Below are 50,234 nucleotides of genomic sequence, written 5' to 3'. Positions count from 1 at the left end.
TTGCTGTCCTACGCTTAAAACTGACTGTTACCAATCAGCCTCCAAGGACTCGCTACCCGGTGGATGGCCTTCCTTCCGGGGCGGGACTTTCACCCGCTTGATTACGCGACCTTGCCCGGCCGCACATATGAACCCGTCCCCAATTACGCTATTTATCACGGAACTGCATGTTGTAAAGGCGGCAGTATTCCCCCCCGCAGGCCAGAAGGCGCTCGTGGGTTCCCTCTTCCTTGATCATGCCGTTGACCAGAACGAAGATGCGGTCGGCGTTTCTGATCGTGGAGAGGCGATGGGCGATGACGAGCGTCGTTCTTCCCTGCATCAGGTTGTCGAGCGCTGACTGAACCTCGATCTCCGCTTCGGAGTCGAGGGAGGAGGTCGCTTCGTCCAGGATCAGGATCGGGGCGTCTTTCAAGAGCGCGCGGGCAATCGAGATCCGCTGTCGCTCGCCGCCGGAGAGCTTGGTTCCCTGTTCGCCGATCAGCGTGTCGTACCCCTCCGGAAGACGCATGATGAAGTCGTGGGCATTGGCGGCCCGGGCTGCGGCCACGCTCTGGTCTTCCGTTTTGACGATGTCCCCGTAGGCGATGTTGTTGCGCACGGTGTCGTTAAAAAGGATCGTCTGCTGGGTCACAATGGCGATCTGGCCCCGGAGGGATTCGATCGTCACATCACGGATATCGATGCCGTCGATCGTGATTGCCCCGGAAGTTACGTCGTAGAAACGGGGGATAAGATTGACCAGTGTCGTCTTGCCTCCTCCGCTCATCCCGACAAAGGCGACTACCTCGCCGACCCGGATGCTGATATTGATGTTTTTCAGGACGGGCGAGTCCTCGTAACGGAAACTGATATCCCGAATCTCGATATTGCGGGAAATGCGGGGTAAGGGCTTCGCGGCAGGGCGATCCTTGATCTCTTCTTCGAGATCGATGAGCCCGAAGACCCGCTCGGCGCCGGCGATTCCCTGCTGGATCGTGTTGTTGACGCTGGTCAGATGTTTGACTGGTTCGTAGAGCATGATGAGCGCGGTCAAAAACGAAAAGAAGGTCCCCGGCGTCGAATTGCCGTGGATCACCTGGTAGCCGCCGTAAAAAACAATGGCTGCGATCCCGATGCCGCCGAGGAATTCCATGAAGGGGCTGGAAATGGCATTCACCGAAACCGCCTTCAGGTTCATCCGGAAGAGGCGTTCATTTTCAACGGAAAAGCGTTTGTTTTCATATTCTTCCATGCCGAATGCCTTGACGATCCGGGCGCCGGAGATGGCCTCCTGCAGAAGCGTGGTCAGGCTCCCGAGGGTGATCTGCATCTTCGTGGCGACCTGCCGCATCCTCTGTCCGAACTTGGCGATGGGATAGACGGCAAGCGGAAATATGCACATCGCAATGATGGCCAGTTGCCAGTCCCGGTAGAAAATGACGAAAACGAGGCTGACGAGGGTAAAGGAATCCTTGAAAAGCGAGGTGACTGCCTCCGACACCGCCCCCTGAACGTATCCCACGTCGTTGGTGATCCGGGACATGAGGGTGCCGGTAGGATTTCTGGTAAAAAAGGCGAGCGACTGAAGCTGAATCTTCCGGTAGAGGTCGGCGCGCAGGTCGGTGACAACCCGCTGACCGATAAAATTCATGAGAATCGTCTGCAGGTAGCTGCAAGCCCCCTTGACGATGTAGATCAGGATAACCCCGAGCGGTATCCATTTGAGCATTGTCGCGTTTTTCTTTAGAAATATCTCATCGAGCGCCGGTTTTACGAGAAAGGCGAGCGCGGATGTGGTCGCGCCGACAACGAGCATGCAGAGCATCGCAATGAAAAATTTGTAAAGATGCGGTTTGGCCAGTCTCAGAAGTCTTTTGAATATGTCCAATGCTTGTTATCCCTCTTGCAGCATCGCGCAGGCGATCTGCGCCGTTCTTTGCGAGGCGCCGGGGGCGCCCAGCTTCCCGCGCAAGGTCATAAAAGAATCCCTCATCTCCTGCCTCACTTCTTCGTTGACTATCAATTCCTTCACCTCGGCGGCGATCCGGGCAGGGTTGGCATCCTGCTGGATCAACTCCGGGACAACGGCCCGTCCGGCGATCAGGTTTACGAGGCTTATGTAAGCCACTTTTATAAATCTTTTTCCTATTTCATACGACAGCCCCGATATTTTGTAAATGACGACCATCGGCACTCCGAGGAGCGCCGTCTCCAGTGTGGCGGTCCCGGAAGCGACAATAGCCGCATCGGCAAGGGCAATCGCATCATAAAGATCTTCCTCGACAACCTGGACCGGCACGGAAAAACGGCGAATAATGTCATGCACATAGGATAAAGGCAGCGTCGGAGCCAGCGGCAGGACAAACTGCACGGGGGAGATCATGTCGGTTATGATCCGGCAGGCCGCGAGCATCTCCGGCAGCAGCCTCTCGACCTCGCTCTTCCGGCTTCCGGGGAGAAGCGCGATTGTTACCGCCTCTTCTTTCAAGCCGAGGCGTGCGAGCGTCTCTGCGCGCGGGCGGAGTGTTTTTACCGCGTCCAGCAGCGGGTGCCCGACAAAGGCTGCATCCACCCCCGCCTCCCGGTAAAATTCCTCTTCAAAGGGCAGAATTACCACCATTTTGTCCACGGTGCGGCGAATGGCATTGATCCGGCTTTTACGCCAGGCCCAGACCTGGGGGCTGATGTAGTAGAGCACCTTTATCCCCAGTTTGCGGGCAGTCTTTGCCAGCGGCAGATTGAAATCGGGATAGTCGATCAGGACAAGCAGGGCGGGCGGATCAAGCTTCAGCGCCGCCTTCAGCCCGCGCATCACTTTCAGGACGGCGCCGAGTTTCCCGATCACCTCGGTCAAACCCACGACGGCCATCTCGGCGACGTCGGCGTTCAGTTTGACCCCTGCGGCCTCCATATTTTTTCCCCCCACACCAAAGAAGGAAAGTTCTGGCAACAATGCGTGCATTTCCCGGACAAGGTTGCCGCCGTGCAGATCTCCGGACGCCTCGCCGGCAACTATCATCACCGTCTGCCCGCTCACGGCGTGGATTGCCCCTCCCCCGCCGCTCTGCCCCCGGCAAAAGCGGGGGCGAGTTTTGTAAACATCAAGCTTCGGTTGCGGCTGCAGGCGATCGCGTCGTTGATGCGGAGCGCCAGCGCCAGCGCGTCGCGCCCCTCCTTGCCCGAGACAGGCGGGATTGTCCGGTCCGCCACCGCCCGGACAAAAGCCCTGATTTCCTCTTCGAGAGGGTCAATGGCCTTGATTGCAACGTGATTTTCGATAATTTCTATTTTTCCTCCGGCATCTACCTTGCGTCCCAGCGAGACGAGCGTCCGTTTGCTGAAATCAACCGCGTGGTATCCCTCAACCCCGAAAAAACGGGTTTTCTGGAGCAGTTTACCCGTTACCCGGCTCGCGGTTATGTTGGCGACGCAACCCGAAGCAAAAGTAAGCCGGGCGTTGGCGATATCGACCTTGTCCGACAGTACCGAAACCCCGACCGCTTCGACGGAGGTAACCGGGTAATTTACAAAATGAATAATTATATCGAGATCATGCACCATCAGATCGAGAATAACGTCCACATCCGTACCCCGTTCGAAAAAGGGATGCAGCCGGTGCGATTCGATAAAGAGCGGCGCTCCGATTACCTCCCCCAGGGCGATTATCGCGGGATTAAAACGCTCGACAAAGCCCACCTGCAGGATCAGTCCCCGGGCATCGGCCAGGGCGAGAAGCTCGTCGGCTTCCTCAAGAGTGGTCGCAATAGGCTTTTCCAGCAGGACGTCCACCCCCGCCTTCAGAAAAACAGAGGCGACTTCATGATGGCAGGCGGTCGGGACGGCAATGCTGACCGCGTCAATCTTTCCGACCAGCTTCCGGTAATCGGTAAAAATTTCGCAATCGCAGCCCTCCGCGGCGCTGCGGGCGCTCTGCTCCAGCACATCGGCAACCCCGATGAGGCGGCATCCGGAAATTTGCCGGTACTTTTGGATATGATAGCGGCCGAGATGTCCGGCCCCGACAACGCCGATTCTGATTTCTTTATCAACATTAAACTTCGTTTTATGAACATTAAACTTCGTTTTCATAACTTCAGCGGCAGATTCCCCTTTCCGATTTTCGGATAAAATCAACGAAGAGCCTTATCTCGGGAAGAGCGGGAAGTTCCTCTTCAACCCTTTTGAGGGCGACCGCAAGCAGCAGCGAGGAGCGAAAAACGATCTTGTAAGCCTGCTTCAAGGCGGCAAGCGTCTCTTCGGAAAAACCCCGCCGCCGGAGACCGATCTGGTTCAGGCCGTAGAGCTTGGTAAAATTGCCGGAGGCAGTAACATAGGGGGGAATATCCTTGTTTACCGCCGAGGCGCCGCCGATGATGCAGTGGGCGCCGATTCTGGTAAACTGGTGCACCCCGGTAAGACCGCCGATAATGGCGTAGTCGTCAACGTGAATGTGCCCGGCCAGATTGGCCGCATTGGCCATGACGATGTTGTTGCCAAGCTTGCAGTTGTGGGCGACATGACAGTACGTCATAATCATGTTGTTGTCGCCGACGATCGTGACCCCGATGTCGTCGCTCGTGGCGCGGTTGATGGTTGCATACTCCCTGATAATGTTGTTGTTTCCGATCACTACTCTCGTTTGCTCGCCCCGATATTTCAGATCCTGCGGATCGCCGCCGATCGAGGCAAACTGGGATATCCGGTTATTTTCCCCGATATCTACCTGGCGTTCGATCACCACGTGGGAGGCGATGCGGGTATTCCTGCCGATATGGACATCGGGGCCGACGAGGCTGTAAGGACCGATCTCGACGCCTTCGGCAAGGGTGGCATCGGGCGCTATGATTGCGGTTGGGTGGATCTTCATCAATTCTCCTTAATCGTCTTTTCTTTTTCCAGGGTGGCGACCCTTTTTTGCAACTCGGCAAAGGCCGCCCGCAGCTCCGGCAGCTTCTGCAGGGAGGCCTCTTTTTTCAGCCATTCCCTATAAGGCAAATGCGGAACACCGCCCACAATCTGCCCCGGCAAAACGTCCTTGTGAATTCCGGTGCGGGCGGCGGCCATCACCCCGTCCCCAATCCGGATGTGACCAACTATTCCCGCCTGACCGCCGATGACGACTCCCTTTCCCAGTTGCGCGCTTCCCGATATGCCGACCTGGGCGACAATAACCGAATTCTCGCCGATCACGACATTGTGGCCGACTTGCACCAGGTTGTCGATCTTGACCCCCCGCTGGATCCAGGTTCGCCCGAGGGTGCCGCGGTCAATCGTCGAATTAGCCCCGATCTCCACATCGTCGTCTATCTGGACGTATCCCACCTGGGGGATTTTTCGATTTTCCCCTCCGGGCTGGGCAAAGCCAAAGCCGTCAGCGCCGACGATGACGCCCGCATGCAGCACAACCCGGCGTCCGATCAGGCAGCGGCGATAGATGGTTACCCCCGGGTAAAGGATGGAGGCTTCTCCGACCGCAGCGTCTCGACCGACAAAGACCCCTGGATAGAGTACGGCCCCGGCCGCAACGCGCGCCCCCCGTCCTATGTAAACGCCCGGGTAAAGAGCCGCTTCCGGAGAAACATCAGCGCCGGCCTCCACGCAGGCGCCTTTGCTGATTCCGGCCGGTTCCTCTTCCTCGGGGTAGTACAACTCCAGCAGTTTTCCCAGAGAGCTGTAAGGGTCGCCGACAAGCACGAGATTCTTCCCCGGGCCGAGGGTTCCGGGGGCGGCGATGATCCCGTCCGCCTTCGTGGTTTCGAGCTTTTTACGGTATTTCGCGTTGGCGATAAACGTTATATCGCCCGGGCCGGCCTCGTCGATCCCGCGAATCTGCTCGATGCCGACGGAACCGTCTCCCTGCAAGCTGCCGCCCAGAAACGCCGCTATTTCAGCCAGTGTCTTTTTCACAGCCCAACCGCTCTATTTCTTCGGCTTATAGGTTTTGTCGAACTCGTCGATTACCTGTTTCGTCAGCAGATTCTCCTTGGAAAAGTAAGGCAGCGGGATCTGGCTGATATCGACGATCATCGTGAATTTCCCCTTTTCCCCGAGGGCGCGAATTATTTTAAGTATTTCAGGAAGTATCTTCTTCTGCAGGTCCTGCTCCTTGCCCTGGAGCTCTTCGTTGGAATCCTTTACCAGCAACTGGTAGTCTCGGACCTTTTTATCATAGTTCTTTTCTTTTTCCTGCAGGACGTCCGGTTTGAGGAGCGATTTCTGCTTGTCTAACTCTTCCTTCAGCTTTTTCAGCTCGTTTTCCCGCGCCTGAATGGCCTCCTTGCTCTTTTCAAATGCCTTTTTCAGCTCCTCCGAGGCCTTCTTGCCGGCGGCGGAGGAAACCATTACCTCCCGTACATCCACAAAACCCGTCTTATCCGCCGCGGCTGCCGGAGCAGCCGAAAAGATCAGGGCCAGCAGCAAAGCCGCGATAATCGCGCAACCGTATTTCTTGTGAACATTAAACTCCGTTTTGTGAACATTAAACTCCGTTTTCATAACTTCTTCTCCCTTTCGTGAAAATATTTATTGGCGGCCGGCGCTCTGCGCAAACAATGGCCGATTGCTTCCTCATTACATAAACATGCCGATCGTAAACTCCCAACGGCTGGGGGATTCGTTCTCTTTTTTGTCGAGCACATATCCCCACTCCAAGCGGAGCGGCCCGATCGGCGAATACCAGCGGATTCCTAACCCAGCGGTTTTCCTCATGTCAGTGACATGATATCCGCTTTCCCAAGTATTGCCGGTGTCGAAGAAAACCACCCCCCGCATCCCGGCTTTCTTGATCAGCGGAAAGGTATAATCCACGTTGAAGTTCAACATCGAAACCCCGCCGATGACTTCACCGGTAGCGGGATCCACGGGACCTACTTCCCTGAGTCCGCGCAAGGAGTCTATCCCCCCGAGGTAATATCGCTCGTAGATCGGAATTTCCTTGCCGGCGTTCCCCGTGATCGCCCCCATCCGCCCGCGCAGGCCAAGCACCGTATCGAGCGGAAGAGGGAAAAACCAGGTGGAGGAAACCCCGGTGCGGGTGTAACTCACATCGCCCAGCAGCGGCCCCCCTGTGTACTCCACTGAGGCGCTGTTCTTCGAGCCGGTTGTGGGAAACATGACATCGTCTGTCGAGTCCCGGGTCAGCGTTAAGGTCAGGCCGCTGCTCATTGTCTCGCCGGCCTGCCTTATGGTGTAGATCGAGGCGGTCGGCAGGATGTCTTTGACGTTGTCAATGGCAAGGCGATACCCAATATAGCCGGATACATAAGGCCAGAGCGGGTATCCCAGGGTTGTGCTGAAACCCATCGTGTCGAGGTTGTAGGTATCATATTCGCGGTAGAGATTCCAGAGATCGAATTTGCTCCAGATGGGCCTGTCAAAAAGCCAGGGTTCCGTGAACGAGATGTCATAAAGGGTCGAGGAGGAGCCGACGTTGGCCTTCAGACTCAGGGTCTGCCCCCTGCCGAAGAGGTTCTGCTGGGTGACCTGGGCGGACACTACCGCTTTATCTATGGCGCTGTAGCCGGCGCCGAGGCTGAGCATGCCGGTCTGCTTCTCCTTGACGCGGATGTTGACGTTCGTCAGAGTCTCATCGGCGCCCTTTTCGCTTTCGAAATCGATTTCCTCAAAATAGCGCAGGTTGTTGAGGGCCATATAACTGTTCTTCAACTTGGTGCGGCTGTAGAGATCCCCCTCCACAACCGACAACTGACGCCGGATCACCTTGTCCCTGGTTTTGGTGTTGCCGGTGATGTTGATCAGGTTGAAATATACAAGTTTGCCCTTGCGTATTTCGTATTTTACATCGACAGTCCGGGTTTCTTCCCGGGGAGTTGTACCCGGCAGGATATCGGCAGAGGCATATCCCTCGTCGTTGGCCGCCTGCGTGAGGTAATCCATATCCCTCATCACCGCGTCTCGGTCATAGAAGTCTTTTTTCAGGATTTTCAGCTTGGCCAGCAGCTCTTTGCGCGGCGCCGCCAACTGATCCCCGGTTATTTCCACCTTGCCGACGCGGTACTGCTGTCCTTCCGCTACGGAAATCTTGATGTAAATCCCCTTGGCATCGTGGGTTACTGCTGGCTCGGCGATCTGGACGTTGATGAACCCGTTATTCAGATAGAAGGCCTTGAGTTTGTCAATGTCCTGCCGGAGCTGTTCTTTTTTCAGAAGCCCGGAATCGGTAAAAAAATGGAAAATTCCCCATTCTTTTGTAGTCATCATATTACGGAGTTCCCGGGTGGTAAATGCCCGGTTGCCCTCAAACAGGATGTCCTGAACGAACAATTTCCCGTTTTCTGTGACACTGATGACGACCTGAACGTCGCGCTCCCCCGCTTTATCTATTTTATAGGAAATTTCCGCATTGTAGAAGCCTTTGGAGTCGTAAAGTTCCTTGATTTTGTTAATATCGGCTTTCAGCCTCTCCGGGTTGACCGTTTGCCTGGCCTGAACGCCCATGACGGCTTCGATGTCGCTTTTTTTAATTTGTTTGCTTCCCTGAATGCGGATTTCCGAAATCATCGGTTTTTCAGTGACGACGAAGGTTATCACCCGGCCTTCAGGGGTGTCCGAAACATCGGCAGTTACTTCATCAAAGTATCCGAGTTTATAGATGGTTTTGATGTCGTCCGAGAGGTCTTCATCCGTCAGGACGTTCCCCGGCGCGCTCTTGAGCCCCCGATTGATCGCGGCGGCTTCTATCTTGCGATTCCCCTTGAATTCGACGCGGTCTATCCGCTTTTCGGGGGCGAGGCGGAGGATGATATCCGAGTTGAGCCTTTCGATGATCGCGTCGAGGTTCTTGCGACCGCGGCCCTGAACAAAAACGCCGGGGATCGCCTGTCCCGTTTTTATGTCGAATATCTTCACATCGACGCTGATTCTGTCCCCGAATTCGGAAATGCTTCCGGATAAAGCATAATCGGCGCCGCTATTTTTCCCGGCCAAGATGATCAGCTCATCGTTAAGGGGTTTCCCCGCTATCTCCCGGGCAAGCGATTCACGCGGGATAACGGTGAACATTTTTGACTTCGCCAGTTCGCCGGTTATTCCCCGGTAGCTCAGCTCCCACAATTCAGCGCCCTGCGCGGCCGTTGCGCTGTGAGCCTCGAAAGGAAAGAGCGCTATTTTTTTTAAATCAGCCGCGTTTGCACTTTGCACGGCGAAAATAAGAATGATGGTCAGCAGGCTTGCCGAAAGCAGTTTTTTAACCACGGCTATGAATCCTCCCGTCGCTGAGGCCGATCTTCTCCGACATCCGATCGGCGAGTGATGTATTGTGCGTTACCACGATCAATGTGATCCCTTTACGCTTGTTTAATGAAATGAGCGAGTCTTCTATCCTTTTTCCGGTTTCCGTGTCAAGGTTTCCGGTCGGCTCATCCGCAAGGAGTATTCTGGGTTCGAGGATAAGCGCCCGGGCAAGGGCTACCCGCTGTTGCTCCCCTCCGGAGAGTTCCCCCGGCTTATGCCGGACGCGATTGCTGAGTCCCACCTCGGAAAGAATTGCCTCAGCCCTGTCTTTTGCCTCTTTTCTCGCTATCCGCCGGATCAGGGCTGGCATCATGACGTTTTCGAGGGCGGTGAATTCGGGAAGCAGATTGTTGAATTGAAACACGAAACCGATGCGGCCATTCCGGAAGTCGGAAAGCTTTTTCTCCGGCCAGGAAAATACATCAACGCCGTCAAAGAGCACCTCTCCGCCGGTCGGATGATCGAGCGTTCCCAGGATATGCAGAAAGGTGCTCTTGCCCGCGCCGGACACCCCCACAACTGCCAGCGACTGACCATCGGCAATCGTCAGGTCAATCCCCTTTAACACCTCAATTTTATTTCCGTTCAGCAGAAATGTTTTCTGCAGATTCTTGATTTCTATCATAAAATTAATAACTTCTCATTCATACCGGAGCGCCTCCGCCGGCGCCAGACGGGATGCCCGCCAGGATGGGTAAATGGTTGCCAGAAAACTGATCAGCAATGTCCCCACAATAATGATGGCGACATCGCCGTAGTTTACCTGCGAGGGGAGTTCGCTCAGATAGTAAACGTCTCCCGGCAGGATCTTGAAGCCGAAGAGTTTTTCGACAAACAGCGATATCTTCTCGAGATTGAGCGCAACGGCAAGCCCCGCCAGCGTGCCGAGCAAGGCGCCGATCGCCCCGACGATCACCCCCTGAAAAATAAATATCTTCATGATGCCGGACCGGGTGGCGCCCATTGCCTTGAGAATCGCGATATCCTTATTCTTTTCCATGACGATCATGATCAGGGCGCTGATGATATTGAAAGCGGCCACAAGCACGATTAGCGAAAGGATGATGAACATGACCCGCTTTTCGAGTTTCAGCGCCGAAAAGAGGTTTTTGTTCATCTCCATCCAGTTGCGCGCCCAGTAGCGGAACCCCAGTTTTTTCTCGATCTGCCGGGCAATCTGACCGGCCTGGTAGATGTCGCTCACCCGGAGCTCCAGCCCCGACACCAGCTCTCCCATGTTCAGAAAATTCTGACACTCCTCAAGCGAGATATAGGCCAGGGTCGAATCATATTCGTAAAATCCGGATTCAAAAATGCCCGCCACGACAAATGGTTTCATCCGCGGCGTCATTCCCATTGGCGTGGAAACGCCGGAAGGGGAAATGACAAAAACCTGATCATTCAGGAACAACCCCAGGTTTTTGGCCAGCTCGCGCCCGATGACGATGCCGGGACGGGGCGCCGGGCCCGTTTGGGCGGCGCTTATTGGTCTGCTTGCAGATTCCAAACCCTTCAGGCTGCCCTCTTTTATCTTTCCAATGTTGATGACCTTCAGCGCATCCTGCAGCGACAGGCCGCGCAGAATGATCCCCGTTGTCGCGGTTCCTTTTCTGAGCATGGCCTGACTGTAGATGAAAGGCGTTGCCGCCTCGACGCCCGGAATGGCGGCGACATCGCCCATTATTTGCCGGTAATTCTGCATCCCGCCGCTGTAGTCCGTAACAACGATATGGGAATTGACGCCGAGAATCTTGTTGCGCAGATCCGTCTCGAAGCCGTTCATGACGGCAAGCACGATGATCAGGGCCGCAACGCCGAGAAAGATTCCGGCGACCGAGATAAATGTTATGATGGAAACAAATACCTGTTTTCGCCTTGCCCTGAGGTAACGCAGGCTTATGAAAAGCTCGTAGGAATTCATCATTATTCTTCCCTGGCGGCTTCCCTGCTTCGCAGAAGCGGAAAGAGAATCACGTCCCGGATGGAGGCGGAGTCGGTCATCAGCATGACCAGCCGGTCAATGCCGATCCCCTCGCCAGCGGTCGGCGGCATCCCGTATTCAAGGGCGCCGATATAGTCCTCATCCATTTCGTGGGCCTCCAGATCGCCCGCCTCCCGCTCCTTGATCTGCTGCTCGAACCTTTGGCGCTGATCGACCGGGTCGTTCAACTCCGAGAAGGCATTGGCGATTTCTCTGCCGGCGATGTAGAGTTCAAAGCGGTCGGTAACGGAGGGATCCGCGACGTTCCGGCGGGAGAGAGGAGAGACCTCCACCGGGTAATGGGTGACAAAGGTGGGCTGAATCAGCCTTTTTTCCACCGTTTCGTCAAAGATTGCCATCAAAACCTTGCCGGGAGGGTCGCTTGCTTGCAACTGAACGCCGAGTTTCCCCGCATATTGGGCCATCAGCGCCGGATCGTCAAGAATTTCCGGCTTGACGCCGCCTATCTCGAGGACGGCATCCCGAACGGTTATTCTCCGCCAGGGGGGCGTCAGATTTATCTCGTTTCCCTGATAGTTGAACTGAAGCGAAGAAAACAGGTTCATGGCGATACAGCCGAACAGTTCCTCCGTCATCGTCATCAGCTCCTCATAGGTCGCGTAGGCCTGATAGAACTCCATCATCGTGAATTCGGGGTTGTGAAAGGTGGAGATTCCCTCGTTCCGGAAATTGCGGTTGATCTCGAAAACCCTTTCCAAACCGCCGGTTATCAGGCGCTTCAGGTACAGTTCCGGGGCTATTCTCAGAAAAAGATTCATCCCCAGCGCGTTGTGAAAGGTTTTGAACGGTCGGGCCACCGCGCCGCCCGCCTTGGGCTGCATCATCGGGGTTTCGACTTCCAGGAAATCACGCTCCTCCATGAACCGGCGAATCAGGCTGATAATGCGGCTGCGCTGCTGAAACACCTTGCGCACCTCGGGGTTGACGATCAAATCAAGGTGGCGCTGGCGGTAGCGAATCTCCACGTCGGTCAGACCGTGCCATTTCTCCGGCAAGGGCAGCAGCGATTTGGAAAGCAGGCGCAGGCCGTTTTCCTCCACGTCTATCGATAACTCGCCGGTTTTGGTCTTGAAAATTCGCCCCGCTATCCAGACTACGTCCCCGGCGTCGAGTTTCTTGAAAAGTGAAAATCCCTTTTCCCCCAGTGCGTTTTTGCGCAGAAAGGCCTGGATTCGCCCCTTGCGGTCCTGAATGCTGACGAAGGCGCTCTTGCCGAAATCGCGGATGGCCATGATGCGCCCGGCAAGGGTAAAGCGTTCGTCAATTTTACCAAGCTCTTCTTCGGATAAATTTTCCAAACGTCCCTTGATTGCTTCCGAATTATTGGCAACCTGAACGTCGTTCGGATAGAGATCTATCCCATCTCTCTTCAGCAAGTCGGCCTTTTCCCGACGTTTTTTCAGCAGTTCATTTTCCTCTTCCATAGTCCCTCTATCGTCCTGTTTTGGTATAAAGTGGATTTGACTACATTTTTACAAGAAATTAGTCAAGGAGGAATTAACGCAAAAAGGGGACAGATTTATTTTACATGGTTGAAAATTCAAAGGTGAATGATCCCCACGTTTCCCCACTTTGACCGCAGATATTCGGCGACGAGCCGGCGATGGCAGTGGAGCGGCTTATCCTCGCTGCACAACAGGCACCCCTCATCGAGCAGTTCGGGGGTTATGTTCAGCTCGGCCTTTCTTGCAAGAAGCAATGCCAGAAAATCCCGCTCGTAATCCGGCCAGCTCCCCTTGTTTTTCTTGAATTCATCAAGTATCTGCTGCGTCGGCGCCAAATCGGGACGATGCAGATAATCGATCCCGCCGATTGCCCGCAGGAAATAGCGCAGGTCTTCCCGCTTGGCGAACCCGGCCAGTTGGGAGACATTGTTGAGTCGGATATCGATCACTCGCTTGACGCCGGCCTTCATCAACAGCGTAAAAAACTCCTCCGCCGTCTTTTTTGTAAAACCTATCGTAAATACCGTAATCTTGTCCGTCATGTCACCCCTCCTCCAGGGTGTAGGCAATTTTTCCACTCTGTATGTCATAGGCCCGTTCGATTTGCTCCGCTCTTGTTGAAATCAGGTTGACGGGATCGATTTTCAATAGTTTCATCAGGCGCTCTTCGGAATCCCTGTTGTCCTCTATGGCGCCATCTTCGAGAATATGCCTGATAACGAGATCATCAGCGCGCAAATACCGACAAACCAACAGCATCCGGTGACAGGTGAGGGGTTCCTTTTCAGCGCACAAGAGCGCAATGCGGTATGCAGTCATCCCGTTGCGCAGACGGGCAAGCCCCCGTTGAAAGATTTCCCGGTCGGCAAGGCGCTTGTATTGCACCTTGCCCTTTTCATAGCAGGTCGGGTCATCGCTGCGCGGCCCCAGTTCCAGGCCCAGGTAAATGTAGCTGATGCGCTGCTTCGCCAGTTCGTCCTTCAGCGATTCGCGGTTGAAATGGGGCGTATAACGGCTCCAGGGACTCGATCTTACGTCGCATACAGCCGTGATGTCGTGCATTTTCAACAGCTCAAGAAAGCGCTCAAGCGAATGGACGGAATGGCCGATTGTAAATATTTCAGGCATTTATAAACCTCACTATTCCATTGTAATCACTGCGGCAATCAGTTTGTAGCAATAGCCATTGAATGGCTCCCCCATGCTGATTGTCAGGTAAATCTCCTGATCGCTCAAAGGGTATTCGCCCCGCTGCTTCATGAGATACGTTTTTTCGATGACGGGATCGGTCACCGAAAGGGTGTAAGTTGTTCCCCGGTATGAGAACCTGGCCCGAACTTTTTTCCTTGCAAAAAGATCATCCGCCACCAGCAGGGTAAAAAAATCAGGTTTGATCAGATATAGCGAAGGAGGTGCAGCCTTTTTCAACTCCTCTTCGGACACGCGGTCATGCATGTCTGTTACACCGTGAAAACCGGTCATCCAGAGATCGCTTACGTCATCCGCCATATCGGGAAGTGCCGAATAAGGCAATTTCCATTGCCAAGCACAGGGACTCTTTTCTCCAATCAGAAAATTTTCCTTCTGGTAAGGATGTTCCTTGACGCCTTGAACATCGATGCTGATGATATCCATGCATTTCGGGATCACGCCGTTATCGAAAATTATCTCTTCCCTGGAAAGTTCGCCGGTGCCCCGGCTGCTTACCGGTCGAATCCATGCCCCGACCTTTCCACTATTCCACGCCTTGCCCGCCAGACAGTAGCCGCCGTATTTCCGGGATACGGCCAGGCAGATAAAGTCTTTGCGATTCACCGGACGATTGTTCACCCGGCATAAATGGTACAGTCGTAAGAGGTGCAGCTCATTATAAGAAATCGTCCCTTTCAAATCCTCAAAGACAGGGCGAAGACGCTCTGTCCCCAGGCGGGCAAATGCCTGCAACACCGCTTGCTGCTGTTCCCCCGTCAACTTGGAGTCAATCAGAAAATCGTTCTCACGGAAGGTATGTTTTTCACGGAGGCACTGATAGAGATGCTTGAGTACCGTTTCCTGCTGAATGTTAAGAATTTCTCCCAGTTGTTTAATGTTTTTACTCTGATTAAACAGTTCGCCAGTGACAAGATGACGGTCTGAACCGCTTTCGTGCAAAGGCATGAAGGCTGATTCCGGTATTGGCGCAATTTTTGGCTGTTCCTGTATATCATTTATTTCACAATGTTCTTTGATGATATCAAGAAAAGTATCGGCGTATTCTTCCAATTTTCTGCTGCTCATCCCATAGAGCATCGATAAACTTTCACGAGTAACGGGGTAATATGTGGCCATTTCTATCAAGGTACGATCGTAGAAAATGAAAAACGGGTAAACATTTTTCTGATTGGCGATTTCCTTGCGTTTTTCCCTTAACATTTCAAAAAGGACCACATCAGACGGCATAAGCTCATTTTTATTTTGGTTTAAGGAATCTCCCCGGTCTTTTTTTACAACTTCCAGCCTTCCGGAAAAGGTCGTTTCTCCCCTCTCCACTTTATGCAAATCGGAGAGGCGCATATGCTCGGGAACATTTAGATTGTCTAATTCCTTTGCTGTTTTCCTCGTCCTGCAATTGTCGCACATATCACAACGGTCCGGACCATCGGTTTCGCCAAAATAATTCAACAGGGGGATCCGCCGACAGAGGTGAGTCTCAGCAAACCCAATGAGATTTTTCAGAAGGACATTGCTCACCTGTTGTTCCGAAGCGTTTTTTTGTCTGATAAAAAACTTCACTTTTTGAATATCGCCATACCCGAACAGAAGAAGACAATGCGCAGGGAGGCCATCCCGTCCGGCCCGGCCGATCTCCTGGTAGTAGTTGTCGATGCTCGCGGGCAAATCATAGTGGATAACAAACCGGACATTGGGTTTGTTAATCCCCATGCCGAAGGCAATTGTAGCTACTATGATCCGGATGTCGTCGCGGCTGAAGCGTTCCTGGTTCTCCCGACGTTCTTTATCCGACAAACCCGCATGGTAGGGCCGCACCGAATATCCCCTGTCCAGAAGGATGCGGTAGAGTTCTTCCGTCTGGCGACGGCTGCCGCAGTAAATTATTCCCGATTCGTTTTGATATCTTTCGATCAAGGCCAGCGCCTTTTTGAGGGGCTCGGTCTTCGGCGCCACTTCCAGAAAGAGATTCGGCCTGTTGAAGGAACCGACGTACTCGCTCTTTTTGTCGATATTGAGAAATTGCCTGATATCCGCCCGCACGCGCGGTGTGGCCGTGGCCGTGAGCGCAACGCAACAGGCAGAGGGAAAAGCGCGGCGGGCATCGGCAAGCATCCGGTATTCCGGGCGAAAATCGTGTCCCCACTCGGAGATGCAATGGGCTTCGTCAATGGCCAGGCAATCCACCTTAAACTCGGCCAGCAGGGCCAGCATTCGCGTCGCCTGCAATGCTTCCGGGGAGAGGTACAGGAATTTGACGGAATTGTCCCTGAGCCTTGTCACATTATCCCGGTATTCCTCCATACTCAGGGAGCTGTTCAGAAAAAGGGCGGGAACGCCATTTTCCCACAACTGGTCCACCTGGTCTTTCATGAGGGAAATCAGAGGAGAAACCACGATCGTCAGTCCCTCAAAAATCATTCCTGGAATCTGATAACAAAGGGACTTGCCGCCCCCGGTAGGCATTACTACCAAGGCGTCCTTTTTCTCCAATATATGAGCAATAACTTTTTCCTGAAGAGGCCAGAACGTATCGTAACCAAAGATAGTCTTTAGAATTGTCCGGTATTGACTGCGCTGTTCGACATCCGGATTGGTATTGCAAATCATTTCTTCGGGAAGAGGATCATTTCCGGAAATTGTCTTATCAAACATTTCCATTATTTCTTCTATCTCACTTTTCATAGATTGATTCTCGTTCCATCTGTCATCAGATTAGCAAAATTGAGATCATTGGTAAGAAGGATAATCTGTTTTCCGGGTGTTAACGACAAAAGATAATCACGCAAACGTTCACGGCGCAGTTCATCAAGATAAACGCTCGGGCTGTCCAGTACCATAAAATCACTCCCCTGCATAAGACGGGAAATTTCAACTTTCAAAGCAAGATACAAAATTCCTTTTTCACTTCCTGACAGCGAATGGAAATTGCGATTCTCAAAGTCGGGAAGCAATTGGGTCTTTTCCAGATTGAGAGTAGCATTTTGTCCGCGCAGTAAATCAAAACTTTTCAGACATCCCTGAATTCCCCTTTCGACTTGGCGAAGAGACACCCCCATTGTTGATTTGATGGTCATATCGAGAGCGTCCGTTATCCATTCCGAAAAGAGTCGATTATGGGATGTCGTGAGCATTTCAGCATCCGCTTTTTTAATTTCAAGCTGCCGGCGTTCGAATAACGCATGCTCAGTCTCCAGAACCTTCAATGATTCCTTTGATCTTTCCAACTTATTCCGGAGTTCGAGAGATTCCTCGCAGTCGGCGTTCCGGGCAATCAGGTCGATCTTCCTGGATAATTCCGTCAGTTGTTGTTCATTTTCGTCAAGTTCCTGGTTAAAATGCTGCAATCTTGCGGATCGTTCCTTAAGATCAGCATATTTTTCTGTAAGCTGGTCGAGCAAATACAGGGCCTTGCTTAATTCCTTCTCGGTTGATTCTGTTTTCTGTATTTCTTTTGCCAGTAACAGTTTCCTATTCTCTATATCGTCAAGAAGTTTGTTACGCTGATCGGGTGATATGATTTGCAGACAGGTGGGACATACTTGATTTTTTTGCGTTTTATGAAGCGAGGAAATCAGGATGTCTTCATTTTTCAACTGATTTATCAAGGCGGTGCGCATTCCCTGTTGAGTCGATATCTGTTTCAGGTATTGGTCGCGAAGAGCAAGACGATTGGCAAGTTCTTTCAGTATATCATTCAATTCAGTAACGTCGTTGAAATCTGATAGTGATTTCTTTATTTCTTCCAATATCACCTCTCGCCTGGAAGAGAACGCCGCCCTCGTTTTTTCCAGCTCAACGAACAGGCGATAATTTTCATCCCTACCATTCCCCATGTCAATTCTTTCTTCCAGTGCTCTAACCTCTTTGAGTCGTTCCTTCAATTCCTCGGCGCAATCAGCACCGGTACCGGAAGACAAGGCGCTTCGCCTGGCCGCAGACATTTTTTCAAGGCTTTTGGAATAACGGCGAAAGTTGACAAACATGTCCCTGGCAGCCATCAAATTTTCGACACCGAGCAATTTGTGAAGGAGGTCCCTGCGGTTAGCAGGTGTTTGAGTGAGAAATTCGCCCAATTCTTCTTCTTTCAGGAAATATCCCACTTTCCATTGATGAAAATTAAGCTGCGGAAGCGCCGATCCTTCGCTTGGATGCCATCTTTGATCCGTGAAAAACTCCTCCTGCACATCTCCTTTTGTGGATCGGTAAAGGCGACAGAGCTTGTCGCGAATAATATAAGTTATCCCGACCGTTCCGCTATTCATGCCAACGGCAACGATGTCTTTTGATGTAATTCCTGTATTCAGAATTTTTCCGCACAAGGAAAAATAGAGAGCCCGTGCCAGAGTCGATTTCCCGGAAAAATTCTTCCCGTAAATTACTGTCAGATTATCATCAAAATCGAATCGCCGAGTGCCGGAGAATACGCCGATGTTTTTTACGACAAGTTGCTTTAATCTCATCGCACGGTTCTTTCGCCGGCAATAATGTCAAACAGTCTTGCCGGGGAAAGGGAAGGATTCTCCAGCGCTAATTCCAGCGCATACAATGCTTTCTCATGATCCGCATCTTCAATTCCCATACTGTACTTATTTCTATCTGTCAGGGCATTTAAATTGTCGTTGAATATCATCAATATTTCTTGCGTACTCATTATTGCTTCTCCTCCCGCTTATGATCTAAATTTTAAACAATAGAGCCAATTGCAAAATAAGCTTATCCGTCGCCCCGGCGAAAGTCGGGGCCCAGAACGGACTGAAAAGACTGGAATCCGTCTTTCGCCGGAATGACGCAGAAGGAGTTTTGCAATTGGCTCAACATTTTTATCGCAAGCGATCCAGTGGCTTTGCCATTGTCCAATATTTCCGAAAATTCACTCACTGAGCGCCTTGAGCAGGGCGTCCTTTGCATCCGCGTAATAGACGACAGTGACCTTGGTGGCCAAGTCATCCGGTAATTCGAAGAGTTGCTTGCGGGCAGAGACTGGCATGAGGATTTTTTGCGCGCCTTTATCGGCAGCCAGTTCAATAATACTAACGGCGTTGTAAATGGGCTCGATGGATCCCCCGAGATTGAGCCCGCCGACGATGACGAGTCCGCCTTCCAGGCTACGCTCGACAAGCGCGGAACTCATAGCGAGCAGGATGGGCATCCCTGTAGCCGCAGCACTCTTGCAGGCATCAAAGGCGCGGAATTGAATGGTGAACTCGTGCGATCGCGGATCGCGATCACCGACCAGCTCCTTTGCCCGGGCATAGAGATTCTGTTCGGCACAGCGGACGCTCTCCTTGAGCGGCCCCGGAGGGCTTTGATTAAGAATTTTCACCCCGCTTCCCGGACCTTCAGTTACTTCAATGCGGAACAGGCCCGGATTTTCACCCGTGCTGCCTGGGGATAATGCCCATACCTGTCCGGCAGCGAGCGGGTCGCTACCGATGCTGTTCTCGTTGTGGAGCTCAGGTGTGGAGACGAATTGTTCCATCCCATCGGGGATCATGGTGAAACTGAAATGGGTGTTTCGGAATTCGGCAGCCCCGATGCGCTTCTGCTGTTCCTTCACCCTGCGGCGACATTCCAGTGCAAGTTTGGCGGCCCATTCGATGGCGTCGTCGGGGATGTCGGCTTCCGGATCAGGAAACATCAGTTTGAGAAGCCCACTCATCGTCTTATGCGTTGCCGATGTGTCGCGTCCGCTCAAGGCGCCTCCGAATTGGATACGACCCTGGAGTTTGTTAACCCGGCTTTGAGAACGCAGATGGTTCCAGCACGAGGAAACGTAATCGCTGACCAGACCGAAATGTTCGGTCAACTGCTCTCGACTCACTTTTGGCACGTTCCAGCCGGGAATGTAGGAATGAATGCGATCCATAAATGCCGTGTCGTCGCGCATCTCCGGCGGGAGCGGTCCGAAGAGGTGTCCGATGCGTTGCTGATGTTCCACATCGACTTCGAAGTTGCCTACCATGACTATCCCACCAAAGCCGCGGATGCTCTCCTTGCCCCTGCTGAATTCCCCCGACTCCATGTATCCCTTCATGATGTTCACGCCGTCCTTCTGGTCGAAGGAGATACCGGACACTTCGTCGAAGCAAACCACGTCATATTGGCAAACGAGGCCGCGCTGGCCATTGGCGTTGTTGACGAACATTTTTGCGACGGTGGCCTTGCCACCTGAGACAAGATGTGCGTAAGGCGACACCTGCTGGTAAAGGTGGCTCTTGCCTGTACCCCGGGGGCCAAGTTCCACCACATTATAATTATTCTCTACAAACGGGACCATGCGGAGAAGCATGACATCGCACGTTCGGTCTCCGAGAATTGAAGGTTCCAGCCCCACGCTGCGAAGGAGCAAATCCCTCCATTCCTTGAACGTGAAGAGAAGTCTCCCTTTGCACAGGGCTTCCAGCACGTCGCTCTTCGAGAGCTGGATTTCGCGCAGGGATTCGATACCGAACGGGCGTCCATTCTTTTCTTCAGCGATGCCGGGATCGTAAGTGAGATCTACCTCCGCGTAAAAACCTCCCGTCAGCATGCGATCATGCGTATTGACCAGATCATCCGCGATGCGAACATCATTGAGCCGAAGACTGGGGAGTTCGGCCAGAAAACAGTCGTTTTTGGCATCCAACCGAGCCTTGATAAGATCGATAAGTTTCACGCGCCCCTGCTCTTTGGCGCGGGCCTTGAAGAGTTCTTCCTCGCCCGCGCGGACCGTTCGGCTGGCCAGTTGCCTTTGCACGATGGCAAGCCCTTCCTGGATTTCCGACTCATCTACGCTTGCACAATATCGCCCAAGCAGAAACTCAGCCACATAGGTGGGCACCGGATATTGGCCTTTGAATTGGCGCACGAGGTCTTTACGTACAAGATATCCTTCAAATGCCTTGGCAGCGATTTGGTCCAGTGGGTCGAGTTGCATATCAGTTTTCTCCAATCACTATATTCTGCTTGAAAATTGGTTGGCCATTCTGATCAACGATAACGAGGAATGCCGCCTTGCCGAGCGCCCCGTCATCTTCCACAAGAAGGCTGGTCTTGCCGCCATCAGCCGCGACGGCTATCGGGCTTGCGGCAAAGCTGGTCCCGGCATCTGCAACTTTCCCGCGAATATCAATGATTAAGCCAGCGGCACCCTCAAAAACCACGTACAGCCTCATCCCCGCCCAATTAATCTCCTTGAGGACAACAGCATTCCCCGCGCCCGTTTGCTTCGCGGATATTGTCAAGGAGGGGATAAGGGCCTCCTGCAGGGTAAGACCGCCGTGGGCATACTCCATCCCGGCTGTAAAGCACGATACACCGGGGGCCAGGACAACGGCTTCGGCCGAGTCCCAAAACCATGAGGTCATCGGATAGCCGTGCTTGGCGCCTGCCCCGGGGATGGCGCAACGGCTCCACTTGGATGCCGTCAGATGCTTGGGCAATTCTGATTTCGGCAACCCTCCGGGTAGTAAAAGCCAGCCGTGATCCGTGATTACCTTGATTTTCTTCCAGCCCCCCTGAATGAGTTCGACTATTCGCTGCTGTAATCCGGCCAGCTCTTCTTCAATTCTCCACGCCAATTTTGCCCCCTCATGATGGCCATAGTCGTCAATGGAACCGAACTCCGTCCAGGCGCAACCAGTTGGAAAAAGGGATGAATCAGCAACCAGAAAGTTTATCCCCAGTTCTTCGACAAGTTGTTTGAAGCGCGCGTGGGTAAGCGCCTTCCCGTTTGCCCGTTCTTTCGGTTCAAAGCCTGTCCCCTCCAGCGGGCCTTCCAATTTTCCGGCAAGCGGCTTCCATGCAGGCTTGGCGGTTGCGGTAACCGTCGGCAGCGCGGCCCATTCATGCTCGAAATCAACATCCAATTCAGCAAAGATAAGTTTTTCTACCAGCTCTTTGGCCACATCCATACGCAGACCGTCGGCAAAAAGATAGACTGTGCCTTCCTCAACCGGCAAGGTACGACAGGACTGCGGCCCTGTGGTGGGATAGGTGGCCGCCAGAGCCTGGAGCAGCGTGGAAAACTTTTCGAGCCACGCAGGATAAACCGCCCGGATGGCGGCAGTTACCGCCTTTGTGGCTGCCGTGGAGGAGCGCGCTGCATCCAGAGCCCGTAACATACTGCGGTCGGCTTTCCAGCCAAGCGTCGAGTAATAATCCGCCAATCCTTTCCAAGTTGAAGGATTTACCGGTGTTTGTACAGCATCTGACAAATCTTGCAGATGGCCTATGGCAAAAGCCAGCGGAGCTTCCCCTAAAGTGGCCCAAACCCAGGTGGAGCGATGGGCATGCGCGGCTGCCAGCTTTTTGATTTTCGCGATGGCATCCTTTGGCGATGCCGAAGATAGCGCAAGCAGCTCTTTTTCCAGACGTTCTTCATCTTTCTGGTTATAGCTCGGCTTAAACTCGTCAACCACATGGAAAAGATCGCCGGGAACTACGAATTCAAGAGCCTCCTTGATTCCCGGATAGTTAAGTGGCGCCTCCTTGTAGCGCGCCCATACCAATTTCCAGGGAGGCGCGCTACTGGCCAGCTTCTCCGCCGCGGTGATCGCACCATCCTTCTCCGGGTCAAAGTGATATTCCGCCCGGCAGACGGCGCAAAAGCTCTCCCATTCCGCCCCTGACCCTTGCAGATCCATCCTGATTTTGTCCGGATTTCCCATCCATCTCAAAAGCGTCTGCGCCGGATCCCTCGTTACGATCGCCCGGAAGTCTCCCGCCTCCAGCTTGTGCCCCCGGAGCGCCCCCATTTCCACTTCCATAAGCTTTGGCAAGCTCTCCTGAATCGCCTTCCTTGTGTCCTGATTGCCTGCTATTTCCAGCCCGAGACCGCCATCGACACTCGAAAAAAATGCAAAGGGCGTCCAGTCTTTTCCGTTTTTCTGCGTCCAGAATTGCCCCTGGAATTGCAGGGCAAATAGATGCCTTGCCTGATTCGGAAATTGTTCTGCACTGCGAAAAGCATAGCGTCCGATGCCGGGCAGGTAGATGACTGGGATGTCCTCGCCTTCATGCACCTCCAACTGATATCGCAGCCAGACCGCCGGGCCCGTCATCTGGTCGGGAGCATAATCTCCAAGCGACCACAACGCCGGATAGTTCGCCCGCAGCGGCTCGATACACCGCTTCCAGAGCCCCTCCTCGTCGGGCCAGAGGATGACCCTGGGTGGAGCCAGATCATGCTTGTTATATGAGGCCGCGCTGCGTAAATATTTCAGTATGGATTCGAGTATCGTCACGTTTTCTGCTCCAGCTATATTAACGACCGCCATTTTTCAGTTGTTATCCGCCATCCGTAAGGCTTCCGTAAGCGCCTTTTTTTTAAGATCAGCGCCCGCACCAAACCAGACACGGTTCAGCCGATTAGCACCATTTTCGTTCTGTACTACTCGATAGTCTTCAAATCGTGTGACCGCATTGTATGCCGCCCAAAAGCTTCCTTTAACTCCCTTAATTTGCAGGTCTGGGATGGTCTCGAACAAATCTGTCACGTGATCCCATTTCGGTGGATGTGCTCCCGTCTTTTTCTGGGGTTCGCTTCTCGGAAATAAAGCAGCAAGATATTCTTCAAGCATTCGCTTGTTTTTTACCTGAGTTGCTGCCAGTCTTTTGAAACTTTCAGCTGCTTCTTCATAAATTTGGTTGGCAGCAGCGATCAACTCTCCTACTTCATCTAAACGCTCGCTCATCTTAGCGCTGTGGCGCACGCGAAAGGCGGATTGTCCATCTTTCATTGCCATTGTTAGTGTGTTCTGGCAGACTACACGAACGGCTGTAAACTTTACTATTACGGAGCCTTGTCCAGTATGCGAGTTGGAGAGGAGAAGATACTTGTGACACTCGTCCCCGAGAACCACCTTAATGGCACCTGGCATCTTTGCCAGTACCCAAATGCGTTCGCCATCTCCCAAGGCACCGGCTGTCTCATAGGTTGCGGTTTTCCGGTCCACGATTGGATCGAAAAACTGAAATGCTTCTAAATTCTGAAGAGGTTTATAACGGTCTGAGACCAGCCCTAAAACCACGACCTCCTCTTTGCTGTTTGGTTTGGGAATACGAACCATTTCGTAACGTGAAAATATTTCTTTGCCTCGCGAGTTGGCAGTAGGCTTGGTTCCTCTGGCAGGTCGTTTCTCAACAGTCCAGTCCAAGCCGGCGGCCCGAATCATCTGTTCTGCAGTCACGTTAGGTGGAACAGGTTTTCCTTGCTTGTGCCATGGGACTTCTCCGACATAAGCCATCGTATCAACGTTTGCGGGCATAAGGTCTTCTCCTTGTTAGATTCTTAAAAGTTTTATCTATCACAATTTCAAGTATCGTCATGATGTCAATTCCCTATAGCACTGGGTTGAGTATTCATTTGATGAAGATGAAAAGCACCTTCACCTAAGGTATTGCGGCAGAGTTCGACGAGATGGTCGTGGTGGGTGAAGAGAAATATCTGGGTGCGCTGGGCCAGTGTGGCCAGTTTTGGAAGTATCGCCGCCGCTCTGTCGTTGTCGCAGGTAATCAACAGATCATCGAGGATGAGGGGCATCGGCTCGTGCTTCTCAAGATATTGATCAAGGGCTGCCAGGCGAAGAGCTAAGTAAAGTTGATCCCTCGTGCCGTCACTCATCCCTTCAATCGAAACAGCAGTCTGGTCAGGGTGCAAACCCACCAGGATAGGGGTGTCGTCGGCATTAAATTCCGCACCCAACCCACCAAATGCACCCCGAGTGATGCTTTGAAACACTTGACCCGATTTCTCCAGCAAGGGTCCTTGATTTTCTTTCCGGAACCGTTCGATCTGGGTTTGCAGAAAATGTGCTGCCAAGCACAGGCGTACAAAACGGGAAGCGTCTTGCCTCAGTCGCGCCGCGCATGACTCGGCATGCTGCCGGTAGTTTGCCGCCGCATCTCCAGCAGCCTCAAGCGCCTGCCTTTGGCCTTTGAGGTTGTACAAGGTATCGCGAACTGCCTGAAGCGCTGTTTCCTTTTCTTTCTTTTGGCTCTGGATCGTGGCCTTCCTCTGGGGAAGTGCTTCGGCATCCTCCGCTCTAATTCGAGATAGAAAGTCGTCTACCGATTGGCCTCGCGCAAGGCCACTTAGCGTGTCGCGGAATGTGGCAATTTGACTCTGTGACTGATTGCGTAATTCCAGATTCGCAAGCAATGGCTCAAGTGCATCAACCGTTTCAATCTTTGCCAACCGGATCAACTCATCCAATGCCTGAACCGCCTGGCTGTGGGATGTCTGACTCTCTCCCAGGGTATCCTTCGCTTCTTCGATTTGGCTAACAAATTGCTCATGTCGCGTTTGGTCGGCGCGGGCTTTGGCCAATTTCTTCCAAAGATCATTTTCCTGAGCCTCTATGGTATCTCCCGCGGCACCAAGGGCGCTGGCTTTTTCCTTTACGTCTTCCTCGTATAGCTCCACAGCATCCTTTGTTTTCTGCAATGTTGTGGAGGTTTTCTTCCAACTATCGAATTTAACGAGGAGTTCTTTTCGTTCCTGCAAAAGTGCCAATCCGGATTTGGGTGAAATGTCTTTAGGTATGCCGATCCGTTGGCACTGTGCATCCCACTTTTTCGTCGCAGCCTCGACTGCCGCAGCGAAGTGTGCGTTGTTCTGTTCAAAGGTTTCCAATTGACTGTTCAGTCCTTGGATTTGATTGAGCAGCTCGATTCTTCGCCCCGATGTCTCTTCACCCTTCTGGACATGCCTCCGAGCCTTATCGAAAAGCAGCGTATAACCCTTTCCTTCAGGTTCGGAAAGGACCGCGGCAAGTTGCTTTGTCGCTTCAAGGACTTGGTCGCCTTTCCGTTTGAAATCTTCTTCCGCGACCCTCAACTGACGGAGGGTATCTTTGAATTTAATCCAGGCTTCACGCCATTCTTCCATTTCCGCAGGAGATTGCGGTGCAATTTCACAACATGCCCATAATGACTTCCAGGAGGCCTGGCATTTCTCCAACCTATCCTGGTATTCAACAATTCTTTCTTTCGCCTCCTTAATTTGCTTTTCTACTTGGGTTATCTGGAAACGCCTTTCCTCTGCCTGAGCTACGGCCTCAGCCTCTTCGCGAAGCTGATCCGCAATGTTGTCTGCCTTGAGGATCGTTTGTGGAAAGGCTTCCTCCAGAGGCGTTCCCGGTATGAATTCTTCCTTGCAGCCGTCACCTTTCCAATCCGCCAGCACGAGACTCCAGCCGTGATCCCGATGCTCTCTGGCTTTATGCATGGATTGCTCGGTGGGTAATTCTCCACGGCGTTCGAGCCGGCCAAGTTCGGCTTTCAGGGAGTCGAGTTGCTTTGTCCCGTCAATAACTTTCGCTTCCTCCGACTTGATATCTCGGGATATCCCATCCATCTCCTCGCCGGTACTGCGGATGGTTGCTTTGGTCGGCACCGCGAGAGTTCCCGTGGCGTCCAGGTCCTTTGGCGCTACTATCAATTCCCGATGGCGTTCTTTTGCCTCCAGGGTAAGACGTTTCACCTCGGATTCGCTCAAGGCAAGTGTGCGATTGGCTTCGGTCGCTGCCGCCGCTACGGACAAGGTGTCTCGGAGTTTGGTCATGTCGGTTTCCGGCAGGGTCTGCAACTGCGTTTCCAGGGTATCAATCTGCGTCTTGAGATCGCCGGTCTTCTTTATATTTTCCTCGTGCTCCTTCTGGGCATTTTGAAGGGCCGCGGCGGTTTCCTCACAGGCGAGCCGATCGGCAGTGTTCAGCCGCAGTTTCTCGAGTTCCGGGATGCTTCCGGTGAGTCCCAGATTCTGCATGCCCGTCTGCAGGGTCGTTTCCAGTCCAGCCACTTCGGTTTCCAAATCGGTCAGGTTTTTTTTGCGATCCCGATAAACGCCCAGATCCTGGTGTAAACGGTCTAGTGCATCTGCATCGGCAAGGAGGGCCGGTGAGGTCTGGCAACCTGCCAATAGCTCTTGGAGCTTGGTGATCTGAGCCGTTAGGCGGTCAACTTCCGCCTGGGTTTCGCTTGCCGATTCACGAGCGGCACGCGCCCGCTCGATAAAATCACTGGAAACTTCAGGCATCGGAGGCAGATTTTCCAGTTTCCGCATCTCCTCACTTAAACGCCCCACGGTAGGCAGCGCATCTTCACAACGGGCAATCCATTCCAGTTCCTTTGTAAATGCCGAAATCTCGTCTTCGAGCTTGATTTTGGCCTCCCCGGCATTCGCTAAAGCTGTTTCGATATTCTCCCAGGCCTCAGGGTTTACAATGGCTTCACGGCTTTTGCGCAGGAGGTCTTTGTAATCATTCACTGCTGGGCGAATCGATACATTGGCTGTTGAACGGCCTTTGAAGAGCCTTTCTGCTTCCTCGATCAGCGTCGCGAGAACCAGTTGAATGGGGGTCCCTCCCATACTGGCCGAGAACAGAGCATTGCCGATATCCCCCTTGCCTTGGAGAAGTTGTTCCGCCCCTTCGCGGAGTTCCCTCGTACCCAGGCCGAACATCGTGGAGAAGTATTCCTGATCGACGCTGCCCAGAAACGGGATCAAAGCATTGTCCGGCAATTCATTGCCATTGGTGTCCAGCAAGGTGTTCTTGTTTCCCTTGCGGCGTTGGAAGGTAAGCCGTTCCCCCGACTGGTTGACGATCTCACCCCTTATTCGTAATTTCTTGTAATCGTGGACGAAATTATCCGGCGACTGGCCGTGTATGCCGAAGAGCAGATCTCGAAAAGCGCGGAGCAAAGAACTTTTTCCTGCTTCGTTGGCTCCATAAATGACGTGCAGATCACCCCTGTCCGCGGGAAAGGTGAGATCCAGATTCGTAAACGGGCCGAAAGCGGGGATATGCAGTCGTTCAAACCTCATGAGGCCTGACCTCCCTTCGTTCCCAAGGCAGCCAAAATAATGGCCCGCACATCCTCCATCGCGTCTGCCCGCTGGCTCTCGCACCAGTCAGATTCAACGTCGGTTCGGATTTCAGTCGGTAAAATATCGAGCATCTCCTTGATCTCGGAGGGAAATAGCCCAGGTTCGACCCTCGCTTGTTCCAATGTCTCCAAAACGATTTTGGTGAGAGCATCCCGTTCCGCAAGTTTTGCCAGATCATACACAGGGGATGTTGACACCTTGATTCGTTCGAGCCAGATGGCATCCCCTCCCTGATCTTGGGCTCGGCCCAGTAATTCGGCGCGCCAGCGGTCCGCATCCCTATGAAGCGAACCGTGTAGAGGCGTGGCTCCTGTGAACACAACCCTGGCGGCGACCAATCGCCCCTCCGCTTCACTCACAGCGTTGGCCATCGCTCTTGACGCACGACTAAGCGCTTCCGTCTCTTCTGTTACCCCTGCAAGATCGATCTCAAGGACCTGCCACCGAACGACATCAAGGTCACGCCACTCCGCCTTCTCCACGACCAGTGAATCATTTACCGTGACTAATCGGCATCCGTGTGGCCCAGTCTCCCGGGCATCCCGCCCCTGACAGCTCCCCGTGAACACGATCCAGGGATCCTGGCAGATCACCTCAGGTTGGTGGATATGTCCGAGTGCCCAGTAACCATAGCCTTTCTGGCACAGGTCCTTTTCCGAGCACGGGGCATAGGTGTCATGACCGGTGCGGCCAGTCAGACTCGTGTGCAGTAACCCAAGGTTGAACTTGTTGGGCACAGCGGCGGGATAACCGTCAGCAAGATTTTCGGGCACGGCCCGGTTCGGGAAACCGTGTCCGTGGATGACCACGGGATGTCCTGATACTTCCTTCGATTCCACCGTCCGGGTGGAGAACGTGTGCACATTATCCGGGAGGCTCAGTTTTCTGGAAATCAACGAGGCCGCATCGTGGTTTCCTGCGATCAGGTAAACGGGGATGTCCTTATCGCGCAATCGCGCCATCTGTCCCCGGAAAAATAGGCCGGTGCTGTAATCCTTCCAATCCCCATCGTAGAGATCCCCAGCGATGACCAGGAAGTCGACATTCTCATCGATGGCCAGTTGGACCAGATTTTCGAAAGCCCGGCGTGTTGCCCCTCGGAGGACATCAACAGGCGCTCCTTCGTGGGCCTCGAGACCCTGAAGCGGGCTGTCGAGGTGGGCATCAGCAGCGTGGATGAAACGTATCATGGCAGACTCCTTATACCCGTTTGGGTTATCTGCTGACTTGAGAACGGCATCCAACATGGCATTCCCCCAACAGGCCGCCAAGAGAGAGCACAAGCAAGGCGGCCAATGTTATCAGAATTTTGGTCCATATCCGTTGACAGAGTTCTCCCTATTTTGTATACTAATGCCATGAAAAAGAAATCCTTGATCGAAACCAACCCCTACTTGAAAGACCCAGTCAAATGTGAAGCCGCTCTTATCAGATTTGTGGTTTCCTCTTCGGCTATCGAGGGTGTCCGCTGCAAAGGCATGGAAGATTCCTCTGCGGCTACAGGGACGTTCGTTGTCAAGAATCCTTCCTCTGTTCGGCGGCCTTCAAAGCAAAAGAAAGCAAACCCTTAAAAATCTCGCTCATTGGATCATAATTTCGGTCAATACCTGCCCGTACTGCGGCGAAGTATTCATTTTTTTTCTTTCCTTTGATCTTGCTGAAGTCAAGATACGGCATTCCGGCCTGAAGGGCCATCACCACGGCCAGTAGCCGTGCAATCCTGCCATTGCCCTCCCGAAAAGGGTGGATCAGCAGCAATTCCACATGAACAACTGCCAATACCTCCGCCAAGGCCGCAAGTGAGCCTGCGCGACAGGGAGTGTGGCGAGTCAAGAGCTTATTTTCCAACTCCGCCATAAGTCTTAGGATCTGCGCCGGGAACGCGAAAGTGAAATCGCCTTTGCTCATGATTATTTGACGATATTGTCCTGCCCAGACGTAGATGCTCTCCAGCCAGATCCGATGCAACGTGCAAATATCGTCTGCCGTGAAAACATGATCCCGGTCAAAGTTCCGCATTGCCCATCTCGTAGCCCGTTTAAGCTCCTCCGATTCCACATCGTCCATCATGCGCTTCGTTTTGATCCCCAACAAATTCTTCAGAACGTAACCACGCGCCCCAGGTTCATATTGGTCTTCAATAAGTGAGGTAGTATCATATCGTCCCGTTTTTTTCATCTAGCCTCTTTCTTCCGGGCCAGTGTGAGATGAACATTGTTCCAGCGGTTGCCGACGAATTCCTTGCCACCGATGGGATCTGTTCCGGGTTCAGCTTCGCACCAGAACCAGGGATAGTCGGATGTTGGGCGGGTGGGCTCGGTACCCCGGTCTTTGTCTTTGAGCGCAAGGGGAATGGCACGGAACAGTCCCGCTCCCCGCTTGCCGACATCACCTGCCAACAGGAAAGGGCGGATGTTTTGGCGGATGCCGTCATTGAGGTCGGGATGCCATCCTTGGGCCTGGTCTTTGAGGGGCTTCCAGCGGACGAAGATATCGAGCGGCGCCTCCCCTTCGAGGACGGCAGCGAGTTTCGTCTGAAGGGCGCGGGCGGCGCCGAGACGTTCGGCGGCGCCGGGTTTGTCGGCTCTGGCATCATCGGACTGCCGCTGAATCCAGTTACCCAGGTAACTGTAGGCCAGCTTTTGCAGAGCGGCGTGGTCGAGCTTGTGGTAGTTGATTAAGGCGTGGAAGCCGTCGGTTAGGCCGTCCCAGATGTGCCAAATAAAAGGGCGGTCATGAAAGAGTTTGGCGTGCTGCTCGAAAAACTCATCACGCAGCCACTCTTCGAGCGTTTTGGATTTACTGCCCTTCAGCCCGGCCGCGGCGATGAGGGCGCGCTCGTCGAAGGAGACGAGGGCTGCGGTCAAGAGCTGACGCAGGCGGGCAGCGGCCGGTTGCTCGTGGTTGAGTGGCGGCAGGCAGACAATGCCGTCTTCGTCGGTGAAGGATTCCAACCCATCCGGGCCAAGGGCGGGACAATCGGGAAAGCTACTGCCGGTCTGGCGCGGCCAGCGGTAACCGAGCAGGCGAGCCACGGCGACGTGCAAGGGCTGCTCTGCGCCTTTTGGATGACCGTTGAATAGCCACTGTGTCGGGTCATCGCTGTGCGGTTTGGGCAGGCTGTCGGGGTATTTCGCAGCGGCGGCTCGTTGTCAGTGGGCAAGGTCGAAGGGGATTTTTACAACTACAGCAGTAGAAACGGCTAAGCTTTGATCAACCTTCCTGACTTCTTCTTCAAATTGAGAGTCGGCAACAAATGAGTACAATTCTGGAAGTATCTTTGTTCCGCTTTTGGGAACAATTACCGTAATTTCACTTGTAAAAGGCATTCCAAAATAAAAGAAGGATGATATGCGTCCAACGTTTGTCAGGCAGATTCCACTCCGATTATATGCTTTCATCCCTTGAAACCTTGCAAAATCTTTTCCTGCATTTATCCAGTCCAAGATATATGAGTAACCAACCGTACTTCCGCTTTGAGGACTACCACAGGAAAATCTCCACCTCGTGAAGGAATTATGCTCCCATACAAATCGTTTGAAACGGTTGTCATCACCGGTCTTGATCCCCTGAAAAGACTCCGCCATTTTCTCCAATAATTCTGATGAGTTTTCTTCCCCGAAAACAATCCTTGTATCTGGATTCCTCAACTGTCCGTCTTGCCCCACTGCCACTACCGCAGAGTCCCGTAACAACAAAGCCTTTTCTTCCACATTGCGCGGAGCACTGGCATCCAAGCCGTGCAACATTTGGGCGGTAGTAGATTTTGCATGTGTCAATGAGATGAGAATGGCATTCACTACTTCGCCGCTGATGGCCTCGAACGCACCCGGCCCTAACCGCGCAAGCAGATTCCAGGTTTCCGTCTTGATCAGGTGCTCCCGTTGTTTTTTGTAGCTGCCCAAAAAAAGCCAGCTCTGCGGTGTAACCAGCGATATTGAACCACTGCCGACTGCACAGAAATCCAGGCATCGCTGTACGAAACAAGTGGCGAGGTCGGTCTTAGCCTCTGGATAGACAAGCTCGCAGTAATCCTTGAGCACTTCATCCTGCTTACCTCGTCCGAGGTAGGGCACGTTTGTGATGACGAGGGTGAATTGACCGGCGAGCAACTCGGCAGCTTTGGCGAGACCTTGGGCGATGACTGCTAGTTCGACAGCGTCATTTTCAATTTTGGCTTTTTGGTTGTCGCTGGACGCGAGTGCGGTGGTGAGCAGCGGGGCAAGTTCGTGGAACTCGGCCTCGATGAGATCTCCGGCGAGCGCACGGGGGTTGATGAGGCTACCGAGTACAGGGGCATCTTTGAAGAGGCCATGCAGGCGCTTCATGCCGCGCCGTAGGCGGTCGTTCTCGCCAGCGAGGGCTACCCATTCGGCTTCCCCGGCGATAGGAGCGAGACCTGAGCAGGCCAAACTAAGGCTGGGCAAGGCTTGATAGCCCGCGAGTTTCCACGCCGTCAGCGCAACATTAAACGCAGCAATCTGGGTGCAGCGTTCATCAAGTTCCAGGCCATGAATGTTGTCCTTGAGAACCGCAACCACTGCCGCTTGTGCGCCGAGCTTTTCTTCCTCCAGGCGTAGACGAACGAGCAGTGGCAGGGCAAACACCAGGAAGTGGCCGCTTCCCATGCAGGGATCAAGCAGACGAATCAGCCGTGCAGATTTTGGCCAACCGCCAAAGATGCCTGCGGCGGGAAGCCAAGTCTTTGTCGTTTCGTCCTGCACGAAGCGCAAATAGGTCCACGAGATCGCGGGCACGCCATCGCGTGCGGCAAGTTTGGTCTGTGCCCTTGCTTCTTCCTCACTGTTTGCCTTGATAGGCCCGAGCTTGCCAGCCCACCACGCACCAAGGGTGTTGTGGAGAAGGAACTCCACCATATAATCCTCGGTAAATAGCTGGGTGACGGGAGAGAGTTCATCAGCGCCGATCTTTTTGCCGGACTTGTTGACCTCCTCTTTCCGCTGGGCTTGCCAGAATTGATAGGTCCAGCCGAGGGCGTCGTCGGTGCGGAATGCTTCCGACGGAAGGGCTGCAAGGAGCTTGCGAAGTTCCACCTGGTCGTTGAGAGCAATCGGGAGGTCGAGTGCCGGGTCGTCGCGTCGAAAAACGCCTGGGAGTTTGAGGCTGGCGAATCGGCAGGCGAGATCGTGTCCATCGCGTGCGCCGAGTTCCGGCGCGAGTTCTTCGCATTCCTCAAAAGTCACGGGGATATTGCCATTGGCCTCGTCTGTGATGAGGAGATTGTTCTCCGTAAGGAAGCGGGTGAAGAGCAGGCGGTGCCAGTGCTCATAAGCGGCGAGTTCAACGAGATGATGCATGTCTTGAATGCCGGTGCGCAGGTCGCGCTGATCGCCGAGAGCGCGGCCACGCGAGCGGAGTCGATTGCGAAGCAAGCGCTGCTCCACGCTCATATGGGCACGGTATTCTTTCTCATGGACCGCCAGGTTTTCCAATGCCGCACGGCAGGCCGACTCTGCAAGGGTGCGGGCATCGGCGGTGACCTTCTCGAGAAGTCTTCGCTGTTCTTTAGAAAGGGATATGGACATAGAGTGTCAATTCCTTAGAGGATCACCGGTCCGTCCTTCAAAGCGGTTTCGATGGCAGTTTTAGATTTATTCAGCCAGTCATCAAGTTCTGCCTGATCGTGAATGGTAGCAGCGGCAAGCGTCACGCGCCGGGCTTTGGGCTCTGCCTCAATGATGGCAGCAGCAAGGGCCTTATCGAACTGGGCGGCCAAGGCATCGGTCTGTGTCCGCCAGTTGGCAAGAGAACAAGACTGAAGAGCCAGAAGCAGCTCGTCATCGGTCTCCGTAATTGGAGCTTTTTTTTACAACGCACCGGCACTGGTGAGCAGAGAGTTGCGTTTCTCTTCCGTAATTTTCAGCCAAGCCGGGCTGCTGCTGATCCGCGTTGTCTGAGCCGTGAACTCGTCGGTATGTGCCTTGTGTGCGCTGGTGAGACCTGCCCGCAAAACATTGGCGGCTACTTTGAGTACGGTGGCGACCGGATCAGGATCATCCAGGAGGGAGCGATTGGCGCGGATGGCGGTAAGGGTCGCAGACCATTCGGCTTGCTCTGCCAGTCCTGCGGCCTGGGCGACGAGTTTTTCGGCCAACACAAAGGCGGGAAGGCGTTTGTTGATCTTTTTACCCGTGGTCTGCCAAGTCTTGATCTTGGCCAGGAGGGCATCCCGCTGATCATGCAGCGCCATGAGAAGTTCATTCCCGGAAAGGGATTCCAGGGCGACGATCTCTGGTGCGGCAGGGGCCATGGGCGCGGGTGCGTCCCCGCCCGCCTGCGCAGCAATCATTTTGGCATGAGCGATAAAGCGGCGTGCGTCGGCGGCTTCGTCACCGGGAACAATTTTCGCAAGACCCGCTTCCTGGAAGAGTTTACGGATGGCAAGCTTCTGGACGGCGGTAAGGACCGGGCTCTCTGTGCGAAACGTCGCTTGGCTCAGCTTTTTCAGGTCCACCTCTGCCAGCGAAAGCGTGTTTCCGTTGATGCGTGCACTTAGATGGTTGCTCGCCAGTAATGTAGTCAAGACGGCGTCGATGGCATCCTGGGGCCAGCCGTAATCGATGCCAGTGAACTTCTTGCGGATCTCCAAGCCCGTCTTACCGGAGCCCATGAAGGCGATGATCGCTGACGATACCGGGTGGTTCTGCGGGTCGCCGGTAAATCCGACTTGTGCCAGTGCATCCGGGGAGCCATCCTTGGCTTTTTTGTACACCTGCGGCCAATTTGCGGAGTCGCCGTCGTGGAACTTGGGGTAGAGCCGGTTGAGGACCTGTTTGGCCGAAGCTTCCACACCTTCCTTGAGGGCAATAAAAGACTGCTCTTGTCCACCAGAAAGGAAGAGTCGTGCGCCACCAAGGATCTGCCCGATGAGTTCCTCAACGCGCAGTCCTTCGGCATTTTGTTTGGTGACCATCGATTGGCGGCATTCCTTGCCCTCTTGGGAGGTGGGATTGCCTTTGAAGTGCAGTGTCTCCTCAGCGGCCTGAGCGGAGGCGATGGCGTTCTTGAGTTCGTCGGCATGGGTTTTGGGAAGGAACAGGTGGAGCGTGGGGTCGTCGGTGCTGAGTTTGCGGATGTCCGCCAGCACGGATGCTTCCGGGGCCGAGAAACCATCGCGTGCCCAAAGCGTAATCGCGTCGGTTGGTTCCGGCTTGCCTTCGCCATGATGAAGAACAATTTTACGGCGTTCCTTGGCATCGCCGTGGAGCACGGAAGGGTTTCCAAGGGCTGTCGTCAGGGCCTTGTCGAGAGACTGGGTCAGTCGGGCGGCAATCAACGGTTGGTCATTCAGTGCGGTAGCGCGCCGTTTGCGGAATTCAGCCTCCCAGGTGGCACCTTCCGTGGTTTGCAGGCGGTATTCACTATCCACCTTCATGAGAACGCCATCCTGCTCCATGGCCCCCAGCAATACGGGGAGTTGCTGCCGGAGTTGGGTGCTGCCTGTGACGAGATCTTCACTGAGCAAGTCGGCCAGGTGTTCGGGTTCGGCGCGGATCCCGAGGTCGGTGCCGTGTTCACGTGGAAGTTTGTTGATCAGAAAAACAAGTGAACAGATGCGGCTGCGCAGGATGCCGTCAGGTTTGGTCTTTTGCTGCTCGATGATTTCCTGAAACCGCTTTTGCATTTCACCGGTGGTGACAAGATCATTGGCAATCTGATCGTAAATGAAGTCCGCAGGAACGATGGCGCCCAGTTCGGCATCGGCATAGGCACGACAGGCTTCGTGAACGACACGGAGCTGGGTTCGCATCTGGGCGGCCGTTCCGGTCGCGTCAACGGAATGAAGAACGCGTTCCCAGAAGCGGCGGCGCACTGGCAGCATCGGAAAGTCCGGGAGGTAGGCGAGATCGTCCTCCGATTGCGAAGCAATTTTGGTTGCCTTGAGTTGGCGGGTGATTTCCCCTTCGTTTTTGTCAATCAACTGTTTAATCTGGGCTTTTTTGTCTTCACGCTTCTGCAAGACGACGGTGCGCACGACCTTTTCCACATCGTTGTCTTTAAGGTGAATCTTGATGGTGAAACGGCCCATCAGGCGCTGGAGATTCGGCATGTCGTTGAGGGCGCTCTGGCCGGTACCGACGATCATCAGGCGTCCGTCCATTTCTTTGCTTAGCGTCTCGGTAACTTCCTGTACGTCGAGGGCGATCTGCGCGTCCTGATCAATGAATTGCTGGATTTCGTCAAGCACCAGAAGCGTGCAGGGCATTTTCCCATTGATGGATAGCGCTTCGCGGATAATATCGCGCATCTCATCCATGCTGACATCGTCCACATTGGGATATTCGGCCCTGAGCAGCGCGCCCACCTGAGAAGGATCTTTCAGGTGGTCATTGCACTGGACGTATGCCTTCGCCACTGCGCCGGAAGTATATAAGCGACCAAGTTCTTTGTTGAAATCCTTGCCCTGGTCTTCGATAGCTTTTTTGAAGGCATCGAACTTCCCATCCCGCTTCAAGTGGATGATAAACTTGGCGTAGGGATACCCTTCAGGCAAACCAACGGATTTGAAAAACAGGCCCATGACACGCATGCGTACGCTGCCCGCCCCGGATTTCAGGGTGCCGCCCGCCATGTGCAGACCGTCATGGCGCTTGCCAAGGGTCGAGATCTCGGTGAGAAGATCGGTGATTTCCTCGGGAAGATGGGCGATGGAACGGGCAGTGGTACCGTCCGGAAAAGCGAAGTTGATCCAAAGGTAACGCAGGACTTTGGCAAGATGGGATTTACCGCAGCCATAGAAGCCGCTGATCCATGCTGCTTTCTGCTGGGGACTATTGAAGCTGTCCCGATAGCCTTGAAGAATGCGGCGCATCCCGTTGAGGTATTCGCCTTCACACACGAATGATTCGAGTTCATACCGCAGCGTATCGAGATCATCGGTATTGTTACTGGAGACGCCATCATTGACGAGTTTCCAAGCCAGTGGGTCCTTGAGGAAGATTTCTTTGGTTTTCACTTTGGGGAGCCTCCTGTTGTTATTTCTCGGAAAGTATCGGGGCCGCGAGGTAATTCCATCCAGTTCGTGCATCGAGAAAACGATAGGTGTTCCCCTCTTTCTCGCCAGGGAAAAAAACGAGCAGGTATCCGGGGAAGGTTTTTTCCAAACCCTCAATCAAGTCGGAGACGTGTAGAAAGTCGTAAAGGTCCATCAATCCCGTCAGGGCAAAGACAGTTTTTTCGGGTGTCCTGGAACGATCGACCTCCTTTTGAAAAAACTCCGTGAGAACATCTTTCCATTCGGTTTTGGCATACAGTTCAATATCACCAGGATTCTTGAACCATTCGGCCCGTTCTTCCTCATCGACGGAGGCAAGCCACCGGGCCAAACTGCCTTTCAGGTCGACGCGCACCCAAGGATGGCCGGCTTCCTTGGTCGCCATCTCGAAATCGTCAATGCGATTGATGAGCCGCCTTTCATCCTCGGCAGGATAAACGGCAAACCACACACGCTGCGATGCCGGCAGCCCAGGCCGAAGCGGCATTTGAATATGGCTGCGATAGTTTTCGAGTAACTGGTCAATGCGATTCATGAAGGAGAACCTCTTCTGCCGGGGTGAGAAGATTGGAAAAATCAAATTCCACAATGCCCGCCGCTTGTTTGAGTGAAAGCAGTCCTTTTGCGGAAGCCAATGAAAGCGAGGCCTGCAATTGTGCTCGGTTCGACGAAACGAGTGAGGCAAAGGCAGAGTCGAGCAACCGCTCGCCACGTAGCCCAGTCAAGTAGCCCACGAACATGGCGTAAGCTGCTGAAACGGGTCGAAAATCAGGGAAGCTTCTGATCTTTTTTACTTTACCTGCGAGGTGGCCGCTGAATGTCCAAGTTGTATTTACGTTTCTGGCCATCGAGGCTTTCGTGACCCGACTGAAGCGGCCAGGAAAACCGTTTTCGAGATGCTGTTCCATTGCGGTTCTTTCCAGAACCTCGCCGAGGCGCAGGGTGCGAACCAACTCGAAGCTCTGGCGCAGTTGCGGATCACGGGCATAGGCACAAACCAGGCAGAGCTGGGGCAGGGAATCAAAATCGGTGTGTCCAAAATCCCAGAGAACGCGGAACAATGCTTTTTCGCGGTCCAAGCCATATAAGTCTCTTAAATGGCGAAGACTCTTCTTGCGACTGCTCAAAGTGGATTTTTCCAGGACATTTTCATCGAGAATGGCCCGGGCTAAATCATTCTTCGTCGCCGTGAGGGGCATGGCCTGAACAAGAGCACGCATCTCCAGATACATCATCGACCGCGCCGAATGGCCCCCGAGACTGGCTTTAGAGAAACCGAAGGGATCGTCATATATTAACATACACCTGCCTATGTATATGAAATGAGATTGTTGTTCGCCCACATACAACCATTATGTTGGTTATTCAAGGCTTTATTTGATAAATATCTTCCGGCGCGATTCCCTGACCGCCGGTTATTTTATTACTGACAAAATTTTCAATACGTCGTTGTAAAATACATAATAACAGTGCCTTAATTAATGAAGCACTATGAAAAATTTTTTGCCCTCCTGCGCAGGCATAACGATTGCTCTTTTTGCCGCGCAGCACTCCTTTCCCATCCTTCGGCTTCGAGTATGGTCATGTTGGAAACTCGCCTGGTTTCAGTCGAAGCAGGAACTCCTCGCAGGGTACACAGAGGATGCCGTCTCGCAAAAATCTCTCCTTCCCCCGATACAGCAGCCAGCGGTGGCTTTCCGGAAAGTCTTCGCCGAAGCTTTTAAGCCCGCGCAGATCTTCCGGCCGCACCTGGGAGGAGTTCTTCACTTCCAGCGCGTACAACCCAGCCTCGCCATAGACCACGAAATCCACCTCTACTTGCGACCGTGTCTGCCAGTAATACAATTGGTGTTGTCCTGCCGAATAGTCGCACCAGGCCCGCAGATGCTGGGCAACGAGACTCTCCAGCGCCGCTCCGTCGATCTCCGACGGAGCATCCAGGGGACCGGACGGCCGGTTGGCGCGGAAGACGCCAGCATCAAAAAAGAAGAACTTCGGATGTGCCGCCAGTTCGCGCTTTGCCCGCCGGGTGAAAACCGGTACTCGGAAAGCGAGCAAAAGATCCTCCAATATTTCCAGATAGCCCTCCACCGTTTTGCGGTTTACGTGGCAATCCCGGGCAACGTTAGCCAGGTTGAGCACGGCCGCCTGCGAAAAGCTGATGGCTTCGAGGAAGCGCGAAAAGTTTCCGATATTGCGCACTAACCCTTCCATCTGCACTTCTTCCCGCAGATAGAGGCCGTTGTAGGCGCGCAGGATTTCCTCGGGTGCCTTGCCCCCCCGCACGATTGGCAGCATGCCCAGGCGCAATGCCTCCTCCAGTTTGAATTGTGCGCCGAGTTCGGCGGCCATGAAGGGATACAACGTCTTTTGCGCCGCCCGTCCGCCCAAGAGATTTATGCCGCCGCGCCGAAGTTTGCGGGCGCTCGAGCCGGTAAATATAAACTGTACGCCCTGCTTTTCCTCGATCAGCAGATGGACCACATCCAGTAAGATCGGCAGTTTTTGCACTTCGTCGATGACCACCTGCCGGACTTCCGGCCTGGCCCCTACCAACTCGCGCAGACGCTCTGGTCTCGCCGACAGCGCACGTAAAGTTTCCGGATCCAGAAGATCTATCCGCAGCGCCTGGAGAAAAAGTCTCCTGGTCAACCAGGTCTTGCCCGTACCGCGAGGGCCAAGCAGGAAGAAGTGATCGGCAGGAGGTATGAAATATCGCGGGATTGATTCCATTTTGCGCCTCAAAATAGCAGAAGAGATGCTATTTTATAAAACATATTTACACGGATGGCAACAGAAAATGATGATGATCACGCGATTTTATCCTTCCGCGATCTCGCGGCGTTTGTTTTCGAGGAATTGTTCCAGCTTTTCTTTCTTGGGCGGCTCAAGCTGTATCTGGGAATTATACACACTCCCTAAAAACTGGACAGGGGGACCCTCTGTGCCAATGTGAGTGAGACACTTCCTCCCTTAGAATTTAGTGTATATGGCGAGGGCGGGAAGGAGAGATTTCATGGAGAAAAAGAAAGCTGTTATGGTTCATGTTTCACATGCAATTGAGGAAATGTAAGGAGCCCGCGGCACGGTTAAATGGAAAGAACTCCTTCACAAAACTGCATTTTTCAGTCAATATCAGCCATTCGCCACACCCGAGAGCAGGCCCCTGCTTTTCAGTGGATGGGGCTTGCTGATGCGGGCAAATAATGGTATCGGCAAATCGTCATGCCGGGGGAAGCCGACATCCGGTGATTTCGAAATGTACCGCCGCTTTCGCCGGAGCGACGGCGGCGCATATTATTCAAAGACCCTGCGCCAGGGCGGGGTGGGGAGTATTCAGAGCGGATGCACATACTGACCGTTTATTTTGAAGGCGCCGAACTCAACGGGGCGGGGAATATGGATTTTCGCTCCGGGGAATCGGAACTCCGGAAATGGACGATCTGGCCTGATACCCCCCGGGCCGCCGAGCGCCTGAGGATGCTTGCCTTGATCTGCGGCGACAATCAATCCCCCCGCCTCCTCACGGCATTTCCTCCTTCGGCAGGCAACCCGAGCAAAAGAAGCCTCAGACTGGAATTTGTCCTTGCCCGACACGCCCCCCGCGATGTTCCGGCGAACGTATTTCCCCTCGTCTCATCGGGCTTTGAGGCGCTGCCGGGGGGCGCCGTGCAAACCATGACAAGGCAGGAGTGCCGCCACGGCGGCTGCAATATCCCGTATCGCCACAACCCGCTGGGGCGAAGCTTGCGGCAGAATATCGCGCTGGCCTACGGTCCCAGGTGGCAGCTCCATCAAGGCACGGACTGTTTTGACTTTTCGCGGACAACCGTTTGCTCCGGGCGCTTGTTGTCTCTTTTCGACAGCGGGGCCTGCTTGACCGATCCCGTGCTCTTTCTTGAAAAACTCCACTACCGAACCCGGAAGGCGCGCCTGCCGGCGGTAAGAACAATGGAGCTCTTGCGCGCCCTTTTCCGCAAGGAATGCGGGATCGACACGGAGCGCTGGACGGACAGAGACGTCTCTTTTGCCAGAGAGTGGGAAAAATTGACACCCTGGCAGATACAGGCTGTCGCCCCCGTCCTCGACGCTGTCCGGCATCTGCTGGATGCCACGCCCCATGACCTGAACCCGCTGGAAAGACCGGGCGTTATTCTGTGGAGATTTTCTTCCTCATTCTGCCGTGATAGCCGATTCAACGGCTGGATTGCGGCGCTGGATCGCCTGTTTCCCACCATGCAGTTTGTGGCGGCCCTTCCTGCGGATGCGGCGGAGGCGCTTCCTCGCGAGGTTGTGGAAAAAAGGCTGGGGCTGCCTGCGCCCGTCGCTGCGACCGCGAAAAGGCGGTTCACCCATCTGGGCCGTATGGACGCCGGAACGGTTCTGCTGATCGATGTGGACGGAAAAATTCCGAATGTCGCCCTGATGAAATTGAGCGCCTTTTACCGCCGCACCGGATATAAAACAACCCTGGTGCGGCAGGAGCGCTGGGATGTGGAGACTGTGGAGCAGGTTTTTGCAAGCTGCGTTTTCCACTGCTACTCCTCGCTGCAACGGGTGGCGAGGCTTCGGAAAATATTCGGAGAACGCCTGCAGGCAGGCGGCTCCGGACTTGATTTGAAACTGCGGCTGCCTGCCGAAATCGAAAACATGGCCGCCGATTACAGCCTTTATAGCGAAACGGCGGAGAAGGCCGTCGGCTTTCTCACCCGGGGTTGTCCCTTTGCCTGTCGCTTCTGCCTTGTCCCCGTCAAGGAAGGCGCACCGAGACAGGTCAGCGATTTTGACGATTTGCTTCAGGGAAGGACAAAACTGGTACTGCTCGACGACAACATCCTTTCCCACCCTCAGGCGGAGCAATTCCTGGAGGAGATGGCTGTAAGAAAACTGGAGGTCAATTTCAATCAGACCCTTGACCTGCGGCTTGTGGACAGAAACCGGGCCGGGTTGCTGAGGCGCATTTCCTGCCGGAATTATCGTTTTTCCCGCCTCAACTACCATTTCAGCCTCAACGGGGTGGGGAATCTTGATGTATTGCGGCGCAATTACGAATACCTGGGGCTTCGAAAAAGACAGGACAATGTTGAGTTTGTCTGCATGTACGGGTTTGATGCGACACTGGCCGAGGATGTCGAGCGTTTTCAATTTCTGCGGTCGCTGCCCGGGGCGTATGTTTTTGTGCAGGAGTACATGCCCATTCCCGGCGGACCCCAAGGCGGGAATCCCGCTTTCTTCGACAATCGGGCGGAGGAGCTCGTCAATCAGCTTGTCAAAATATGTTTTCCGCAGAACATGAAGAGCATGGAGAAGTATTACATGTGGCTGAGCCGCCTCTATTTTGAAAGATTCGGCAAATTGCACATGCCGCTGGTTGATACAATCTTTCGCTATAACCACCGGGACCGCAAGGGAATGTACATTGCCCGCATGGAGTCCCGATCCGGGCAGGGGTGATGCCATCTTTCCCCTTCGCCTTCGGTCTGGGGCAATCTGACATGCACCTTATTGCCCTGCCCAGTTTCCGGGGAGTTTTACATTTTTGCATTGCGGCATTTCCCCAGGTGCTGTATGGTGGCCGGGAATCCGTTCAGGAAAAATTCGTTTTATAAACATTATAACTACGTTTTCAGAAAGGGGCACAGCGATGATCAATAAGGCAATTCTGGTAGGCAGGCTGGGGAAGGATCCGGAGGTGAAGTACATGCCTGACGGTACGATGGTAACAAATTTCAGAATAGCTACTGATTTGCAGTGGAAGGATAAAAACGGCGAGAAGGTTCAAAAGACAGAATGGCACAGTATCGTAACTTATCGAAAACTGGCTGAAATCTGTGGAAAATATCTGGTTAAGGGCAGCCTTGTTTATGTCGAGGGCCGCATTCAGACCAGATCCTGGGAAGATAAAGAGGGCGTCAAGAAATATTTTACCGAGATCATCGCCTCCGATATGAAGATGCTGGATTCGAAGGGCCAGCGAGACTCCGACGTCGGGCGCGAGGAACCGCCTCTGCCGCACCCCGGGGTAGATGGCCCGCTGCCCGATGAAGACGTGCCGTTCTAAATGTTGAGAGCGTTTGAGAATTTGAAGCTTGATTTCTAGCAAACAAAGAAGGTTGAGGCGGTTAAACACGGGAGGATTCTCATGTATCCAGATTTGAAAGGAAAAACCGCGGTCGTCACGGGTTCGGGAAAAACGAGCGGCATCGGTTTCGGCATTGCAACAGCGCTTGCCTCCTCCGGCTGCAATATCGTCATTGCCGATCTGGGAAGACCCGTGGCCGCCGAGCTGGCGATAAAGACAGCGACGAGCGAGGAAATGAAAGACATCGCCGCCGAGCTTGCCGACACTTTTCAGGTAAAGACGCTTGCCGTTGCCGTCGATGTCACCGACACCTCCTCGATTGCGCAGATGGCCGGGGAAATAAAAGAGGCTTTCCCGCATGTCGATATTCTCTGCAACAACGCCGGGGCGGTCTTCGGGGTTCCCAACACGGTGCTGAGTTATGGAGAGGCGGACTGGATCAAAACGATTGACGTCAACCTCTTTTCCGTCTTTCGCGTCTCGCGGGCGGTGCTCCCGCTGATGACGGGAAGGCCAGGGGTGATTGTGAACACCGCCTCGCGGGCGGGGAAGGTTCCGCCGCTTTTCAACAGCGCCTACGCCATTGCCAAGGCGGGCGTCATCATGCTGACCAAAACCATGGCCAAAGAACTGGGCGGCGCCGGAATCAGGGTGAACGCCATCTGCCCGGGGCAGATCAAAACGGATCTCGAAAAATGGCGCTTCGGAGTTGAGGCCGCGTTTCTGAACTCGACGCTCGAAGAGCGCGAACAGGAGATGTGCAAAACAATCCCGCTCGGCTATATAGGACTTCCCACGGATGCCGGCAGTCTCGTCGCGTTTCTCGCCTCGGATGAGTCCCGGTACATAACCGGTCAGGCCCTTAATCTCGACGGCGGCCAGTGCATGGAATTGTAAACCAATTTGAGGTAATTGCAAAACTCCCCAACAGGTGTCACCCCCGCGAAAGCGGGGGGCCAGAAATCCTTGAGAAAACTGGATTATGAACATGAAGCTTCGCTTTGTGAACATAAACTTCGCTTACCCGCTTTCGCGGGAATACCATTCCGGACTTTTGCAATTGGCTAACTTTGTAAGAAGGAGGAGGCAAAATGGACAAGGTCATTGGCGCACAGCTTGCCGCGGAGGCTCTTCAGGAGCGGAAGGTTGATTACATCTTTTCGCTGAGCGGCGGTCATATCACCCCCATCTACCAATATCTGGAAAATACGGGGATCACGATCTTCGACACCCGCCACGAACAGGCGGCGCTCTTCATGGCCGAGGCCTGGGGGAGAATGAACAGGAAGCCGGCGGTGGCAATGGTAACGGCAGGCCCGGGCTTCACCAACGCGCTGACCGGGGTTGCCAGCGCCCGGCTCGCCAACGCGCCGCTCGTCCTGATTGCCGGCTGTGTCGGCCTCGAAAGCCGGGAGAAACTCGACCTGCAGGACATGAGCCAGCTTCCCGTCATCGAGCCGATGGTCAAAAAGGCGCTGGTCTGCTCCGTTCCCGAACGGATTCCGGAGTACATCGACATGGCCTTCCGGATTGCCGGGAGCGGCCGCCCCGGCCCGGTCTATCTCGAACTTCCCTGCGACATTCTGAACGCGGCGGTTGACCTGACCAAGGTAAGAAGGCTGCATACGGCCATCGCCTCCCGACCCGTTGACCGGGAAAATGCCAAAAAAGCCTTGGCGATGATCAGAAAGGCCAAAAACCCGGTGGCGATCGCGGGAAGCGGCGCGTGGTATGCCGATGCGGAAAAGGAACTGATTGAGTTTGTTGAAAAAACGGGGATTCCTGCCTTCACCGCCGGCGCCGGCCGGGGCGTCATCCCCGACACCCATCCGCTCTGTTTTGAATCGTCCCTCGCCATACGCCCGGGCGCCGCAATGATGAGCCTGATGACCACCGACCTGGTAATTTTTCTGGGCAATCGCCTCAGTCTTTTCTACATCTTCGGAGACATCTTCCCATCGGGCGCAAAATTCATTCAGGTCGATATCTCCCCCGAAGAGATCGGCAGGAACCGGACGATTGAGCTGGGAATCGTCAGCGACCTCAAGGCGTTTCTGGCGGAGACAAACGGCCTGCTCGAAGAGGAAACCTCCAGCGCCTCTCTGCGCGAACAGTTCCGGCCCTGGCTGGAAACCGTCCGCCAGTACGAAGCGGATGGCAAAAAACAGGCCGAACCTCTCTGGAATTCAGCCGCACTGCCGATCCATCCGATGCGGCTGGCCCGGGAGATCAACGATTTCATGAACCGGGATGACGACATCGTCGTTGCCGACGGGGGAGATACCGCCACCTGGATGGGCATGACCAGAACGATCCTCCGGGGCGGCCATTACCTCGATTACGGACTGTACGGCAGCCTTGCCATCGGCATCCCCTATGCGAATGCCGCGCAGTTGAAGCATCCCGGCAAGCGAGTTCTGCTCGTCACCGGCGACGGCTCGGTGGGCTTCAACTTCATGGAATTCAACACGGCGATCCGCAAGGGCCTGCCGATCGTCGCGGTCGTCGCCAACGATCAGGCCTGGGGAATGATCATGCACAGCCAGCAGTTGCGGATGGGCCATCATATCAATAACGGGACGGAATTGAACTGGGTGGATTACCACAAAATGGTCGAGGCAATGGGCGGCTTCGGGGAGCTCGTCGAAAAGCCCGAGGATATCCGCCCCGCCCTGGAACGGGCCTTCGCCTCCGGAAAAACCGCCTGCGTCAATGTCAAGATTGACCAGTCGGTAATCAGCCCGGGAAGCGTCGCCCTGGCCAATCTCGGCGGCTACAAGGCGGGATAGAAAAATCGCCCGGCGCGGCGCCCTGCCACGGTAATTTGTTCTCCATACAAGTGCCTGCTTTTAAATGAAGGACGGAAGTGTAAAACCCGCGATTTTCCGCCTGTTGCTGACAGAACAAAATTACCGTGGGCGCCCTGCTTGTCCCTTTGACAAGCGGACAACCGCCGTGATTTCAGCGTTTTCGGGTTGGAGAGATGACCGGGGAATTGGGGCTGATGCTGTGAAAAAGAGCGCTTGTGACTGGATATTTCAGAGCATGACCGAGGGAGTGCAGGAGCGGATTCCCATCGGCGAGTTGTGCATTGATCATGCCCTCATCCGGCAGGCCGAAAAAGGGGAGCGGAGCGATTTCGAAGAAACTTTGTCCTTCGTTTCCCGAATGAATCTCGATATTTTTACGATCTCGCCCGTTTATCCTCAAAATGTAAAACGACTGCCCCACCCCGCCGAGTGTTTGTGGCCTGATTTAAAAAAATGGACGGCGGAGACCCTGCTGTTTACCTTTGCCCTGTTGGATGGGGCGTTTGAATGGGGTTTGCGTCTCCTGGGCTTTCGGAACTTTTTGCTGCTGGATAAGACAGCGCCGGCGGCGCTCCGTGGATTCATCCAGCAGGTGGAGAAGCTGAATAAAACCCTGATCGCGTTTCTGGCAAAAAGTGGGGTTGACGGGGTTATTCTGGCAGACGACATCGCCTTTGGCAGCGGTCTCATGACGAGGCCCGCGGTTCTCCGCGAGTACTTTTTCCCGTCCCTGGCCCGACAGACAGCGGCGGCGGCGGAGCATAATCTGCTTGCGTTCTATCATTCCGACGGCAATTATAGAGAGGTAATCCCGGATATCATTGACGCGGGGTTCAGCGGCCTGCACTGCCTTGATAAATCCTCGGGGATGGACATGGCCCGGTTGCAGCAGGAAGTCGGGAATGCCCTTTGCCTGTGGGGACATCTGGATATAAACGATGCCATCCAGGCGGGCGATTCGGCGCGGCTGCCGGATTTGACTGCGGCCATTCAGCGGCTGGCTACCGGAAAAAGATTCATCCTCGGCACAAACAGCGGCCTTTTCCAAGGGATGAACGTAGAAGGCCTGAGCGCCCTGTATCGGTCCATATCGCCGCTGCCCAAGCCGCACAAGAACGCAAATGCGCCAGGTTGCCCAATGAATGATCGAGGGGAAGTCAAAGGATGAAGAGTGAGAAAATATCCATTCCCGCATACGTTCCAAGTGCCGCGCGATGATTGTTGACGGCCTCGTGGTTGTCATTCTGCTCGTTGTTTTTGCCTCCGCCCTGGTGCGTACGGTTTCCGGTTTCGGAAACGCCCTGGTCGCCATGCCCCTGCTGGCGCTGACCGGAATCGGCATGAAAACGGCGACTCCGCTTGTAGCACTCCTCTCGCTCGTTCTGGCCGTTTGCATCCTGCTGCAAAACTGGAAGGACGTGGATTTGCGCAGCGCCTGGCGTCTTCTGGCGGCAACCGCACTGGGCATTCCGCTCGGAACCTTCGTCGTGAAAAGCGCTTACGAAGACGTGGGAAAAATTTTGCTTGCCCTGATCATCATCGGGTTTTCCGGCTATTCCCTGGCCAAGCCGCAGCTGGACGCGCTGAAGAAGGAATGGCTGGCCTATCCCTTTGGCTTTATTGCCGGCATCCTGGGCGGGGCCTATAACTCCAACGGTCCTCCGGTAGTCATCTATGGTACGCTGCGCCGCTGGCGACCCGACGAATTCCGGGCAACATTGCAGGGTTATTTCCTGCCGTCGAGCATTATCATCGTTGCCGGCCACGGCATAGGAGGCCTCTGGAGTCCGGCCGTACTCCATTACTTTCTGCTTTCGCTGCCGGTTACGCTCCTTGCCTTATTGCTCGGGAGGCGGCTCCAGCGTTTTATTCTGCCGGGGCGTTTCGACCGGCTGATCCACGTAATGCTGATCATCATCGGAATGCTGCTTCTTTTCCAGGCGGTTTTTGCTTGACAGTTGTTATCTAAGCCGTGCATGTAGAGACGCCGGAGGCCTAATCCGGCGAAAAAGCTTTTCCGGGGCGCAGGCTGTTGCTTGCTGCAGCAAACCTTCAGGAGGGAAAAGATGCTGACGAACAGTTCTAACGGAATGATTCTCCATGTTGATCTCTCATCAGGCATTGCCGACCGGGAAACGCTGCCGGCTGAAGACGCCCGCAAATTCATCGGCGGGAACGGATTCGCGGCGAAACTGATCGGTGAGCGCGTTCCCGCAAATGTCGATCCGCTCGGCGAAAAAAACGGCGTGGCGATCGCCGTAGGCCCCCTGACCGACACCCCGCTATGGGGGACAAGCCGCGCCCACATGGCCGTCATTTCCCCGCTGACCGGCCTGTTTTGCGACTCCAATTTTGGCGGCGCTTTTGCCATTGCCCAAAAGCGCACCGGATTGACAGCGATCTTTATTCAGGGCAAGGCTGCCCGGCCGGTTTATCTTTTTATCAATGAAGACAAAGCGGAGATTCGCGATGCTTCCCATGTCTGGGGGAAAACGACCGAAGAGACGATCGTGATGCTTCAGGGCGAATGCGGCAAGGGGTCTGTCTGCATGGCAATCGGTCCGGCGGGCGAAAGAAAAATCCCCTTCGCCAACGTCGTCGCTGGCGGCCAGAGGCTCGGCACGGCCGGCCGCGGCGGCCAGGGGGCCGTCATGGGCTCGAAAAATCTCAAGGCTGTCGTAGTCAAAGGCGGCCTGAAAACAGCCGTTGCCGACGGGGATGGGCTCCGTGTTTTTCTTACGGAGAAGTTCCCGGAGCTGAAAAAAAGCAAGGGACTCATGACAAGTTTCGGGACCGGGGCGCTCCCCGGCCTGATAAATGCCAAGGGGATGATCGGAACCCGCAACAATACCCGGGAAACCTTTGACGAATGGCGGGAGATCTCCGCCGATTATTTCCTACCGAACTGCGGGGCGGGGCTCTCCGCCTGCCCCGGCTGCGTGCTGGCCTGCGGGAAGAACGTCACTGTTGGCGCTGGCGAGTATGAGGGGCAGACGGTAAAAATGCCGGAATACGAGACCATCTATGCGCTGGGCTCCATGCTGGACAATCCCGACCTCAACTCCCTCTTCAACGCGGCGCATCTTTGCGATTTGCTGGGCATGGACACCATTTCGCTGGGGGTGACGCTGGCCTTCGTTGCGGAATGCAGCGAACGGGGGATCGTCACGGAAGCAGATTTGGGGGGACGCGTAAATTTTTCGGATGGCAAAGGGCTGGCGGAGCTGGTAAAACTGACCGCCCGGCAGGAGGGGGTCGGCAAGCTTCTCGCAATGGGCTCCCGAAGGCTAAGCGAGCTATTCGGCAAGGATTCCGCAAAATATCTGTACGAGGTCAAGGGGCTGGAGATAGCAGGGCACTCGGCGCGGGGCCTCCGCGAGCTGTCCTTGGGATACGCCGTCGCCACCCGGGGGGGAAGCCACCACGATACCCGCCCCTTTTATCCGGGAACGCATCCGGATCCGGGGTTTGCCACGCGCCCCGAATATGTCGTCAAAAGCAACCATTTCACCAGCGTCGGGGACTCGCTTGTCATCTGCCGCTTCATCGAAGAGGGGATTCTCGGACCCACCGCAATCGGGGAGAACATGGCGCGAGCGGTCAACCTGATTACTGGCTGGGGCATCGATGCCGCCTGGCTGGAGCGCTGCGGCGAGAGTATCTATAATCTGGAGCGGCTCATCAATTGCCGGCGCGGGGTGACCAGAAAAGACGATACCCTGCCCTGGCGGGTAATGCACGAGCCCATCCCCGCGGGACCTTCCGAGGGACGGTTTTGCCCGCCGGAAGCCCTGTCGGAAATGCTGGATCGGTACTACCAGATGCGCGGCTGGGACAAGGACGGCGTCCCGACACCGGAGAAGCTCAGGGAACTCGGCTTGCCGACAGCGCCTCCCTGGGATAGTTGACCTTGCGGCGCATAATCGGGCCGACGCCTGACGTTGTCATTCCTTCCCGACGCATGGAGGACAGAAAATATGCATATTCTTGCTCTCCTGGAAAAACAGGGTAAAATTTTCAAGCTGGCGGTCAGTTTTGCCCTGCTCGCAGCAATCGGCATCCTGGATTTTTTTACCGGACAAAAGCTCGCCATTTCGCTGTTTTATCTGCTGCCGATTGCTTTTGTCACCTGGTTTCTCGGCAGATGGCCAGGGATCGTCGTTGTCCTTGCCGGCGTTCTGGTGCTGTTTGCGGCGGGTATTTACTCCGGGCATATCTACCAGAACGAAATTGTTGCTGTTTTAAATATTTTGATCAGATTCTCGTTATTTGTTTTTGTCTTGTTGCTCCTGTCGGCATTGAAAAGCGCCTTGGAGCGGGAAAAGGCATTGGCATCCACGGATTACCTGACCGGCGCGGCCAATGCCCGCCGTTTTTTTGAACTGCTGGGGCTGGAATGTCACCGTCTGCAACGATATGGACGCCCCTTCACGTTAGTCTATTTAGACCTTGACAATTTTAAGGAAGTCAACGATCGTTTCGGACATCCGGAAGGAGACCGGGCTCTTCGCGCCATCGTTCGTTACACCCGGGAGCATTTGCGGAAAATTGATGTGATTGCGC

General features: G+C 54.2%; 36 protein-coding genes and 2 pseudogenes. 10 read left to right on the top strand and 28 right to left on the bottom strand.

The features are described 5' to 3' along the window. Positions 1-148: 148 nt before the first annotated feature. The 21 genes and pseudogenes from msbA to K0B01_09720 all read right to left on the bottom strand — a co-directional run bounded on the left by msbA (position 149) and on the right by K0B01_09720 (position 29,941). Positions 149-1,894, bottom strand: a pseudogene (gene msbA, locus K0B01_09820) (lipid A export permease/ATP-binding protein MsbA). A gap of 9 nt (positions 1,895-1,903) precedes the next feature. Then, a pseudogene (gene lpxB, locus K0B01_09815) lies at positions 1,904-3,001 on the bottom strand (lipid-A-disaccharide synthase). A gap of 14 nt (positions 3,002-3,015) precedes the next feature. Further along, on the bottom strand, positions 3,016-4,071 hold the full coding sequence (locus K0B01_09810; protein MBW6486432.1) for a Gfo/Idh/MocA family oxidoreductase: 1,056 nt from the start codon (positions 4,069-4,071) through the stop codon (positions 3,016-3,018). A gap of 4 nt (positions 4,072-4,075) precedes the next feature. Further along, positions 4,076-4,849: an acyl-ACP--UDP-N-acetylglucosamine O-acyltransferase gene (lpxA, locus tag K0B01_09805; GenBank protein MBW6486431.1), complete on the bottom strand. Its 774-nt coding sequence runs from the start codon at positions 4,847-4,849 to the stop codon at positions 4,076-4,078. Then, positions 4,849-5,889, bottom strand: coding sequence for a UDP-3-O-(3-hydroxymyristoyl)glucosamine N-acyltransferase (lpxD, locus tag K0B01_09800; GenBank protein ID MBW6486430.1), 1,041 nt, complete (start codon positions 5,887-5,889; stop codon positions 4,849-4,851). The genes lpxA and lpxD overlap by 1 nt, the downstream gene beginning before the upstream one ends. Before the next feature lie 12 nt (positions 5,890-5,901). Beyond that, positions 5,902-6,477 carry an OmpH family outer membrane protein gene (locus K0B01_09795; GenBank protein MBW6486429.1) on the bottom strand — a complete coding sequence of 192 codons (576 nt, stop codon included), beginning with the start codon at positions 6,475-6,477 and terminating at the stop codon, positions 5,902-5,904. A 75-nt stretch (positions 6,478-6,552) separates the two neighbouring features. Then, positions 6,553-9,195 carry an outer membrane protein assembly factor BamA gene (gene bamA, locus K0B01_09790; GenBank protein ID MBW6486428.1) on the bottom strand — a complete coding sequence of 881 codons (2,643 nt, stop codon included), beginning with the start codon at positions 9,193-9,195 and terminating at the stop codon, positions 6,553-6,555. Continuing rightward, on the bottom strand, positions 9,188-9,859 hold the full coding sequence (locus K0B01_09785) for an ABC transporter ATP-binding protein (protein MBW6486427.1): 672 nt from the start codon (positions 9,857-9,859) through the stop codon (positions 9,188-9,190). The genes bamA and K0B01_09785 overlap by 8 nt, the downstream gene beginning before the upstream one ends. Before the next feature lie 15 nt (positions 9,860-9,874). Then, positions 9,875-11,155, bottom strand: coding sequence for a lipoprotein-releasing ABC transporter permease subunit (locus K0B01_09780; GenBank protein MBW6486426.1), 1,281 nt, complete (start codon positions 11,153-11,155; stop codon positions 9,875-9,877). A 2-nt stretch (positions 11,156-11,157) separates the two neighbouring features. Then, a complete protein-coding gene (gene lysS, locus K0B01_09775) occupies positions 11,158-12,660 on the bottom strand; it encodes a lysine--tRNA ligase (protein MBW6486425.1) in 1,503 nt (500 codons plus the stop codon). A gap of 116 nt (positions 12,661-12,776) precedes the next feature. Beyond that, on the bottom strand, positions 12,777-13,211 hold the full coding sequence (locus tag K0B01_09770; protein MBW6486424.1) for a DUF488 domain-containing protein: 435 nt from the start codon (positions 13,209-13,211) through the stop codon (positions 12,777-12,779). Between the two features lie 13 nt (positions 13,212-13,224). After that, positions 13,225-13,809, bottom strand: coding sequence for a DUF488 domain-containing protein (locus tag K0B01_09765; protein ID MBW6486423.1), 585 nt, complete (start codon positions 13,807-13,809; stop codon positions 13,225-13,227). A 12-nt stretch (positions 13,810-13,821) separates the two neighbouring features. After that, the gene (locus K0B01_09760; GenBank protein ID MBW6486422.1) at positions 13,822-16,575 is read right to left on the bottom strand and encodes a RecQ family ATP-dependent DNA helicase; all 2,754 of its coding nucleotides are present in this window, start codon (positions 16,573-16,575) and stop codon (positions 13,822-13,824) included. Further along, the gene (locus tag K0B01_09755; protein ID MBW6486421.1) at positions 16,572-18,353 is read right to left on the bottom strand and encodes an AAA family ATPase; all 1,782 of its coding nucleotides are present in this window, start codon (positions 18,351-18,353) and stop codon (positions 16,572-16,574) included. Before K0B01_09755 ends, K0B01_09760 begins: the two co-directional genes overlap by 4 nt. Beyond that, positions 18,350-18,544 (bottom strand): hypothetical protein, encoded by a 195-nt coding sequence (locus tag K0B01_09750; GenBank protein ID MBW6486420.1) that lies wholly within the window; start codon positions 18,542-18,544, stop codon positions 18,350-18,352. The genes K0B01_09755 and K0B01_09750 overlap by 4 nt, the downstream gene beginning before the upstream one ends. A gap of 219 nt (positions 18,545-18,763) precedes the next feature. After that, positions 18,764-20,809 carry a BREX system Lon protease-like protein BrxL gene (brxL, locus tag K0B01_09745; GenBank protein ID MBW6486419.1) on the bottom strand — a complete coding sequence of 682 codons (2,046 nt, stop codon included), beginning with the start codon at positions 20,807-20,809 and terminating at the stop codon, positions 18,764-18,766. 1 nt (position 20,810) lies between these two features. Continuing rightward, the gene (gene pglZ, locus K0B01_09740) at positions 20,811-23,117 is read right to left on the bottom strand and encodes a BREX-1 system phosphatase PglZ type B (protein ID MBW6486418.1); all 2,307 of its coding nucleotides are present in this window, start codon (positions 23,115-23,117) and stop codon (positions 20,811-20,813) included. A gap of 36 nt (positions 23,118-23,153) precedes the next feature. Then, positions 23,154-24,140: a DUF932 domain-containing protein gene (locus K0B01_09735; protein ID MBW6486417.1), complete on the bottom strand. Its 987-nt coding sequence runs from the start codon at positions 24,138-24,140 to the stop codon at positions 23,154-23,156. Between the two features lie 65 nt (positions 24,141-24,205). Beyond that, positions 24,206-27,700 carry an AAA family ATPase gene (locus K0B01_09730; protein MBW6486416.1) on the bottom strand — a complete coding sequence of 1,165 codons (3,495 nt, stop codon included), beginning with the start codon at positions 27,698-27,700 and terminating at the stop codon, positions 24,206-24,208. Beyond that, positions 27,697-28,953 carry a DNA repair exonuclease gene (locus K0B01_09725; GenBank protein MBW6486415.1) on the bottom strand — a complete coding sequence of 419 codons (1,257 nt, stop codon included), beginning with the start codon at positions 28,951-28,953 and terminating at the stop codon, positions 27,697-27,699. Before K0B01_09725 ends, K0B01_09730 begins: the two co-directional genes overlap by 4 nt. 325 nt (positions 28,954-29,278) lie before the next feature. Further along, on the bottom strand, positions 29,279-29,941 hold the full coding sequence (locus tag K0B01_09720; GenBank protein MBW6486414.1) for a Fic family protein: 663 nt from the start codon (positions 29,939-29,941) through the stop codon (positions 29,279-29,281). 29 nt (positions 29,942-29,970) lie between these two features. Here K0B01_09720 and K0B01_09715 point away from each other — a divergent pair, with 29 nt between their 5' ends. Next, positions 29,971-30,444 carry a hypothetical protein gene (locus K0B01_09715; GenBank protein MBW6486413.1) on the top strand — a complete coding sequence of 158 codons (474 nt, stop codon included), beginning with the start codon at positions 29,971-29,973 and terminating at the stop codon, positions 30,442-30,444. A gap of 33 nt (positions 30,445-30,477) precedes the next feature. Continuing rightward, complete coding sequence (locus tag K0B01_09710) at positions 30,478-30,846, top strand: hypothetical protein (GenBank protein MBW6486412.1); 369 nt, start codon at positions 30,478-30,480, stop codon at positions 30,844-30,846. 69 nt (positions 30,847-30,915) lie between these two features. Here the strand turns inward: K0B01_09710 and K0B01_09705 are convergent, their stop codons facing one another. The 7 genes from K0B01_09705 to K0B01_09675 all read right to left on the bottom strand — a co-directional run bounded on the left by K0B01_09705 (position 30,916) and on the right by K0B01_09675 (position 39,512). Beyond that, positions 30,916-33,309 carry a hypothetical protein gene (locus K0B01_09705; protein ID MBW6486411.1) on the bottom strand — a complete coding sequence of 798 codons (2,394 nt, stop codon included), beginning with the start codon at positions 33,307-33,309 and terminating at the stop codon, positions 30,916-30,918. A 14-nt stretch (positions 33,310-33,323) separates the two neighbouring features. After that, positions 33,324-33,500 (bottom strand): hypothetical protein, encoded by a 177-nt coding sequence (locus K0B01_09700; GenBank protein ID MBW6486410.1) that lies wholly within the window; start codon positions 33,498-33,500, stop codon positions 33,324-33,326. Positions 33,501-33,590: 90 nt separating this feature from the next. Continuing rightward, positions 33,591-36,740 carry a BREX system P-loop protein BrxC gene (brxC, locus tag K0B01_09695; GenBank protein MBW6486409.1) on the bottom strand — a complete coding sequence of 1,050 codons (3,150 nt, stop codon included), beginning with the start codon at positions 36,738-36,740 and terminating at the stop codon, positions 33,591-33,593. A gap of 19 nt (positions 36,741-36,759) precedes the next feature. Next, a complete protein-coding gene (locus K0B01_09690; protein ID MBW6486408.1) occupies positions 36,760-37,314 on the bottom strand; it encodes a DUF1788 domain-containing protein in 555 nt (184 codons plus the stop codon). Continuing rightward, positions 37,301-38,014 carry a hypothetical protein gene (locus tag K0B01_09685; protein MBW6486407.1) on the bottom strand — a complete coding sequence of 238 codons (714 nt, stop codon included), beginning with the start codon at positions 38,012-38,014 and terminating at the stop codon, positions 37,301-37,303. Before K0B01_09685 ends, K0B01_09690 begins: the two co-directional genes overlap by 14 nt. A 130-nt stretch (positions 38,015-38,144) precedes the next feature. Further along, entirely contained in the window at positions 38,145-38,330 is a 186-nt protein-coding gene (locus K0B01_09680; protein ID MBW6486406.1) for a hypothetical protein, read from the bottom strand. 30 nt (positions 38,331-38,360) lie between these two features. Beyond that, positions 38,361-39,512 carry a DUF4143 domain-containing protein gene (locus K0B01_09675; GenBank protein MBW6486405.1) on the bottom strand — a complete coding sequence of 384 codons (1,152 nt, stop codon included), beginning with the start codon at positions 39,510-39,512 and terminating at the stop codon, positions 38,361-38,363. A gap of 612 nt (positions 39,513-40,124) precedes the next feature. Here K0B01_09675 and K0B01_09670 point away from each other — a divergent pair. The 8 genes from K0B01_09670 to K0B01_09635 form a co-directional block, all read left to right on the top strand. Then, positions 40,125-42,233: a hypothetical protein gene (locus K0B01_09670; protein MBW6486404.1), complete on the top strand. Its 2,109-nt coding sequence runs from the start codon at positions 40,125-40,127 to the stop codon at positions 42,231-42,233. A 190-nt stretch (positions 42,234-42,423) separates the two neighbouring features. Beyond that, entirely contained in the window at positions 42,424-42,840 is a 417-nt protein-coding gene (locus tag K0B01_09665) for a single-stranded DNA-binding protein (GenBank protein MBW6486403.1), read from the top strand. An 81-nt stretch (positions 42,841-42,921) separates the two neighbouring features. Beyond that, positions 42,922-43,758, top strand: a complete 837-nt coding sequence (locus tag K0B01_09660) for an SDR family oxidoreductase (GenBank protein ID MBW6486402.1) — start codon at positions 42,922-42,924, stop codon at positions 43,756-43,758. Between the two features lie 194 nt (positions 43,759-43,952). Next, positions 43,953-45,650 carry a thiamine pyrophosphate-binding protein gene (locus K0B01_09655; protein ID MBW6486401.1) on the top strand — a complete coding sequence of 566 codons (1,698 nt, stop codon included), beginning with the start codon at positions 43,953-43,955 and terminating at the stop codon, positions 45,648-45,650. A 220-nt stretch (positions 45,651-45,870) separates the two neighbouring features. Then, on the top strand, positions 45,871-46,839 hold the full coding sequence (locus K0B01_09650) for a hypothetical protein (GenBank protein MBW6486400.1): 969 nt from the start codon (positions 45,871-45,873) through the stop codon (positions 46,837-46,839). A gap of 46 nt (positions 46,840-46,885) precedes the next feature. Beyond that, on the top strand, positions 46,886-47,626 hold the full coding sequence (locus tag K0B01_09645) for a sulfite exporter TauE/SafE family protein (GenBank protein MBW6486399.1): 741 nt from the start codon (positions 46,886-46,888) through the stop codon (positions 47,624-47,626). A 111-nt stretch (positions 47,627-47,737) separates the two neighbouring features. Continuing rightward, positions 47,738-49,579 (top strand): aldehyde ferredoxin oxidoreductase family protein, encoded by a 1,842-nt coding sequence (locus tag K0B01_09640; protein MBW6486398.1) that lies wholly within the window; start codon positions 47,738-47,740, stop codon positions 49,577-49,579. A 69-nt stretch (positions 49,580-49,648) separates the two neighbouring features. Continuing rightward, positions 49,649-50,234, top strand: a 586-nt coding sequence (locus tag K0B01_09635; protein ID MBW6486397.1) for a GGDEF domain-containing protein, incomplete at its 3' end; no start/stop codon positions are given.

Source organism: Syntrophobacterales bacterium (assembly GCA_019429105.1).
Lineage (GTDB): Bacteria > Desulfobacterota > Syntrophia > Syntrophales > UBA5619 > DYTH01.
Note: the sequence above shows the minus strand (reverse complement) of the source record. Positions and strands in the feature narration are given on the sequence as shown.

What these genes read in the sequence shown, in the direction of transcription:
- K0B01_09810 (MBW6486432.1), bottom strand. Translation starts at nt 4,071, where the DNA reads ATGAAAACGAAGTTTAATGTTCATAAAACGAAGTTTAATGTTGATAAA.
- lpxA (MBW6486431.1), bottom strand. Translation starts at nt 4,849, where the DNA reads ATGAAGATCCACCCAACCGCAATCATAGCGCCCGATGCCACCCTTGCC.
- K0B01_09795 (MBW6486429.1), bottom strand. Translation starts at nt 6,477, where the DNA reads ATGAAAACGGAGTTTAATGTTCACAAAACGGAGTTTAATGTTCACAAG.
- K0B01_09785 (MBW6486427.1), bottom strand. Translation starts at nt 9,859, where the DNA reads ATGATAGAAATCAAGAATCTGCAGAAAACATTTCTGCTGAACGGAAAT.
- K0B01_09780 (MBW6486426.1), bottom strand. Translation starts at nt 11,155, where the DNA reads ATGAATTCCTACGAGCTTTTCATAAGCCTGCGTTACCTCAGGGCAAGG.
- lysS (MBW6486425.1), bottom strand. Translation starts at nt 12,660, where the DNA reads ATGGAAGAGGAAAATGAACTGCTGAAAAAACGTCGGGAAAAGGCCGAC.
- K0B01_09765 (MBW6486423.1), bottom strand. Translation starts at nt 13,809, where the DNA reads ATGCCTGAAATATTTACAATCGGCCATTCCGTCCATTCGCTTGAGCGC.
- K0B01_09760 (MBW6486422.1), bottom strand. Translation starts at nt 16,575, where the DNA reads ATGAAAAGTGAGATAGAAGAAATAATGGAAATGTTTGATAAGACAATT.
- K0B01_09755 (MBW6486421.1), bottom strand. Translation starts at nt 18,353, where the DNA reads ATGAGATTAAAGCAACTTGTCGTAAAAAACATCGGCGTATTCTCCGGC.
- K0B01_09750 (MBW6486420.1), bottom strand. Translation starts at nt 18,544, where the DNA reads ATGAGTACGCAAGAAATATTGATGATATTCAACGACAATTTAAATGCC.
- brxL (MBW6486419.1), bottom strand. Translation starts at nt 20,809, where the DNA reads ATGCAACTCGACCCACTGGACCAAATCGCTGCCAAGGCATTTGAAGGA.
- K0B01_09735 (MBW6486417.1), bottom strand. Translation starts at nt 24,140, where the DNA reads ATGCCCGCAAACGTTGATACGATGGCTTATGTCGGAGAAGTCCCATGG.
- K0B01_09730 (MBW6486416.1), bottom strand. Translation starts at nt 27,700, where the DNA reads ATGAGGTTTGAACGACTGCATATCCCCGCTTTCGGCCCGTTTACGAAT.
- K0B01_09725 (MBW6486415.1), bottom strand. Translation starts at nt 28,953, where the DNA reads ATGATACGTTTCATCCACGCTGCTGATGCCCACCTCGACAGCCCGCTT.
- K0B01_09720 (MBW6486414.1), bottom strand. Translation starts at nt 29,941, where the DNA reads ATGAAAAAAACGGGACGATATGATACTACCTCACTTATTGAAGACCAA.
- K0B01_09715 (MBW6486413.1), top strand. Translation starts at nt 29,971, where the DNA reads ATGAACATTGTTCCAGCGGTTGCCGACGAATTCCTTGCCACCGATGGG.
- K0B01_09705 (MBW6486411.1), bottom strand. Translation starts at nt 33,309, where the DNA reads ATGTCCATATCCCTTTCTAAAGAACAGCGAAGACTTCTCGAGAAGGTC.
- K0B01_09690 (MBW6486408.1), bottom strand. Translation starts at nt 37,314, where the DNA reads ATGAATCGCATTGACCAGTTACTCGAAAACTATCGCAGCCATATTCAA.
- K0B01_09685 (MBW6486407.1), bottom strand. Translation starts at nt 38,014, where the DNA reads ATGATGTATCTGGAGATGCGTGCTCTTGTTCAGGCCATGCCCCTCACG.
- K0B01_09675 (MBW6486405.1), bottom strand. Translation starts at nt 39,512, where the DNA reads ATGGAATCAATCCCGCGATATTTCATACCTCCTGCCGATCACTTCTTC.
- K0B01_09670 (MBW6486404.1), top strand. Translation starts at nt 40,125, where the DNA reads ATGCACATACTGACCGTTTATTTTGAAGGCGCCGAACTCAACGGGGCG.
- K0B01_09665 (MBW6486403.1), top strand. Translation starts at nt 42,424, where the DNA reads ATGATCAATAAGGCAATTCTGGTAGGCAGGCTGGGGAAGGATCCGGAG.
- K0B01_09660 (MBW6486402.1), top strand. Translation starts at nt 42,922, where the DNA reads ATGTATCCAGATTTGAAAGGAAAAACCGCGGTCGTCACGGGTTCGGGA.
- K0B01_09655 (MBW6486401.1), top strand. Translation starts at nt 43,953, where the DNA reads ATGGACAAGGTCATTGGCGCACAGCTTGCCGCGGAGGCTCTTCAGGAG.
- K0B01_09645 (MBW6486399.1), top strand. Translation starts at nt 46,886, where the DNA reads ATGATTGTTGACGGCCTCGTGGTTGTCATTCTGCTCGTTGTTTTTGCC.
- K0B01_09640 (MBW6486398.1), top strand. Translation starts at nt 47,738, where the DNA reads ATGCTGACGAACAGTTCTAACGGAATGATTCTCCATGTTGATCTCTCA.